The following is a 57,671-nucleotide window of genomic DNA, read 5'->3' on the forward strand; positions in this document are numbered from 1 at the left end:
CGAGACCCGGCAGGTCGCCGACGGCGGGCAGCGCACCCGCGCCCGGCAACTCGCCGAGACCGGGCAGCTCGCCCAGGCCCGGCAGAGCGCCGGCACCTGGCAGCTCGCCGAGGCCCGGCAGCGCCGGTGCACCCGCGGACGCTGCCGCACCGCCGAGCGAAGCGGTGAGCGCCTGCAGCTGCTCGATCGCACCCTGCGGGCCATCGCCGAGCGCAGTGGTCAGGTCGCCCGCCTGGGGCAGGTGACCGAGAGAGGCCAGGTGGTCGACCGGGACGTAGTCGAGCACCAGCGGCGCGACCTCGTTCACGTCGGCGGCGCTGATGTCGCCCAGCCCGGCAGCGGCCAGCGCGGCCTGCGGGTCCTGGCCGAAAGCGGCGAGCGCGGACGGGTCTTGGAGCAAGGTGAGCGTGAAGTCGTGCAGAGTCTGCACCGAATCCATTGGGGGATCTCCACTTGTCGTGATTACGGGGAATGCCCGGCCCTCCCCGGCCGGGCGTGGCGCTCAAGGTAGGGACGGGGCGCCCCCGCTCACATCGGGGTTTACACCCAGTCGCGCCTCGCTCAGCCGTTAGGGGGTCGATATGAGATCGTTAGGGAGTTAGGGGATCGGACACGCGGAACCCGGTTGGGTTAAATCCCACCCCGCTCTTGCCCGTCTGACCCGAACGGGTGAGGATGCGTATCCGTTCAGTGAGTTACGCCCCTTGGCCGAACCCTGATTGCGACGAAGGGAGGAAGCGGCGGTGCCCTACGTGCTCGGCATCGACCTCGGCGCTGCCCGGACCCACGCCGCGCTCCGTCGCAGGCAGGGTGACCGGTGGGACGATCCCGAACCGTTGTGGCTGGGCGAGACCTCGCCGGCGACCGCGACCGCGCTCTTCCTCGACGACGAGGGCTACCTGCTCACCGGCGATGCTGCCACGCAAGCCGGCGCGGCCGTGCCGTCCCGGCTGATCACCGGCTTCCATCGCCGCATCGGCGACGACGTGCCGGTGTTCATCGGCAGCGAACCGTTCACGCCGGAGTCCCTGGCGACAGTCTTCGTCGAAGGCATCGCCGACGTCGCGGCCAGCCAGACCGGCGGGCCGCCGCGCCAGCTCGTCGTCACCCACCCCGGTGACTGGGGTGGTTACCGACGCGAACTTCTGCGCCAGTCCCTGGCGGAGTCCGGTTTCAACGCGGTCACCCTTGTTCCCAGCGCAGTCGCCGCGCTCTACGCCCATCTCCCAGAGCCCGGCGCGGGCGACCGGACTGCCGTGGTGTGCGAGTTCGGCCCGGACGGTGTCACTGTCACTTTGGCGACCGCCTCGGGAGCCAGCGGCTGGATCGCCCGGAACAGCACCGAAGGCGTCGCCCCGGGTTCCGCGATCAGTACCGCGTTCGGTCTCGCGCAGGCGGCCAACGTCACCCCGGAGTCGCTGGCCGGCATCGTGTTCTGCGGCGAGCCCGGGCAGGGCGCTCTCCCAGGACGACTGCCCTGCCCGTTTTTCACCGGCCCGCAGCCCGCGGATACGGCCGCCATCGGCGCCGGGATCCTAGCCAGCCAACGGACGCGGCCGCTCGCGAGACGGGAAGCCCCGGCCCCCGAAACCACCTTGCTGCCGCGAGTCGACCGCGAACCCGAACTTCCCGAGAGACCCGAGCGGCCGCCGGTGGAGATCACTCCATTCACGCTGCCGGAGCCCGAGGGCGCTGCCAAACTGATGCGTCGATGGCGACCACTCGCCGCCGCGGCCGCCGTGCTGGCGATCAGCTCCTCGATCCTGATCGCGGTCCTCACGTCACACGAAGCGACCGCGGACAAGGAACCCGCTTCTCCCCGTCCCCCTGTCCTGAGTTCGTGCGCCCACCCAGCCACAACTCCCTCCGGTGAAGGTCACTGTTGAACGCACTGCTGGCGAAAACCGGCAACGACGCCGTCCACCCCGCAGCCCGCCGCCTCCTCGAACAACTCGCCGACGCCCCCGCGGCGCCAGTCCGGCTCGTGGTCGTGGCACCGGGCGGCTACGGCAAGACCGCTCTGCTGGGCGCTCTCGACCGCAGCTACCGCGAGGCAGGCGTCGAGGCCACCGTCATCGACGACGCCGACCAGCTCGACGACGAAGACCTGACCAGGCTCACCATGCTCGCTGCCGCCAAAGAGGGACCGCTCGTGGTGGCACACCGTCCAAACTCTCGTGCGCAAGCATTGCGAGCCCTGGGCGAAACGCTGCTGCTGCCGCCGCTGACCGTCGAAGAAGTCGGCAAGCTCGCGAAACAGCTCACCGGCCGCACTGCGGATGCCTCTGCCCTGCACGCCAGCACCGGCGGTGTCCCCCGCCTTGTAGAACGCGTCGTAACCGCCCGCCTCGCCGACTTCCGCGCCGAACTGGCCGCACTAGACGACGACGTTCTCCACTACCTCATCGCCGCCGAGGCCGGCGCGGCCCGCAACCTCGATCTGCTCTGTTCCTTGCTGGAGCGCACACCAGACGAACTGCCCGAAGTCGTCGACGGAGCACGCGCGACGGGCCTCCTCGACGCCGAAGACATTCTCCTGCCCGCCGCCGCCGAAGCAGTGCGCGCTTACGGACCGCCGGCTCGTCGCCTGGCGGTGTTGCAACAACTCGTGGAAGCGCAGCTGACTCGCGGCCTGCCTGTCCTTGACCTCGCGACATCTTTGCTCGACGCCGGCAGTTCGGGTGCCTCCGCTGCAGCCGCGTTCGCAACCGCCGCAAGCGAAGCTCTCCCGACGGATCCAAAACACGCCGCACGCCTCTTCGAAGCCGCCGCCGACGCCGGTGCCCGCGACGCTGCGACCACTACGGGCTGGGCCCGTGCCGCCGCATTGTCCGGAGACTTGGACACCGCCCTTCGCCTAGGCGACGGCATGTTGTCTGGCGAAGATCCCGAAGCGCGGGCCGCTGGTGCCGAGATCGCTGCAACGGTCCTGGCCCACCGCGGCGAGCTGGCCCGTACCGCAGAGCTGTACCGCTGGGCCGCAGCCACGGACAGCTTGTCCCGTCAACACGCGGCCGTCCCCGCGTCCGACGCCAGTGGCAACAACTCCAACTTCACCCCACCAGGCAACGAAAACCCCAACGCCACAGCGACCGGCCATCAAGTCGCAAAGCACCCCACGGCAGCCAACTCAACGCACTTTCAAGCCTCCGCACTCCCCAGCGCGAACGCTGCCGGAGCCGCCATCGATCCCGCTTCCGCGGCACCGGCCACTTACGTTTCCAACGGCAATACCTCGTATTCGACATCGCCCCAACCAAATGGCGAGAGCTATCGCTGGGTGGGCCCCGGCGCGGTAGACGCGTTCGCCACCATCGCCCTCGTCGGAACCGGTCAGACCACCGACGGTCAAGCGGTCGCCCACGTGCCGATGCCGGGCGTCGCACCGACGTTGTTCACCGGTGCCGCCGCGCGAACAGCGAACGGGATCGTCGAATCAGTTTTCGGTTGCGGGACAGAGGCGTTGCCGACGCTGGTGGGTGCCGCAGCAATGCTCGAACCGGCGGTCGGCGGTGCACCGCTTCCGGACAGTCCGGCGGCGCTCGCCGCACTCGCCGGTTTGCACGCTGGTGAACTGGCGCTCGCGGAATCGGTGCTGGAACGAGCACTCGCCAGCAGCGTCGGCGGCGACCTGCTCGCCACCCGGCATCGGCTGTTGCTCGGCTGGGTCGCGATGACCGGCGGCCACCTCGCCGCCGCGACTGAGCACCGTGATGCCGTCGCTGGCACCAAACTTGAAGCCCGCGACGAGTTGTTCTTCGCGACACTGGAACTCGGCCTCGCCCGGCGGGCGAGCGATCTGGTCGGGCTGCAACAGTCGTGGGAGCGGGCGTATCAGGCGTCCATGCGTCAGCAAGTGGACTTGTTCACGCTGTTGCCGTTGGGCGAACTGGCCATCGCAGCCGCTCGGACCGGTGCGCACGCCAAACTGGCCCGTCGGCTAGAGCGAGCCCACGCCATGCTCGACCGGCTTGGCAATCCTCCTTTGTGGACAGTCTCGCTGTGCTGGCACGAACTGCACGCCGCGATCACCACGGAAGACCGCGCCACTGCCGAACGCCAGCTGGCAGCGCTGAACCGTTTCGCGGACTGCGGCCGCTATCCGGCCGCGCTCGCCCGCGCCGCCGGGTGCTGGCTTGCCGTGCTCGGCGGCACGTTCGATCCGGGCCAAATCTCCGCAGCAGCCGCGGAGCTTCACGAACTGGACTTGTGCTGGGACGCCGCCCGCCTGGCCGGCCAAGCCGCGATTCGGACCTCCGACCGCAAGGCGATGGTCCAACTCCTCGAAGCGGCTCGGCAGTTCCAAGGCACGACTGGACGTCTCGAGTCCGCCACCCCGGCCCCAGGCGCGGCGACCGGGTTGAGCGCGCTGAGCGAGCGCGAACTGGAAGTCGCCCGCCTGGTAGTCGACGGCCTGACCTACAAACAAGCTGGCAGCAAACTCTTCATCTCCGGCAAGACTGTCGAACACCACATGGCCCGCATCCGCGGCAAACTCGGTGCCACAGACCGCCGCGAACTGCTCGCGACCCTGCGCGAACTCCTCGCCAAACCGACCGTGCACTGACTCGTGAACTGCCTCAGTCCCGGCTGGGGCCGAAACGCTCGGTCCGGATCGACTGCGGCGCGTGTCCCAGCGCGAGCATGATGTCCGCGGCCGTCTCGACGAACCCGGTCGGCCCGCAAATGTATGTGGTGGCACCGAATTCAGCCGGCCAGGCAGCGGTGTTCAACGTGGCGACGTCGATGCGCCAAGGGATGCCGGGTCGCCCTTCCGGAAGCTCTCGCGTGTAGACGTAGGTGACGTCCAGCCCCGCGTACGGACGGCGAAGTTCCTCGGCGTAGTACAACTCCGCCGGAGTGCGCAGCGAATAGACCAGCCGGAACAGTGCTTTGCTGCCAGCTTCGCGACGAGCCCGGATCATCGACATCAGCGGGACGATGCCTGCGCCACCAGCGACAAGCAGCACCGGTGCCGGATCGGTGGGACGCCACACGAACCAACCGCCGATCGGGCCGCGAATCTCGACCGGGTCTCCGACCGCGTAAGGGCCAGCGAGGTGCTCGGACACTTCGCCGTCGGCTACCCGCTGCACGGTCAGTTCGATTCGGTCTCCGTTCGCCGGTGCGGCGAGCGAGTAGCTGCGTTGCGCGGTGTAGCCGTCAGCCGCGGTGAGACGAACGTCGACGTGTTGTCCCGCGAGATGGCCCGGCCACCCTGGGATGTCGAAGGCCAGGGTGCGCGCGGTCGGCGTCTCCTGCCGGATCTCCGCAAGCTGGGCGACGCGCCACGCTAGTCGCCCTGATACCGCTGTTCCCGCCATGGATCTCCGTAGTCGTGGTAGCCAGCCGCTTCCCAGAAGCCTGGATCGTCCTTCGTGGCGAGTCGCAACTCGCGCACCCATTTCGCCGACTTCCAGAAATAGAGGTGCGGCACCAGCAGGCGAGCGGGGCCGCCGTGTTCCGGGGTGAGCGGCTTGCCCCCGTACTCGTAGGCGATCCATGCCTGTCCGCCGACAAGATCGGCGAGCGGAAGGTTTGTGGTGTAGCCGCCGTAGGAATGCGCCATGACGTAATCGGCGGCCGTATCGAGATCCCCGACGAGCGCGTCCACTGGAACACCCCGCCAGCGAGTGTCCAATTTGGACCATTGAGTGACGCAGTGGATGTCGACCGTGATCTTCTCGCTCGGAAGCGCCATCAGTTCCGGCCAAGACCATGAACGGCGTTCACCGTTCTCGGTCACTACCGCGAACTCCCACCGCTCCGTGCTCACTCGCGGGGTGGGTCCGGCCGAGAGGACTGGGAAGTCTTCGGCGAGATACTGCCCTGGCGGCAGCCGCGGATTGGCCCCGCGGGCGCGTCCGGTGAAGCCAGGTGTGACGACTCCCATCGCACTTCCTCCGGGCATATCCGACGGCTCATCCGCTCAGCCGCGAGACTACCCGCGCACCTGCAAGCCGAGCGACGTGACGAGCACCGCCGCCTGCTCCGGGGACACGATCGCGCCAGTCAGCGACGCACGTGTCAGGTCGAGCGACGACAGATCGCTTCCTCGCAGCTCAGCACGTGTGACGTCGATGTCCTGCAACTCCGCCCCGGACAGGTCCACGTCGGTGAACACTGCTCCCGAGCACTTCGCCTTCGTGAGATCCGCTTCGCGCATCCGGACGCCCTGGAATGTGACTCCACGCAGGTCAGCGCCGTTCAAGCCGACGAAAGACCAGTCGCCGCCCGTCACGCGCAACGGCCGCAGGCCGCAGTCCTGGAACCGGCTTCCGACCAGCTTGCACCCGGTGAACTCGGCGTCGAACAGGTTGCATCCCTTGAACACGCATCCGGTGAACGCCGAGTCAGTGTGCCGGGACGCGTTGAACTGCACGTTTCCGAACACGCAGTCCAGGAAGGTGACGCCGCGCGTGACCGCCTCGGTGAGGTCGACCTGGTGGAACTCACAGCGCTCGAACCGCCGCGTCGTGAACTCCTCCGCGTACCAGTCTTCCCGCCGGTAGACGCGGTCCTCGACCGTCTCGATACCGGGTGGCTCCGGGTCCTGTTCAGGCATTCGCCAAGCCTAGTTCGCCCACCTGCGATCGGGTACCGGACGCGGCATCAAGCGCCCCGCCACCTTGGGATTCTGGCTGGCGGTGGCCAGAATCACCCGGGCCGCACCACATACGGTGTCGCCTGTTGCTCGAGCGGCTTGCGTGATCGGCCCCTTCCGCTCTGCTACGCGGCTCATGCCACAGCGAGGAGCGGTCTTCCCCAGACCGCCATACGATGGCCGGATGAGCGAAGGCCGATGGTTCGATGCCTGGGTGCCCTGGCCCGAACTGTCGGGACTGGCCGCCGCGGGCCGGGCACTGCTGCCCGCAGTACCCGCCACCCCGGCCGCGCTCGCCCGAACCGTCACCGAGCAACTGGTGGGCCGCCGTCTCACCACAACGGTGCAGGGCCATGAGGTGGGCCTGACCCTCACGGAGCTCGACTACCCTGCGGACTCGCTTCGTCTGGCCACCGGTCGGGTGGGAGACGTCCGCGTCGTCGCGAAAGACGTCGACTGGCCCGTTACGAGCAGCGCGGCGGCCCCCGCTGAGCAAGGCGCTGACAGCTTTGCCGGCACTGCCGGTCCGTCTCGAACCGGAGCGGCCGCAGCAGCGTCGAACGCGCGTGGCGGAACGAAGGGCCCGACCACCTCGGACGCATTCGGTATGCCTGCCGAGAAGGGCACGCGGGCTCTCGCCGACGAGCCGAGCAAGACGGACGGCCTGTCGAGCACGGCTGGTCTTGCGGCTGACCGCATCGAGCAGTCCACCGACGACCGAACTGGCGTACGCCGATCCGGTCCACAAGAGAACACGGCATCGTCGGATTCTGTTCAGGCGCAACGTGATCGCCGGATCGCGGAAGCCACACCAGGTGCCGCAGCGCGGAAATCTGCCTCGGCACCTGACGCAACGAGCTCGGAACCGCGCGAATCTGAACAACCGACTTCTCGGCGCAACTCCGGACGGCCGTCCACCAGTCGCGGAGCCGACTCGGCAACTCGGCCAGTTGCCGATACGCCAGCAGAGCCTGACGTCGACCGTATTCCGCTGCGGCGCGTAACCGTGCTCGCCAAGGACGTACGGCTTCGAGGATTGCCTTCGCCAGCGGTGATTCCCGGATCTGTCGAACTCGAGATAGAAGTGAGCGGGGCTGTGGTGCGGGATCGGGTTGCCGCGGCACGTCCGGATCTGATCGCGACGCCGCATCCGGAAGGGTTCCGGGTGCGCTGGCGAAAGCATCCGCACTGGGGGCATCTGACCCTCGTCGCAGACATCGAAGACGAAGCAATAGTGCTGACCCCGACCGCGCTCCGCCTCGGACGGTGGGCGAGGCGTCCGCCGAAGCGGATCCGGCCGATTGTGCTTCCCCTGCCGGATCTGCCGAAAGGGTTGCGCCTGACCGGAATCCGGCCGGACGAAGACGAACTCGCGCTGACGATCGCAGCTGACGAATGGCCCGGACGGCTCGCCCGGATTCCATTGCCGGACATGCTGACCTGGCTGACGACAGCGGCAATGACACTGACACTTCCCGGATTCGGATCACGGTCCCTCCCCTGAACCGGCTGCGGCCTCCACCGGACCCTTCTGGTCCGAGCAATGGATGCGACGCTGCCGTGATCCAGAGTGCTCGAACATCCGTTCGGAATCATCACTCGATCGGGGAAAGATCGAAAACCGTTGGCACGCAAGGGAAACGCGAAAACGGCCCAAAATCCTGTCGGTGCGGTCGGCTAACCTCGGAATCGAGCCGTCAGATCGCTCCGAGGGGATACCACCGATGACAGCCACCGCAGAACTGCTTCGAAGAAACCGAAGACCCCGCGACCATTCCGGGTCACCGCAGACAAGCGCACGTTCAGAGCGACGCTTGTTCCTCCACCGGAAGGCAGACCTCGAACCGGGTGTCGCCCGGCTCCGACGTCACTTTGATGTCGCCCGAGTGCCGTTCCACGACGATCCGCCACGAGATGTCCAGCCCGAGACCGGTTCCTTCGCCCACGCCCTTCGTGGTGAAGAACGGCTCGAAGATGCGCTGGCGCACCTCTTCCGGGATTCCCGGCCCGGTGTCGCCGATCTCGACGCGCACCTGCTTGCCGACCTGCCAGGTGCGAAGGGACAGCGTTCCCTCGCCGCCCATGGCACCGACGGCGTTGTCGATGATGTTGGTCCACACCTGGTTCAGCTCGGCGGCGTAGGCAGGAATCCGGTCGATCGAGCAGTCGTATTCCTTGACCACGCGGATGCCTTCGCCGAGCTTGCCCGACATCATCACCAGCGTGGAGTTGAGTCCTTCGTGGACGTCGATGAACTGGTGCGGCGCGCGATCCATTTGCGAGTACTGCTTCGCCGCGCCCACGAGCGTGGAAACCCGGCTGGTCGAGTCTTCGATCTCGCCCATCAGCATCTCGGTTTCGAGTGCGTACGCGAGCCAGCGGATCGCACCGTCGAGCAGTCCTTCGCCCACCGACTCGAGAACGTGGTCGAGGTTCTCCGGAGTGAGCCCGGCAGCGACGAAGATGCTGGCGAGGTCCCAGCCTTGGTCGATGCCGTGTTCGTCGAACCAATCGCCGATCTCGTCCTCGCGATCGGACTGCTGCATCGCGGAGAGCTTGGGCGCGTCGCCGACCTGCTTCACCAAGCGTTCCTGCACGTCGAGCAGCAGCTCGAGCAGGTCCGGGTCGATGTCTTTCTTGGCCAGGATCGCCAGCTTGTGCCGCATGCCGGCGACCCGCTCCCGCAGCGCGGCAGTCGCGCGCACCGCAGCCGCGGCCGGGTTGTTGAGTTCGTGCATAAGCCCGGCGGACAGCTCGCCGAGGGCGACGAGCCTGCGTCGCGAGGACACCAGCGCGTCGGTGTTGCGCCAGCCGAGGTACATCCCCTCCAGCAGGTGCGCGGCCATCGGGAACCACTGCCGGAACTCGACGGCGAACTCCGCGGCGGGAAGCGTGAGGAAGGTCAGGTCGCTGACGGCGTAGATCGTCGCGCCGTAGGTGGCCTCGCTGTCCTGGTAGGCCAGGAATTGCGTTGCGCCGCAGTAGGAACCGCGCTGATCGGACCGCTTCATCTCGACCTCGGCGCCGGCTACCACGCGGGTCATCCGCAGCGCGCCGTTGAGCAGGACGTAGAAGCAAGTCGCCGGATCGCCCTCGCGGATCACCACGGAGTCAGCCTTGAACTCCTCGCGAGCCGCGTTCTGCTCGATCCAGTCGAGCTGCGCGTCCGAGAGATGCTCGAACAAGAACAGACCGCGCAGTTCCTCGCGCGGCAAAGCGGGCTGAGTCACTGTTCCTCCAAGTAACGGTGGACCAGGGTCACGGCCATGGCGCCCTCGCCGACGGCGGACGCCACGCGTTTCACCGACTGCGAACGAACGTCTCCGGCCACGAACACGCCGGGCACTGACGACTCCAGGTAATGCGGATCGCGGTCCAGGGTCCATCCCGGCGGCCTGCGTCCCTCTTCCACGAGGTCCGGCCCGGTCCGGACGAATCCGTGGGCGTCCCGGAGGACGCCCTTCCCCAGCCACTCCGTGCGCGGAGCGGCCCCGATGAAGATGAAGAGGTGTTCCGTGTCCAGCTTCTCGGTCACGCCGTCTTTGCAGACCGTGATGGACTCGAGGTGATCGTCCCCATGAGCCTTCACCACCGTGGTGTGCGTCCGGACGTGGACGTTCTCGATGGCAGCGATCTGCTCGATGAGGTAGTGCGACATCGACGACTCCAGCGACGCGCCGCGCACCAGCAGCGTCACGTCAGTGGCGTGCTGGGCGAAGAACACCGCTGCCTGCCCCGCGGAGTTCGCGCCGCCGACGATGTACACGTGGTCGTTCGAGCACTCAGGCGCTTCCGTCGCGGCGGAGCCGTAGTAGACGCCCCGGCCGGTCAGCTCCGCGATTCCCTCGGCTTCCAGCGCTCGGTAATTGACGCCGCTGGAAAGGATCACGGAGTGCGCCGCGATCTCGGATCCGTCGCCGAAAGTCACGACCCGGCTCGAACCGCGCGCTTCCAGGCCCACGACATCGCGCGCCGTGAGCACTTCGGCGCCAAACTTCTGCGCCTGGCGGCGGGCTCGATCCGTGAGCTGTGCGCCGGACACTCCGTCCGGGAAGCCGAGGTAGTTCTCGATCCGGGAGCTGGTTCCGGCTTGGCCGCCGGTGGCCTTGCGCTCGACCAGGACGGTTCGCAGCCCCTCGGAAGCGCCGTATACCGCGGCGCCGAGTCCGGCCGGACCGCCGCCGATCACCACCAGGTCGTAGAAGTCCTGCGCGGGCTGGGTGGAAAGGCCCACCGCATCGGCGATCTCGCTTCCCGATGGCTGTTTCAGCACCGTGCCGTCCGGCGTCACGACGACCGGGATGTCGGTCTCGCACGCACCGGCGGCCTGGAGGATGCGGCCGGCTTCGTCGTCTTCGACCGAGTACCAGCGATACGGGACGGCGTTGCGAGCAAGGAAGTCGCGCATCCGGAACGACGGCGCCGAGTACCGGTGCCCGATCAGCTTCGTCTCTTCCACCGGACGATCGCCGACCGCGAGCCAGGTCTCGACGAGAGAGTCGATGACCGGGTAGAGCTTCTCCTCGGGCGGGTCCCACGGCTTGAGCAGGTAATGGTCGACGTCCACCACGTTGATCGCCTGGATCGCGGCGTCAGTGTCGGCGTACGCCGTCAGGAGCGCGCGCCGGGCGTTGGGGAACAGGTCCATCGCCTTCTCCAGGAAGACGATGCCGTCCATGTGCGGCATGCGGTAGTCGGCGAGGATCGCCGCGACGGCGTCGCCGCGCAGCTTGATCTCGCGGAGGGCGTCGAGGGCGTCGGCTCCCGAGTCGGCGCGGATGACGCGGTAGTCCTTGCCGTAGCGGCGACGCAGGTCGCGCGCCACCGACCGCGAAACGGCGGGGTCGTCGTCGACGGTCATCAGGATCGGCTGGCTCACACGGCACAGCCTACGGTGTCCGGCCAGCGCTCGTGGCAAGCAAGAGAACCAGGGACCGGTGCCCGCCGCGGCCGCCACCGCGGCGGGCACCGGTTGTCCAGGTGGCGGCTATGGATAGCGCACCAAGTTCACCGGTTCCGTGCCCGCCGGGGTGATCGCGCCGGCTTCGTTGATCACGTGAGTGATCACCCCTTGGTGGTTGAGCGAAACCGTCACCATGTCGTGGAACCGCACGTCCGGGGCGACCGGGGCGGCGAAGGCGTGCGAGCAGGCCACCGACGGGTTCGTGCTGAAGAAGCAGTAGCTGCCCAGACCCCAGGCTTCGTGGCTGATGACGTCCGGTGCCACTTCGTAGGCGGCGTAGCCCTCCGCCCCGCCGTTCATCCAACTGGCCTGGTCGGGGACGTCGTAGGGCATCTCGTTCTGGAAGAAGTAGGTGCGCCCGCCGTTTCCGTTCCAGGTCACCTGTGTCTTCTGGAAGTGCTCGACGAACAACCCGTAGACAGTCACGTCGTTGCCGTTCACCACCAGTCCGGTGTCGGCGGTGTTCGCGGTCCAGCCGACGTGGCTGTCGTCAGCTCCGTGATCGGCTCGCCAGAGCCACAGGTGGTCGCCGATCACGTCGTTGCTGTTGATGACGAGGCTGGTGCGCGCTCTTCCCGCGGCGGCACCGCCGATGCGGAAGAACACGTCGTGCAGGGACGTCGGGTTCGCCGAATGGTCTGCGTCCGATTCAGGATCGCCGACTTGCATGAGGATGGCCGACGAGGTCGTTCCGGCATCGATCAGCAGGCCGGCGATCTCCACACCGTCCACGTCGTCGACCTTTATCGCGGCGATCCCGCCGTCCGGCACCAACGTCGCGATGCCGAGGCCGAGGACGACGGTGTCCGGGCGGGTCACGTGCAATGGCTGGTCAAGGTGGTACACGCCTGGAGTGATCAGCAGGTTCAGGCCCGCCGTCAGGGCTGCGTTTATCTCGGACGCGGTCGCGCCGGGCTTCGCAATGAAGAACTGGTCGATCGGCACCGAAACTCCTGGCGCGCTGTCGTGTGCCCAGGTGACCCCGGAGGTACCGGTCCGTAGTGCGGGTACGAAGACCCAGTACTGCCCGGACTCGTCGATCTGAAGGCACGGCTTTTCGCGCACGACCGGGGTCTGGTCGACTGTGGTGTACGGAGGGTGCGGGAAGGTGCCGGCGGGTGCGCCGTGCACGCCGACGAACACCATGTTCCAAGTGGATCCGTTCCAGCCGCCGAACTGCGAATCGCGCGAGATCCATTGCTGTTGCGACCCGGAACGGATCTGGCCGTCGATCTTCGTGTCCGAGATCCAGCCGCCGCTCGACCAGCCGCCGCCGTGGTCGAGGCGCAGGTCGCCGCGGACGTGCATCCGCCGGTACGGGCTCGCCTGCGAGACGGCCCATTGATCCGTGCCCCCGACTGGGTTCACTGACAGGTTTTCCGCGCCGCGCCAGAAGTTCTGGGTCGCGTTGTTCGGGGGAAACCAGTCCGCCTCCACGTGCACGGCGCCGTTGATCTCCACGGCGTCGGGCGTGCTGCCCAGTCCTAGGATTTGGGTGTAGAAGCCGACGTTCACGTCGTTGGAGTACGTTCCCGGCTTGAACAGCACCGCGTAGCGCTGACAGCCGAACTGGTTCTTCTCCTGCTCCGCGAAGATCGCGTCCAGCGTGGACTGGATGCGCGCGCTCGGCATCGACGGATCGAAAACGACGACGTTCGGCCCCAGGTCCACTTGCCCCGGCGGCGGAGAAGTAGTGCCACCCACGGAAGCCAGTGTGAACGACCGGTCGGTGGCGTCGTGACGGCCGTGTTGTCGTGGCTTCTCGCGGTCGGCAGGCTGTCCGGCCGGACGCGGTTCGCAGTCTCGGCCGAGGTCAAGATCGACAACCACGGCAGCCGGACGCGCTGGCCATTGCGGGTCGAGCTTGGGGAACGGCAATCGCGGTGGGGCTGGGGCACCGCAGGGTTCCGGGGCGTTCTTGTCCTCCGAAACGGGAAGCCGGGAAGGGCGCGTGGTCGTCTCCGCATCGCTCTCACGGGTGGAGTGAAAGTGCCAATCGTGCGCGTTTGTTCCGGTTCCCGTGTACGAGCGGGTCAGTGAGCGGGGCTTGGCGGACGACTGAGCGGTAGGTCGTTGAGTGTTCACCGTCATGGCCTGGCCGGACCACGCTTCTGCGTTTGCCGGGAGGGGTTGATTGGGTAGGGCTGCGCTGCTCAGGCCGGGGAAGCAGGCAGGCGGGCTTGGAGGCGTCGGCAGCAGGGCGGTCACTCTCCGTGATTCGGGACCCATTGCCACCTCCTTGCCGAGACGGGACCGTCAGGCGACCTCGGCCGGGAATGCGGTCCGCCGTGGGGCAGCGGCCGGCTCGACATCGCGACTGCGGAGGAATGTAACCGCGGACACACCTGCACTCAACGTAAACCTGAAGAAAAGTCAGGAAGGGCAGTCGACCTGCACGAATACGCCGGGGACACGAGAGAGCACTACCGGACCGTCCAGCTCGGCGCGGCCTTCGAGGGTGCGTGCGGCACGTAACCGACCCCCTGCCGAAAGCCTCGGAGGCGGGGTGTACTGTATGTCCATACGAGATGCGGAGTTCACCTCTGCTTCGGGGCTATGGCGCAGCTGGTAGCGCACCTCACTGGCAGTGAGGGGGTCAGGGGTTCGAGTCCCCTTAGCTCCACAAGTTTGAGAGAGACCCTTCGATCGCACCATGGTGTGGGTCGGAGGGTTTTTTCGTGCGTCCTGTTCCGGAGGGGCTCCGGGGCGGCAAGTCACAGCGGGCTGGACACGATTGTCGTCGAGTGGCTGGCGTCGGTTGCTGAGGTGGTTCATGTGACGACGTCGAGCGCAATTGGCTCGACCGACGGGGTCGCTCCGAAGTGGACAGTCAGGTTGCATCGATGGCCAGCATGATCGGGCGATGAGGTCGTTGGGCGTCGCGTATTGATTGCTGGGGTGACGATTCAGCTCACGCGGCCGTACGCTGCCCGAGCGACGGACGGGGCACGACGGTCAGGTCGGCAGGTGTCTGGCTCTGGGCGGACGGGGAAGAGGCTCGGTCGATGCGCTAACGGAGATTGTCGCCTCCGGGTGCGGAACGGTTGTGGCGCTTGCGAACGCGTCAGTCGGTTGTCAGGAGCTAGGACGCGCTCGACGGGTCGGAGGGGACGCTTCGGCTAGGTGCCGGTGCGCGGACGTCGTGGGAGTGCGAGGTGGAGAAGCGTATTCCCCCGGAGATGCGCAGTGCTCCGGCTACGACCAGGACGCGGTGTCGGCCCTGCCGCCTGATCGGCCAGATGGGCCGTGACTGCGGCACAGGACGCTGGGGTCCCGCCTGTGCCGAGGAGGGCGCGGCCGAGCCATGGGGGAAACGACAGTTCGATGCGGCGGCTTGTTGGTTAGACCGCGGGTTAAGCCAAAGCGTGGTGCTGAGCAGGGGCGCTTCGGACGGGGGGCGCTTCGGAGAGAGTCGGGGCGCGAATCGGTCGCAGCTCGGTGGCCGGTCGCTCCGGCCGCTCCAGTCGAAAGTGCGGAAGTTCGCAAAATTCCGCTGTTACGGCTCGGCCGGGCCAAGCGGGGAGATTGCACACTTGCACAATAGAAGGAGTTGTCCCAGTTGCCGAGAAGCGGGGCAGTCCGTTCACGATGTCGAATGCCGCGGGCGACCCTCGGGAACAACAGAAACACTCTGCGTCGCCGGCCCGCTAATAAATAACCATTCGCCGACTCTGCGACAACGGGCAGAAATGTTGCCCGTAACCGCAAATAGAACTCCCCCAGGCCGGAAAATGCGGCACTGCCCGGGCCGCGATAATCGATTCAACACCGTACCGGCGAGTACGACAAGATATTCGCCGCGGAAGGGCCTCCTAGGGGAGGTAACACCACTGTCGCACCTGGTGCCAGCACCACCTTCGGGAGGTCGGGAGCGGTAAATCGCGAGCGTCCTTCCTATTCGGAGCTTGAAACTGTCGGACATGACGCCAACTCATTACCCCAATCGGAGGTAGACCGTCTTTTCAAGTTCTGACATGCTCGGCTCGGCCGACAGCTCGGTGCGTGGGGTCACTTGAGACGGGCTATTTTTCCTCAGGGGTAGATATGGAAATTGAGCTATTGGGATCGGTGACGCTCCGGCAAGCCGGCCGGAGGCACGGAGTCGCGTCGCGAAAGGTGCGGACTGTACTCGCGTTGCTGGCTTTGTCGCCGGGGGTACCGTTGTCCCTGGACACGCTCGCGGACGAACTGTGGGCCGACAAACCGGTCTCCAACGTGCGAAACGCATTGCAGGCCAACATCGCCCGGTTGCGGAAGCTCGTGTTCAACGTGACCGGCGAGCGCGAGGTGGTCCGCACAGTCAGCAGCGGGTACCTGATGACCGTGCCCGCCGAAGCCGTCGACGCGCATCGGTTCTCCGCTCTGGCACAGCGCGGCGCCGGGCTGCTCAATCAGGATCCGCGCGGGGCCATCACGGTGTTCGAGCAGGCTCTGCGGCTCTGGCGGGGGCCGGCGTTGCTCGACGTCGCCGATTGCACCCGTTGCCGGATGGCCGCCGAGCAGCTCAACGAGCACCGGCTGACCGTGCAGGAGGACCTGATCTCCGCGCGGCTGCAAGTCGGGGAACATCACGGGCTTTCCCACGACCTGAAACAACTCGTCGCGGAGAATCCGGCCCGCGAGCGGCTCAGCGAGTACCTGATGATCTCGCTTTACCGCGACGGCAGGCAGGGCGACGCGGTCTCGGTCTTCCACAACACCCGGCAGTGGCTGAGCGCCGAACTCGGGCTGGAGCCCGGGCCGGGGCTGCGCCGGCTGTACCAGTCCATCCTGATGCAGGACCGGGTCCTCGACTGAGCCGTCGTTTTCTCTTCCACCGCGTCAGCATGGCAGTCCCCGATGACCGCCTGCTGACACCGCGCCTACGGATCCGTCGCGTCAGGGCGCTGTCAGAAGGGTGTCACCGCTCGCCGCTAGTTTCGGGCCGGTCCCCAGAACCGGTCCCTGACTATCGGGAGTGCCCCCATGACGACAGCCGTCTCCGAACGCCTGCAGCAGATCCGCGAGATCGTCTGCACGCACCTCGAACTCGACGACGCCGAGCTCACCGAAACCAGCGATTTCGCCGACGACCACGAGGCCGATTCGCTGTCGCTGATGGACGTGCTGGCCGCGCTGGAGAAGAGGTTCGGCGTCACGATCGACCAGGCCCAGTTCGCCCGGATGACGAACCTGCGCGCGGTGTACGAGGTCGTCTCGGAATCCGCGAGCTGGTAGAGACCATGTCTTCGCAGACGGCCAGCATTCCACGCCGCGTGGTCATCACCGGATGCGGTGTCGTGTCCAGCATCGGCATCGGCGTCCGGGAGTTCACCTCCGCGCTGCGGGCCGGGCGCAGCAACGTCCGGCCGATCTCGGTGTTCGACACCACCGGGTTCGCCCACGACAACGGCTGCGAGGTCGCCGACTTCGAGCCCGCTCAATGGATTCGCACGCTCGACCCCGGCGATCTCGGCCGGGCGAGCCGGTTCTCCACCGCCGCCGCGCGCCTCGCCGTCGAGGATTCGGGGCTGCCGCTGGAAACCTTGCGCGCCGCACGCACTCTCGTCTCGGTGGGCAGCACCGACGGCGAGGCGCACGAACTCGACGGTCTGGTGGCGCAGGAACTCTCCGCCGGGCTGGCCGGTCTCGACCCGCGGCTGGTGCGCCGCACTTCCGCGGGCCGGCTCGCCACGTCGATCGCGCGCGAACTGGAACTGACCGACGTCGAGACCGGGACCATCGCGACGGCGTGTTCGGCGGGCAACTACGCCATCGGCAACTCGCTCGACGCGATCCGGTGCGGGGACGCCGAGTTCGCCCTCTGCGGCGGCGCGGATGCGCTGTGCCGCAAGACGTTCACCTCGTTCTACCGGTTGCGCAGCATCGCCCCGGACTGCTGCCGTCCGTTCGACCGCAACCGGATGGGCATCCTCACCGGCGAGGGCGCGGGCATTCTTCTGCTGGAGAGCCTCGACTCCGCGCTCGCTCGCGGGGCTCGGATCTACGCGGAAGTGCTGGGCTACGGCATGTCCTGCGACGCACACCATCCGGTCGCGCCGCATCAGGCCGGGATCGCCCGCTGCATGGAACTGGCGCTGGCCGACGCCGGGGTCAAACCGTCCGAGATCGACCTGATCTCCGCGCACGGCACCGGCACCAAAGCCAACGACATGACCGAATCCGCCGCGATCCGCGATCTCTTCGGGCCGAAGCCGCCGCGCACCGTGTCGATGAAGTCGATGCTGGGGCACTCGATGGGCGCAGCGAGCGCGCTGGCCGCGATCGGCTGTTCGATCGCGCTCACCGAGCAGTTCATCCCGCCCACCATCAACCACCGCGACACCGACCCGGACTGCCCGGTGGACTGCGTGCCCAACCAATCCGTCGACGCCGACCTCGACATCGTGCAGAACAACGGCTGGGCCTTCGGCGGCAACAACGCCGTGGTCCTGCTCGGCCGGTACGAGCGGCAGCCCCGAAAGGAGACCGCGCGGTGACCGCACCTGCCCGTCGCCGTCCGGTCATCTCGGCCTGGACGGCCATTTCCCCCTTCGGCTACGGCCGGGAAGCGTTCGCCGACGGCGTTCGCTCCCGCCGTGAGCCGACCATTGATTCCGGCACCCAAGGTGATCCGGCAGCCATCGTGCCCAGCTTCGACGTGCGCGAAATGTTCGGCCGCAAGAAGACCCGGGCGATGAACCGGGTCAGCGGGCTCACCGTGGCGGCCGCGCAGCAGCTGCTCGCCGACATGGAACTGGCTCCGGACGGCGACCGCGAGCACATCGGCTTCGTGCTCGGCACCACGACCGGCAGCGCGCAGAGCATGATGGATCTGACCCGCGCGTCGATCACCGGCGAACAGCCTGACCACGTCGAGCCCGCGGCGGTGCCCGGCACCGTGATGAACTGCGCGGCCGGGCAGGCCGCGATCTGGCACGGGCTCAAGGGGCCCAACGCCACGATCGCCGCTGGTCGCACGACTGGGTTGCAGGCGTTGAACTACGCCCGCCGCCTGCTGATGACCGACCGCGCGGCCCAGGTGCTGTGCGGTGCGGCCGAGGAGCATTCCGACGCCCGGTCCTGGCTTGAACACCACCGGCGCGGCGGGTCCGCGACGCTCGGCGAGGGCTGCGCCATGTTCCTGCTCGAACCGGCGGACTCGGCCGATCCGCGCAGCGTGCTGGCGACGTTGACCGGCATCGACTCGCGGATCTGCCTCGACGGCGACCTCGCCGGAACCCTGCACGCCACCGTCTCCTCGCTGTTGAAACGGTCTGGCGTTGCGGCGGAACGGGTGTGGGCGGCGGTCGGCAGCGGCTTCCCCGCCGGATCGGAACGCCCTGAGGACGCGACGCTGCGGCAGTTGTTCGGCGACGAAGTGACGGATCGCGTGCCGCCGGTGGATCTCATCGGCGACACCTCGGCGGCGACCGCGCTGTTCGGGCTGGCTTCGGTGCTCAGCATCGCTGACGGGGCCGAGCACGGCGAGCAGGATCACATCGTCGTCACCGCCTGCGATGACGACGGTTCGGTGGCCTGCGCGCTGCTGCAGCTCGGCGGTGAGTCGCGATGAGCAGAACCGCACTCGTCACCGGCGGCTCCCGAGGGATCGGCCGGGCAGTCGTGCTCCGACTGGCACAGGACGGGTTCGACGTCGCTTTCTGCTACCACAGCAATCAAACCGCGGCCGACGTCCTCGTCAAGGAGGTCCTTGACCTGGGCGTCCGGGTCGAGGCCAGCCAGGTCGACGTCGCCGACGGCGAGGCGGTCACGGCGTGGGTCGAGCGCACGGCTGACGAGTTCAGTCCGCCGGACGCGCTGGTCACCTCGGCCGGGATCACCCGCGACGGTTCGCTCGCGCTGATGTCCGAGCCGGACTGGTCGAGCGTCCTGCGCACGAACCTCGACGGCGTCTTCCACGCGTGCCGTCCCGCCGTGTTCCGGATGATCAAACGCCGCGCCGGAAGCGTAGTGACGCTGTCCTCGGTGTCGGGCGTGCACGGCAATCCGACGCAGACCAACTACTCCGCGGCCAAGAGCGGAGTGCTCGGCTTCACGAAGGCGCTGGCCAAGGAAGTCGGCCGGTACGGGGTGCGGGTCAACTCCGTCGCGCCGGGCCTGATCGAGACCGACATGCTCGGCAAGCTCAGCGAAGCGACCCGCGAGAAGATGCTGCGGGCCGTTCCGCTGCGCCGGTTCGGCAGGCCGGAAGAAGTCGCCGACCTGGTGTCCTTCCTGGTTTCCGAACGCGCCTCCTACATCACCGGCAGCGTCTTCGAGGTCGACGGCGGCTTCGTCGTCTAGCTGATCTCCCCCAGCGGCAGCGCAGAAAGCGCGTGCCGCGTCCTGTCCGTGCGCTGGCGAAAGGACGTCATGAGCGCCGAGAACGGTTTCATCCCGCGGCTCAAGACCGCGGTTCTGGGCACGGCCGACCGCCCGCTGGTGTTCGTCGGCAACTTCGAGGTCGAAGAGCAGTGGGCGGTCGACGAGCAGGGATTGCCCAGGGTGTCCGCCCCGGGCGGCACGGCGGTCGTCAACAGCATGGACGAGTTCGCGTTGCTGCTGGGCGGAAAGCGGGACCACGTGGTGCTCAAGCACGCGCCGGACCCCGGTTACCGCAGTTACCTGGAAGGGCTTGGCCTCGACCTGCCGCAGATCCACGTGATCGCGGACCCGGACCCGGCGCGCACGGTCAGCCAGGACGCCCTGCACGATCCGTGGTTGATCGCCGCGCTTTCCGCGCTGCGCACTGACGAAGCGCATCTGCTTGCCCACGGCGTCTCGGCGGTGGAGGAAGAACTGTCCACCGCGACTGGGCTTCCGCTGGCTGCGCCGGACGCGGCCCGCTGCAAGGCGGTGAACAGCAAGATCTACAGCCGGCGCATCGCGACGCAGCTCGGACTGCGGCAGCCGAACGGCTGGGCGTGCGACACGCTCGATCTGCTCGATGCGGCGGTCACCGAGGCCGCCTCAGTGCTTGCCACCGGGCGACGGGTCGTCGTCAAGGAGGCGTTCGGGGTGTCCGGCAAGGGGATCTCGGTGGTCTCCGACGAACGCAGGCTCGACCGGTTGCGGCGGATGATCTCCGCGACCGCGCGGCGGAAGGGCCGGGACCGGATCGCGTTCGTCATCGAGGAGTGGGTGGACAAGCGCTCCGACCTCAACTACCAGTTCACCGTGAGCCGGGACGGTTCGGTGCGCTTCGACTTCGTCAAGGAGCTGATCACCGAGAACGGCGTCCACAAAGGACATCGGATCCCGCCGCGGCTGGACGAGGCGCAGATCGATAGCATCCGGTCCGCGGCGCAGGCGCTGGGCGGGCAGCTCGCCGCCGACGGTTACTACGGCGTCGTCGGAGTGGACGCGATCGTCGAACCGGACGGCGGCATCTTCCCGGTGCTGGAAATCAACGCCCGCAACAACATGTCCACCTACCAGGTGCCGATCCAGGAACGCTTCGTCACCGCGGGCGAGACCGCGATGGCCCGGCACTACTCGCTGCGGCTCGGTGCCAGCGTCGGCTTCGACCGGGTCCGCGACGTGCTCGGCGACCTGCTGTTCGACGGCGCGGGCAGCGGCCTGCTGGTGAACAACTTCGCCACCGTCAACGCCGGCGCGCAGACCGCCGACGGAGCCCCGTTCGCCGGGCGCCTCTACGGCGTGCTCATCGGGGATTCGGTCGCCGAGGTCGACCGGATCGACGCGCGAGTCGAACGCGCCCTGGCCGTCCTGCAGCAGGACTGAGCACCCGTTTCCGCCCAGCCGAAGAATAAGGAAGTTCTGTGACCGAAACCGCTACCGTTCCGGAGTTCGCCGTCGTGTCCGGATCCCAGGTGCACCAGGTGCTCGACGGCGCCGAGAAGCAACTGGTCGAGCTGATCGAGGCGGCCTACCGGCTGCACGGCCAGCAGGCGACCGTCAACCCGCCCTCCTACTTCCTCCGGTTCCCGGACCGGCCGTCCGCGCGGATCATCGCGCTGCCCGCCTCGGTCGGCGGGGAGGTCGCGGTGGACGGGGTCAAGTGGATCTCCAGCTTCCCGGAGAACGTCCGCACCGGGCTGCCGCGCGCGTCGGCCGTGCTGATCCTCAACGACCAGGTGACCGGGTACCCGCTGGCCTGCATGGAAAGCTCGATCATCAGCGCCGCCCGGACCGCGGCGTCGGCGGCGCTGGCGGCCGATTGGCTCAGCCGGCGCGGCGAGCGGCCGCGGCGGCTCGGGTTCGTCGGCACCGGCCTCATCGCGCGGTACGTGCACCGGTTCCTGATCGGCACCGGCTGGGACTTCGACGAGACCGCCGTGTTCGACCTCTCCGCCGAGCACGCCGCGGGCTTCCGGGGATACCTGGAGAGCACGGGCGCGAGCGGGATCGCGGTGCGCGAGAGCGCGGAGGAACTGATCCGCGGCAGCGACCTGATCGTGTTCGCTACCGTCGCCGGCGAACCGCACGTGCACGATCCGGCCTGGTTCGACCACAACCCGCTGGTGCTGAACGTTTCCCTGCGCGACCTGTCCACCGAGGTGATCCTGGCGTCGGCCAACGTGGTCGACGACGTCGAGCACTGCCTCAAGGCCAACACCTCGGTGCACCTGGCCGAACAGGCCACCGGCGGACGCGACTTCCTCGGCGGCACCCTCTTCGACGTCATGACCGGGGCACTCGCCCTGAACGCTGACCAGCCGCTGGTGTTCTCGCCGTTCGGCCTCGGCGTGCTGGACCTCGCGGTCGGCAAGCACGTCCTGGACGAGCTGCGCCGCCGCGGCGAACTGCACGAGGTCGGCGACTTCTTCTTCGAACTCGACCGCTACGGCAAGCGCTGAGCCGATGCCGATCATCACCAGTCCGCACGAGTTCAACGTCGAGGACCTGTTCGTCGACCTGAACGGATGTACAGGGCGATCGCTCTACCTCAAATGCGAGGGCTTCAACTTCGCCGGTTCGATCAAGATCAAGGCGGCGACCGAGATGATCGACGCCGCCGAACTGGACGGCACGCTGGCACCGGGCGCGACCCTCGTGGAGAGTTCGTCGGGCAACCTCGGGGTGGCGCTGAGCCTGGTCGCCACCAGCCGGGGTTACCGGTTCATCTGCGTTACCGATTCACGCTGCACCCTCGGCGCCCGGCAGCTGATGCAGACGCTCGGCGCCGAGGTGCACGTGATCACCGAGCCGCATCCGGAAGACGGGTTGCTCGGCGCGCGGATCGCGCACGTGCGGCGGCTGTGCGCCGAGGGCGACGACCGAGTGTGGCTCAACCAGTACGCGAACGCGGGCAACTGGCAGGCGCACTACCGCACCACCGGCCCGCAGATCGCGAACTCGTTCCCCGATGCCGACGTGGTGTTCATCGGAGCGGGCACGACGGGCACGCTGATGGGATGCGCGCGTTATCTGCGCGAGCACTGCCCGGCCATGCGCGTGGTGGCCATCGACACCGTGGGTTCGGTGACCTTCGGGACCCCGGCCGCACCGCGGATGATCCCCGGTCTCGGCACCGGAGTTCGGCCGGTCCTGCTCGACGAGTCCTATGTGGACGATGTGGTGCACGTGCCGGAACTCGACACCGTGCGCATGTGCCGTCATCTCGTCCGGGCGGGTTTCCTGTTCGGCGGCTCGACCGGCACTGTCGTCGCCGGGGCGCTGAACTGGCTCGACCGGCACGCGCCCGGCGGAAGCTTCACCGCGGTGGCGGTCGCCCCGGATCTCGGCGACCGCTACCTGGACACGGTCTACCACGACCAGTGGGTGGCCGACCTCTACGGAGACGCGGCGCTCGCCCCGCCCGCCGCGCTCGGGAGCTAGTACCACTCGAAATCGAGGTGCCACGCCTAGTGTGCGCACGATCACGAGGAGCCATCCTTAGACCGTCCGGCTTGCCGCCTGCGCGGCGGGAGGCCTGAAGCGGCCCAAGGAGTGCGGCATTGCGAACGCTACCTCTGCTCCGTCTCGCGCGGTGGTGTGCCGGGCACCCCGGCCCGGTCCTGGGCGCGTGGCTGCTGTTCCTGGTCGTGGCGGCGAGTGAGGGTCTCGCCGCCACGTCCGGTGGCTCCGCGCAGGCGGGCTTGGTGTCCGCCCCGTCGGCCGGTTCCGTGCTCGCGGTCGGCTGCCTGCTCACCGCCCTGCTGCTGTTGCTGGTGCTGGGTTCGCTGCGGCTGGCCGCGCTCGCGTTCGGATATCTCGCGACCGTCGGGGTCAGTGCGCTCGGAGTCCTGATGGCGATCTCCGAAGCCGGCGCGGGCGCGTTCGGCAGCTGGAACCTCGTTCTCCTGCCGGGCATCACGAGCGCGGCCAACCATCTGCTGTTCGCGGTCCGCAGGCAGCAGGAAATGCCGCCGGGCAAGCACGACGCGTCCGACACGGCGCAGATCGTCGCCTCGACCGCCGGGCGGACCGCGCTCGTCACCGGACTCGCGATGCTGGCCGCGATGACCGGCCTGTATCTGACCGGCGAACCGCAGGTCATGCGGCTGGCCGCGGCCGTGGTTCTGGTGGTCCTCGTGGAAGCCGCCGCGGCTCTGTCGCTGCTTCCGGTGTTGCTGACCCGGATCGCGCTGCCCGTGCGGAGGTCGTTCCAGTGGCACTGGCTGCCCCGGTTCGTTGCCCGTCTGCCAGCAACCTGGCGCTACCGAAGCGCAGCGGGACTCATCGGCGCGCTGGTCTGTGCCGCCGCGGCTCTCGGTTTCGTCGTCTACCGCTATCTCGAATCGCCGACGCTGCCGCCGTTGCCGTTGGCGCTGCTGATCGGGCTGACCTCGCTGGCGGTGATCACGGCTTTCCGGCCGGTGGCGGTCGCGCTGACGACCGCGGTGCTTTCGGTGCTGTCCGCGCTCTTCGCGCTGACCATGCTCACTTGCATGGCTCCGCCGACGCCGACGTGGCTGCCCGTGGCACTGGTGGCCGTGCTCGCCGCGCCCACGACCGACATGCACGTCTGTCTGCTGCATCACTTCCGCGTCGAGGCGCTGACCGGGATGTCGCCGCAGCACGTGCTCGCCGAGGGACTGCGTCGCGGGACTGTGGCGATCTCCAGTGCGAGTGTGGTGTCGATCGGGGTCTTCAGTGCTCTCGGGATCGCCGGCACCGGCGCGCTGAGCGAGTTCGGCTGGGCGGCCGCCGCGGCGTTGGCGATGGACGTGCTGGTGATCCGGTTGGTGCTGCTGCCCTTGCTGCTCTCACTAGCGGGCCCGGTCCGCTGGTGGCGGCGGACCGGGCCGGGGGCTGCGCGTAAGTGAGCCGGGAAATCACCCGGTGGTCGGGTGCCCGGTGAGGTCGAGGAAGGCTTCGTCGAGGGTCGGCCTGCGGAGCGCGAAGTCCGCCAGCGCGACGCCGCGTTCGTGCAATGCGTTCGCCGCCGCAGCGATCCCGCCGCTCTCGTCCAGCAGTTCGAGGGAGATGCTGCACCGGCGCTCGTCCACGACCGGCACGCCGACCGCGACCGGCGTCAGGGCCGCCACTGCGTCCGCGAGGCCTTCGGGGTGGGCGACGGCGACTTCTAGCCGCTCCCGGCCGACCTTGCGCTTGAGTTCGTCCGCGGTTCCTTCCGCGACGCTCCGGCCCTTGTCGATGACGACGATCCGGTCGGCGAGGTAGTCGGCTTCTTCGAGGTACTGCGTGGTGAGCAGGACCGTGACGCCTTCGCTGACCAGTTCGCGGACCATCGTCCACAAACCCATCCGGCTCGCCGGGTCGAGCCCGGTGGTCGGTTCGTCCAGGAACAACACCGAGGGCCGCGCCACCAGACAGGTCGCGAGGTCCAGCCGGCGACGCATCCCGCCGGAGTACGTGCCGACCGCGCGGTCCGCCGCCTCGACGAGGTTGAACCGCTCCAGCAGTTCTCCCGCGCGGGCGCGCGCTCCTTGACGGCCGAGGTGCAGGAGACGGCCCAGCAGCACCAGGTTTTGCCTGCCGGTCAACAACTCGTCCACGGCCGCGTACTGGCCGGCGAGCGCGATGTGCCGCTGGACCTGCTTGCGTTCCCGCACGATGTCGTGCCCGGCGACGAGCGCGCGGCCGCTGTCCGGCGGGAGCAGCGTCGCGAGCATCCGGACGGTGGTGGTTTTGCCCGCGCCGTTGGGGCCGAGCAAGCCCAGCACCGTGCCGGGCGGGACGGCGAGGTCGACGCCCGCGAGCGCTTCGTGGTCGCCGTAGCTTTTGCGGAGCCCTTCGGCTTCGATCGCGAGTTCTCCGTGTGCCATGTCAGCCTGCTTCCCGGATGTTCTCGGGCGACAGATCGGTCCAGTGGCCCGAAATGTGCGCGAGTGCTTCTTCACGGCTGCTCTCGCCGAGCGAAACCCGCCAGCCCGGCGGGACTTCCGCGAACGAGGGCCAGAGGCTGTACTGCTGTGCGTCGTTGACCAGGACGAGGAAGGCGCCGTTCTGGTCGTCAAACGGGTTTGTCATCGCATGCTCCGGATCGGTTAGGCGAGGCGGTAACGGCGGAAGCTCAGCAGGGTCGCCGCGGCGAAGAGCACGACCAGCGTCACCGCGACGACGATGCCGGGGTGCTGGGCGGGGAACGAATCGTCCGCGGGCACCGGCACGCCCCACAGCTGGCGGCACAGCGTGGTGACGGAGCTGACCGGGTTCCATTCGGCGACCGGCCGGACCCAGGACGGCAGCTGGCTGACCGCCATGAACGCGTTGGACAGGAAGGAAAGGCCGAGCGTCAGCACCGCGCCGACGCCGTCGATCGATTCGGGATTGCCCATCGACAGCCCGAGCAGCACGCCGACCCAGATCATCACGTAGAGGAAGAGGGCGAGCACGGCCAGCCCGGCGAGCAGCGCGGGGAACCCGGCGTGCACGCGGCCGCCGACCGCCAGCCCGATCCCGGCGACGATTGCCAGCGCGATCAAGCCGACCAGCGCGTCGCCGATGGTGTGGCCGAACAGGACGGCGGGACGGGAGATCGGCAGGGAGCGGAACCGGTCGGTCAGGCCGCCTTTGAGATCCATCGCCACCGCGATCGCGGTCGGCGCGATTCCGGCGAGGCCTACCTGCATCAGCGCGGCCGGGAAGAGGAATTCCGGGTAGCTGCCGCCGCCTTCGACGCTTACCGCGCCCTTGAAGACGTAGCCGATCGCCAGCATCGTGATCAGCGAGTTCAGGGTGATGGCGAGGAGTCGGCCGGGCACCTTGCGCAGGTGGGTCAGCCGGCGGCCCGCCAGGGCGAGCGTTTCGACGGCTGCGGCAATCGCCTTTGGTGGCTCCGTCGGGGTGGTCATTGTGGTCACTGCGACTCCTCGTTTCCGGTGCTCGCCAGCGTTTCGGCCACTGCGGCACCGATCTCCGCCTGTGGTCGCGGGTCCATCAGGTATTCGTGGCCGCAGTCGATCCGGTGGGTGCGCACCGGTCCGGCCACGTGCGGCACCCAGCGGCCCGCTCGTTCGGCCACCTCCGCGTCGCTCAATCCCTCGGCGGCGACGAACAACTCGACTGCGCCGGTGAATCTCGCGGGGCGGTAGCGGTGGGCCAGGGACGCGTTGTTGTCCATCACGGCGAGGACGCGGGTCATGCGTTCCTCGCCGATGTCGGCCAGTCTGCTGTCTCCATGACGCAGCACGGCGATGACGTCGGCAGGGGTCAGCTCGGTATCGGCGTCGGTGTCGTGGAAGCCCACGTGCTCCAGGAAATCGACGAGCAGCTCGTGGCGGGACGGTGCGGTTTCGGAACCGTCCTGCGGGTAGCTGTCCAAGATGGACAGTGAGCCGACCGTTTCGCCTTCGGACTCCAGGCGGACCGCCAGTTCGAAGGCCAGCAGACCGCCGTAGGACCAGCCGAGCAGGTGGTACGGGCCGTGTGGCTGGATCCGGCGGATGTGCTCCAGGTAGTCCTCGGCGACCTGTTCGACGGAGTCCGGGAACTGTTCTGTGCCACTGATTCCCGGCGACTGCAGGCCGTAGATCGGACGGTCCGGCAGGTGGGCCGCCAAGCCCAGGTAGGGCAGGCTCAGGCCGAGTCCGGCGTGCAGGCAGAACAGCGGCGGTTTCGACCCGGTCGGACGGATCTGCAGAACGGGCGCGAACGGGTCCGGCAGGTCCGCCAGATCGGGTTCGGCTCGTTCGGCCAGTGCGGCCAGACGTTCGACGCTGCCGTGGGTCAGGACGTCGGCCACGGTCAGCCGCAATCCGGCTCGTCGGGCCAGTGCGACCAGTCGGACGGACTGCAGGCTGTTGCCGCCCAGTTCGAAGAAGCCCCTCTGGACGTCGACGTCAGCGATGCCAAGGGTTTCCGCGAACGCCGCTTGCAGCAGTTCGACGGTTTCGCTCGTGTCCTGGCCGGATTGCACAGTGGGAGCGGGCAGGGCGGCGCGATCCAGCGAGCCGTCCGGAGCGACGGGGATGGTGTCCAGTTCCGTGAAGGCGGACGGGATCAGGTAGTCCGGGAGTTCGGCGGCCAACGCTTCCCGCAGGGCTAGCGGGTCGACGCCGCGTTCCCATTGCGGGACCACGTAAGCGATCAAGTCGTCCTCGGCGATGACGACGGCTGCGGCGACCGAGGGCTGGCGGTGCAGGGCCGCTTCGATTTGCCCGATCGGGATCGCGAAGCCGCGTACCTGGGCCTCGCGGATCACCTCCACGGTTCCGTCCAACCGGGTGCGGGCGGGGAGGCCGGTGGGTGCGCCAGCCAAGTACAGCTCTCCTCGGCCGCCGCGAGGCACTGGCTGCAGACTCTGGTCGAGGACGTTGGCGTGGCTGTGCGCGAACGAGCGTCCGTTGACCAGCGAGAGCCAGCCGGACGCCGCGGTGCCCTCGCAGTTGAGTGCTCCGTCGAGGAATTCTTCGCCGAAGTTCAGCACCCGGGTGCCCGGTCGCAATGCCAGCATTTTCGCGATGCTCGGGGTCAGGACCACGACGCTCGGGTCCACCGATGACGCGAGTTCCGCGATTTCCGCGGCGGGAGCGACGGTGACCAGCGCGCCGACATGCAAGGCGGCGAGCACGACCGGCAGCGCGAATTCGGTGTCGGGTGCGAGGACTCGGTCGCTGGCTGTGAGTGGCAGTTCGGCCAGTAGGGCGGCGATTGTCGCGGCCAGCGCGCCTCGGGTGAACACCGCGTCTCCGCGATACGCGAGATCTCCTGCCGACGAAGGCACCTTCAGGTCGGTGTCGGCGAATCCGGACACGTCCGTCTGCGGGAACGACGAACTGCCCTGCGACGTCCAGGCTGCACCGGTGGCGAGGACGGCGAAGATCGCTGCCCAACGGTCTCGGCCTGGCGGGAGGTCGATAGTTACCGTCTCCCCCGGTCCCGTGCCCTGCGCTTGCAAGGCTCGGGCCAGGCGGTTAGCTTGCTCGCGCAGACCGATGTCGCCGGGTACCAGCAGCTTCGGATCCGGAACCGCGACAGGCTGCGAGGACGGAATGGCTCGCTCGGCGGCCGTGCGCAGGTCGATCCGGCTCAGCGGCTGCCCGGGATCTTCGGCGGCGGCCGTCAGGAGAAGTGCCAGGCGGTCAACGAGCAGCTGCGCGGTTTCCGCGGTGAACGCGTCGGCGTTGTACTCGAGGGTGCCTTCCAGACCGCGCTCCCCCTTGTGCTGGCCCAGCTGGAAGGTCAAGTCGAACTTGAACTTCTTGTGCGTCGGGGCCAGCAGTTCGGGTCGCGCGGTCAGGCTGCCGAGACTGACTTCGGAGGGCGGGACGTCGTAGAAGGACAGCAGCACCCCGAACAACGGCTGCCGCGACATCGACCGAGTCGGTTGCGTCGCCTCCAGCAGCCGTTCGAAGGGCAGGTCCTGGTGGGCGTAGGCGGTTAGGTCGGCGTCGCGGACCCGCGCGACCAAGTCGGCGAAGTGCGGATCGCCGCTGGTGTCGGTGCGTAGGACGAGCGTGTTGACGAAGAAGCCGACGAGGTCGTGCACGGCTTCGTCCGGACGTCCGGCGACCAGGCTGCCGAGCGGGATGTCGGTTCCCGCGCCGAGACGGGTGAGCAGCGTGGCCAGCGCGGCTTGGACGACCATGAACAGGCTCGCGCCTTGTTCGTGCGCGAGCCGCGCGAGACCGCGATGTACGGCGGACGGCACCTCGAACTCGATGGTTCCGCCGCGGTAGCCAGCAGAGGCGCGGCGCGGCAGGTCGACCGGCAGCGCCAGTTCGCCCGGAATTCCGGCGAGTGCTTCCCGCCAGTGCTTCAGCAGGCGGGCGGATTCGCCGTCCTTGGTGTCGTCCAGCAGGGAGTGTTGCCAGACTGAGTAGTCCGCGTACTGGGCGGGCAGGTCTGTCCACTCTGGACTCTTTCCGGACAGCCGTGCCTCGTACGCGGTGGCGAGGTCACGGGCGAGCACGTCGACGGACCAGGCGTCTCCGGCGATGTGGTGCAGTACCAGCAGGAGGACGTGGTCGCCGTTCTCAGAGGGACCGAACAGTTTGCTGCGCAACGGGAGGTCAGCGGCCAGGTCGAAGCCGCGGGCGACTTCTTCTTCCAGCGCCGCGGTGAGGTCTGTGGGCATCGGTGCGGCCCGCAGGGACTCCCCTGCGTCGAGGACGCGCTGGAACGGCACGCCGTCGGTGTCGGGGAAGACGGTGCGCAGGATCTCGTGGCGTGCGGTCAGATCGTCGACGGCTGCGGCGAGTGCTGCGTAGTTCAGCTCTCCGGACAGGCGGACGGCGAGGGGGATGGTGTACCCGCCGTGCTCGCCTTCGAGCCGGTTGAGGAACCACATCCGCTGCTGGGCGTACGACAGCGGCAGCGGCTCGGGACGGTCCAGTTTGCGGAACGCCGCGCGAGCCTGTCCTGCCGACGCGAGCCGTCCGGCCAGTGCGGCGACAGTGCGGGCTTCGAACAGGTCCCGCAGCGGCAGTTCGACGTCCAGTTCCGAGCGGATCCGGCTGACCAGCGCAGTGGCCAGGAGGGAATGGCCGCCGAGTTCGAAGAAGTCGTCGTCGATTCCGGCTTCGGGCAGGCCCAGCACCTCGGCGTAGAGCCGGGTCAGTTGTTCCTCGACCGGGGTCCGTGGGCCGCGCTTCTCTTGTCCGGTCAGGTTTTCCGGGGCGGGCAGAGCTTTGCGGTCGACTTTGCCGTGTGCGGTCAGCGGGAGCCGGTCCAGTACGACGATCGCGCTGGGCACCATGTACGCGGGCAGCAGTTCGGCCAGCTGAGCTTGCAGGTCCTCGGGCCGGGCGGTTCCCGCGACGTAGCCGACCAGGTGCCGGTTGGCCGCGTCGGAGCCCTGAACGACGACTACCGCGTCGGTGACCGATTCCTGGGCGAGGAGACCGGCTTCGATCTCGCCGAGTTCGATGCGGTGGCCGCGGATCTTGACCTGGAAGTCCCGGCGCTCCACGAACTCCAGTGCGCCGTCAGCCCGGCACACCACGCGGTCGCCGGTCCGGTACATCCGGGTACCCGGTTCGCCGTACGGGTCCGCCACGAAGACCGAACCCGTCTTGACCGGATCGTCGACGTAACCGCGTCCGACGACCAGTCCGCCGACGTACAGTTCGCCTGCCGCGCCCGGGGGAACCGGCCGCAGCTCGTCGCCCAGCACGTACAGCCGCGTGTTCCGCACCGGGAGGCCGATCGGCACTCGCAGACCTTGTGCATCGTCCACACTGGACAGAACGGCGTGGGTCACGTCGTCCGAGCACTCGGTCGGGCCGTAGGCGTTCACCATCGGGATGTTCGGGAAGTATTCGAACCACCTGACGCACAGGTCCGGCGGCAGTGCCTCGCCGGTGACCACTAGCCAGCGCAACCCGTCCAGGTTCGGCGGGCTTCCGGCGTCCCAAAAGTCCAGCGCCGCCCGCAACAACGAGGGCACGACTTCCAGCACGGACATGCCCAAGCCGAACAGCGCGTCCGGATCAGCCGCCGTCTCCCGGCTCACCGCCCGGACTTGAGCGCCGACCATCAGCGGGGCCAGCATCTGCCACACCGACACGTCGAACGTCAGCGGAGCGTTCTGCACCAGCACATCCGACGGTTTCAGCGCCAGGTCTTCCACCTTGGCCAGCAGGTGGTTGACCATCCCGCGGCGAGAGACCATCGCTCCCTTGGGGCGGCCCGTGGAGCCGGAAGTGAAGATCAGGTACGCGACATCGTCGTCGGCGCCGACCACCGGTGCCAGTTCGGTGTCGACTGCTCCGTCCAGCTCGATGACCTCTACCGGGAGGTTGGCCGCGATCTCCCGGAACTCCGGGGCCACGATCACGCACGCCGCGCCGCTGTCCGCCACCAGGCCTTGCAGGCGAGCGAGCGGGACCGTCGGGTCCAGCGGCACGTAAGCACCGCCTGCGCCGACTACACCGAGAACCGCCGAAATGAAGCCGATGCCGGGACCGGCGAGCACGGCCGCTACCCGATCCGCTGGCACCCGACGGGACAGCGCCGAAGCCAGTCCCATCAGTTCTGCGTAGGTCACGGATCCGGCGTCGTCGACCACCGCGATCGCGTCCGGAGCCTGCGCCCGCACTCGCTCGACCACGCCCTCGCCGACCGGGCCAGTCGCGCCCAGCAGGAAGGTCTGCGATGGTTCGGACACCACGTCGATCCGGCCCAGCAGGCGGCCCGGGTCGCCGAGCACCGTGTCGAGCAGCGCTCGGAACTGCTGCGCCAGCCCGTGGACGCGGTCGTCGCCGAAGGCCTCGCGGAGGTAGTCGAAGCGGAAGACGAGGGAGCCGCGCGGTTCCACCACGAGGCTGAGCGGGTAGTGCCGGGAGTCGAGCGTCACCGCGTCGACCACGCGGACGTCCTCGCCGAGTTTCACCAGCGGGCCGCCGTCGCCGGCGGGGACGTTCTCGAACACCACTGCGGTGTCGAAGAGTTCACCGCTGTCCGGGATCGCTCCGCTCAGCTGCGCCTGTCCGATGTGCTGGTAGGACACCATTGCGGCTTGTTGACGTCCCAGTTCGGCGAGCAGTTCGCGGACCGGGCGGGCCGGGTCGAGCCGGGCTCGGACTGGCACGGTGTTCACGAACATGCCGACCATCGTTTCGACGCCCGGCAGTTCCGCCGGACGTCCGGACGCCACTGCGCCGAACACCACGTCCTGCTGTCCAGCCAGCCTGCCGACCAGAATCGCCCAGCAGGCTTGCACGATCGTGCTGACCGTCAGCTCGTTTTCCCGTGCCCAGGCATAGAGGTTCGCAGTGTCGCTTTCGGACAGTTCTAACTCGACAGTCGCGGGCAGGTTCGCGGCGGCGGGCAGGTCTGGGGCTACGCGGGTCGGGCCGGGCAGGCCGTCGAGCAAGTCCTGCCAGGCTTTCCGTCCGGCTTCCTGGTCTTGGCGGGACAGCCAAGCGAGGTAGTCGCGCATCTGCGGCACGGCGGGCAGTTCGGCCGTCGCGCCGCGTGCGTAGAGCTGCGCCAGCTCGTCGATGAGGATGGGTACCGACCAGCCGTCGGTCGCGATGTGGTGTGCGCTCCACAGGAACCGGTAGCGCTCTGCGGCGACCCGGATCACGGTGAAGCGGACCAGCGGCGGGCGGGCGAGGTCGAAGCGGCGCAACCGGTCCTGGTCGACCAGCCGTTGCAGTTCCGCCTCGCGGTCCTCCTCCGGCAGCACGGTCAGGTCGATTTCGGTCCACGGCAGCTCGACCGATTCGGCGACCAGCTGCACGGGTTCTCCGTTGCGGCGTCGGCGGAAGTACCCGCGCAAGGCGGTGTGCCGGGTCAGCAGCGTGGCGCAGGCATCCCGGACGGCGGCGGTGTCGAGTGGTCCTTCGAGGTCCGCGATCGCTTGCACGGCATAGAAATCCACCCCCTCGGCGTCCAGTTCGGCGTGGAAAAGCATGCCCTGCTGCAACGGCGCGAGCGGAAGCACTTCCTCGACCGGCCCGACCCGCAGCTCGTCGAGTTCTCCCGGTTCGAGTTCGACCAGGGTGGCGGCGGGTTCAAGGGCGACGTCGTCCCCGATCGGGACGGCGTTTTCCGCGATCGCCGCCGGAGTGCGCGCTTCCAGCAAGTCGCGCGGCGTGATGATCAGTCCGGCCTTCCGCGCGCGGCTAACCACCTGGATCGAGCTGACGCTGTCGCCGCCGAGCGCGAAGAAGTTGTCGTCGATGTAGACCTTCGGTACCGTCAGCACTTCGGCCAAGACATCGCACAGGATGGCCTCGACGGCATTGCGCGGGGCCCGGCCGACTGTCTCGGCGGCGAAATCGGGCTCCGGCAACGCATCCCGGTCGACCTTGCCGTGCACGGTCAACGGCATCGCGTCGAGCACGACCATCGCGGGCGGCACCAGGTAGTCCGGCAGCCGCTGCTGCAGTTCGCTGCGCACGGACGGGATGTCGACCGGCTCCGTTCCGACCAGATACGCGGCCAGCCGTTTGGTCCCGGCGTCGTCGGTGCGCACCACCACGACCGCGTCCGCGATCTCGGGCAGCTCGCGCAAGGTGGCTTCGATTTCGCCGAGTTCGATGCGGTGGCCGCGGATCTTGACCTGGAAGTCGCGGCGCTCGATGAACTCCAACGAACCATCGTCTCGGCGCACCACCCGGTCGCCGGTCCGGTACATCCGGGTGCCCGGCTCGCCGAACGGGTCCGCTACGAACACCGAGCCGGTCTTGGCCGGATCGCCCACGTAACCGCGTCCGACGACCAAACCACCGATGTACAGCTCGCCAGCCGCTCCCGCCGGGACCGGACGTAGCTCGTCGCTCAGCACGTACAGCCGGGTGTTCCGCACCGGCAGACCGATGGGCGTCCGCAGCCCGCGCACATCGTCCACATTGGACAGGATCGCGTGTGTCACGTCATCCGAGCACTCGGTCGGACCGTAGGCGTTCACGAGCGGGATCTCCGGGAAGTACCCGAACCAGCGCACGCACAGATCCGGGGGCAATGCCTCGCCGGTCACCACGAGCCAGCGCAATCCGGCCAGCTCCGGCGGACCACCGGCGTCCCAGAAGTCCAACGCGGCCCGCAGCAACGACGGCACCACTTCCAGCACCGACATGCCCAAGCCGAACAACGTCTCCGGATCCGCCGCGATCCGCCGGTCCACCACGCGAACCTGGCCGCCGACCACCAGCGGCGCGAGCATCTGCCAGACCGACACGTCGAACGTCAGCGGCGCGTTCTGCACCACCGCGTCGGACGCACTGAGCCCGAGGTCCTCGACCTTCGCCAGCAGGTGGTTCATCATCCCGAGCCGCGAGACCATCGCGCCTTTGGGACGGCCGGTCGAACCCGACGTGAAGATCACGTAGGCCACGTCATCGTCCGCGCCGACGACCGGGGCCAGCTCGGTGTCGACCGTGCCGTCCAACTCCACGACGTCGACCGGCAACTCCGCGGCGATCTCCTGGAACTCCGGTGCCGCGACCACGCAAGCCGCACCACTGTCCGCCACCAAATCGCGCAACCGCGCCAACGGCAGCGTCGGATCCAGCGGCACGTAAGCACCACCAGCGCCCAGCACGCCGAGAACCGCTGAAATGAAGCCGCTTCCCGGGCCAGCGAGCACGCCGACCACGCGTCCCGCAGGCAGCCGCCGGGACAACGCCGAGGCCTGCCCGACCAGGTCCGCATAACTCACCGACCCGGCAGCGTCGACCACCGCCACCGCGTCCGGAGCCTGCGCGCGGACCCGCTCCACCACGCCCGCACCCACTGAGCCAACAGCGCCCAGCCCGGCGGCGAGCAGTTCCGCCCGCTCTCGCTCGTCGGCGACATCCACGTGCGCGAGCGGAGCTTCCGGATCGGCGCACGCGAAGCGGTCGAGGAACCCGGCGAACCGATGCAGGTGACTGTCCACTCCGGACTCGTCGTAGAGGTCGGGGTTCCCGTTGAGGTGCAGTTCGATCCCGCCGCCGGGCTCATCGAGGACAGTGATGGACAGGTCGTTGGTGATCCCGGTGGACAGGTTCCGCACGCGGATCACGCAGTCGCCCAGCCGCAGCCCGGGATCCGCGGGCAGCACGTTGACGAACGGACCGCCGAAGGGCCGCCGTTCGTCGCTGCGCACGCCGATGTCGCGGCGGATCTGGTTGACGTGGTACCGCTGGTGCTTGAGTGTGCGGGCGAGTTCCCGCGAAGCCTGCTTCAGCAGCAGCTGCGGGGTCATCGCGGGCGTGACCTGCATCTTCAGCGGCAGGTAGTTCGCCATCATCCCCGGGATCGTCCGCGTCCGGACACCCGCGCGGGCGGCCACCGGGACGGTCAGCATCAGGTCCTGGATGCCGGAAAGGCGTTCGGTGTAGGCGGCCATCGCGGCGAGTAGGAAGGTCGGCAGGGTCACCCCGGCCTGCGCCACCGCCTTCCGCGCCGCGGCGGCCGCGTCGGCGGGCAGGGCGAGCGTGCGGCGAAGGAATCCGCGAGCCGGTGCGGGTTCCTTGCCGGACAGACTGATCAGGTCCGGGACCGTGCGGAAGTGGCTGCTCCAGAACTCGCGGTCCCGTCCGAGATGCGTCGACCTCTGGTAAGCAAGCTCCGACTCCAGCAGGTCCCGGAACGGCGGCAGCGCACGGCCCTCGGGCTCCGCGCCGGTCAGCACGGCCGTGTACAGCTCGCCCATCCGGCGGTGGCAGATCGCGGCGCTGAACCCGTCGCCCACCAGGTGGTGGGTGGTGAGATACCAGAACCGCCGACGCGGGCCGAGCGTGAGCAGGGCAGCGCGGAACAGCGGGAAGTCGGTGACGGAGAACGGCCGGGCCAGGTCCTCGTGCATCCACGCCAGCGCGGCCGCCTCGGGGTTCGGTTCGCCGGACAGGTCGAGAAAGCTGACCGGCAGTTCGGTCAGCGGCTCGACCACTTGGCGCGGTTCGCCGTCGACCTCGAAAAACCGCGCGCGGAAGCATTCGGCCTCGTCGGTGAGCAGGCGGAACGCCTCGAGGAACGCCGCCACGTCGAGGTCGCCGGAGATGTCCAGGTAGTCGGCCATCGCGTAGGCCAGCCCGCCTCCGGACAGCTGCTCGTCGAACCAGACGTCAGTCTGGGCCGTGGACAGGGGCAGGCTGGTCTCGACAGCAGTCATCGCGGCACCTCGGAAAGTCGGTCGGTGGTCTGTTCGGGCGCCCGGCCGAGCGCGTCGGCGGCCCAGTGGTCCCGGTAGACCGTGTCCAGGTAGTGGTCGCCCAGATCCGGGGAGATGGCCACGGCGGTCAGATCCCGGTCCTCGCGGGCGAGCCAGGACAGCGCGCCGGCGACGACGGTGCCGGTCGAGCCGCCGAACAGGAAGCCGTGCCGCACCAGCGTCCGGCACATCTCGACGGTTTCGGTTTCCTCGACGTGCACCACATCGTCCACTAAGGACTCGTCGAGCAACGCGGGGCGGATCGCCGAGCCGAGCCCGGGAATCTGCCTCGGCCCGGGCGGGCCGCCGAAGCTCACCGAGCCGACGCTGTCCACCGCGACCACGCGGATCGACCGGCGTGCCTCGCGCAGGTACCGGGCACAGCCCATCAGCGTCCCGGCCGTTCCGGTGCCGACGAACAGCACGTCGAGGCCGGGGAACATGCGCAGGATCTCCGGACCGGTGCTCCGGTAGTGCGCGGTCCAGTTGCCCGGGTTGGTGTGCTGGTCGAGCCAGACGTAGTCCTCGTGCTCCGCGCAGAGGCTCTCCACCATCCGCTGCCGGGCGCCGACCAGGCCATCCACCGGATGCGGTTCGGTCAGCACGTGGACCTCGGCGCCGTAGTTCTGCATCAGCTGCCGCGCGGACAGCGTGCAGTGGTCGTCGGTGACGCAGATGAACCGGTATCCCCGGCTCGCCGCGACCATCGCGAGCGCGACGCCGATGTTCCCGGACGAGCTTTCGACGATCGTACGGCCGGGGAGCAGCTGGCCGTCCCGCTCGGCGCGCTCGACGATCTCCAGCGCGGCCTTGAGCTTGATCGACCCGGCGAAGTTGAATCCCTCGCATTTGACGAACAGGTCGCGGCCGACGAACCGGCGCAGGTCGACGTAAAGATCCGGGACGGTGAACTCCTGAGGGGCGGATATCACCCGCACGGCAAACCTCCGGTGCCCAAGGGGCGGTTCAGCGCCGGGAACGACTCGCCCTGGCCGACTTTGCCGGCGAGCAGCCCGGTGAAGACGATGAGTTTCTGGATGTTCGCGGCGCCTTCCATGAATTCGACGCCGCGCGCGTCGCGAACCAGCTTGTCCAGCAAGGGATGCGCCCAGCGCGCGCTCGGTCCGAAGAACCGGCAGGCCGCTCTGGTCGCGTCCTCGGCGAGCCGGCTCGCCTCGGCTTTGGCGGACGAGGCGAGGTGCCCGCCTCGGCTGCCGCCCGCGTCGACCTCCATCGCCGCGAGGTGCACCAGGTTCCGGACGCTCTCGATCCGGTATCCCAGCTGGTCCCATTCGGCCGCCGCGCCGCCGGTGAGCAGGCCGCCCTCCGCGCGGACGTACTCGTGCGCGGCCCGCGCGATGCCGACGGCGATGGCCGCGACCCCGGGACGAAGCCGGTTGAACGTCAGCGTGGCGGCCCACATTCCGCGCCGGGTCGGGGAAAGATGGCGACCCAGCACCCGGTTCGCGGGGATCCGTACGCCGTCGAACTCCAGGGCGCAGAACCGCGCGCCGCGCAACCCGAGCATACCCAGCGGTTCGGCGCGGAAGCCGGGGGAAGCGGTGTCCAGGAGGACCGCGCGCACGCCGAGCGGGCCCGGCGCGGTGCGGGCGAAGACCACGCCCATGCCTGCGCGGGAAGCGTTGCCGACGTAGCGTTTCCGGCCGTTGAGGAGGAAGTCTCCGTCTGGGCCGGGGGTCAGGCTGGTGGTCAGTGCGTTCGCGTCGGAGCCCGCGTCGGGTTCGGTGAGCGCGAAGAACGTCCACGTTGGACGGTCGACCAGCCTGCCGTAGAACCAGGCCTTCTGTTCGTCGTCGCCGAGCACATCGATCAGGACGCCGGACATCGACGCGCCCGGTGCGGCGAGCATCGCGCCCGCGTCGCCCCGGGCGAACTCCTCCAGCAGCACCGTCCGTTCCAGCGCGGTCATCCCGTGGAACCGGTGCCCGGCGACCTTGATGCCCTCCGCGCCGTACTCCCCCGGGACCAGCAGCTGCGCCATGCAGCGCACGGCTGGCAGATCTGCGAACTGGGCGATGGCGTCGGGATCGCGGTCGAGCACGGCTCCGGCGGCGCGGAGATCAGTCGCCCATTCCGCGGCGAGATCCCGTAGCGCCAGCAACGGTTCGGTCAGCACGGTGCCGGTCACGTCGTCCCCTCGGCCATTTCGTGGACACTCGCGAGCAGCTCCGACACGTCGGCGACCTCGCCCGGACCGCCAGCCAGGAAACCCTTCGCCCCCAGCAAACCGAGCAGCTTCCGGTCCACATCGGACAGACATTGATGCAGATATCGCACTCGCGCGGGAGCCATGCTCCCGTCCGCCAGCAAATCCGCCTCGACGGCCAGCTGTCCGTTCAACGCGGTCGCGAGGCAGCCTTGGATCATCTGCTTGCGCAGCAAGGATTCCTCCCCTGAACGCCGCTCGCCCAGGTACCGCAGGCACTCGTCAAGCAGCCCCTGCGAAAGCCCCAGCCGCACCCACACCAGGCTCGGCCCCGCAGGCGCGTCCGGCAGGTCCCGGGCGAACACGACCGCGCCGCCCGGGAGATCAGCCTCCCGCAAGACCTCCGTCCCGGCAGGCAGTTCTCCCGCCGGGACAGCGGCGATCGCGCTGTTCCGGTGCCTCGTCGGCAGCAGCTTGAGTGCGGGCGCGACGCCCTGCTCCCGGGCGACGCGCCGGTACTCCTGCGACGGCACCTTGTCAGGCACAGATTTCCGCGATGACGAACGCGGCGAGCGAACGCACCGATTCGAAGTGCTGCATCTCCAGGTTCTCGGTGTCGAACTCGATGCCGAACGTGTCCTCGAGCTGCATCAGCAGTTCCAGCACGCCGGTCGAGTCGAGGCCGGCGTCGGACAGCCGGGTGTCCGCGGACAGGTCGGCGACGTCCCGTTCGAGCACCGTGCCCAGCGCGCCGGTGATGCCTTCGACGACCCGGTCCTCGGTCAGGGTCTGCGCGGTCTGCGTGGTCTCAGTCATGACTCTCCTTCTTTTACACAGGGTTCAGCGCGCCGTCGGAGCGAATCCGCGGGCGTCGCGGCGGGCTTGGCCGCGGGAAATCCGCAGCGGATCCCAGTCGTGGCCGCGTTCGGGCAGCAGGGCGCGGTCGGCGAAGACCGCGCCGTCGTACGCTTCGGCCAGCACCGGCCGGTCGAGGATCGCCTCGGCGCACTGCGCACCGCCGACCGCGGCGCCGACGACTCCCCCGCCGTGGATGTCCTGTCCGGCGACGAACAGTCCTTCGACGTCGGTCCGCACGTCCGGCCGCCGTCCGTGCGGGCCCCAGGACTGCAGTCCGTACGCGGCACCGCCGGTGGCCAGGGTGTAGCGCTCCTGCGTGAGCGGAGTGGCCGATTCGAGGTAGACGATGCGGTCCCGGAACGGGCCGAGCACTTCTTCGGCGCGGTCGAGCAGACAGGCGGCGAGTTTCTCTTTGGCCGCGCGGTATTCGGCCACACGCCGATACCGGAGTCCGGACGCTGGTCCGTCGGTTACGCCCCACTGTTCGTAGCCGGGCGGGCACGCGGTCATGATCTGGAGGTTCGTGTATCCGGGCGGGCAGACGGCGGGGTTGCCGGGATCCTTGTGCGAGGCGGAGGAGATGAACACGAACGGCAGCTCGTCGAACTGGCCCGCTTCCGTTCGGGCGTAAGCACTTTCGACGTCGCCGCTCGGCCAGTACCAGATGTTGGCCTCGGACGCTTCGACCAACTCCGTGTCCACCACCGCATAACTGGTGACCAGCGGCAGCCGCATGACCGCGTCTTCGGTGCGGCGGACGATGCCTTCCGGCAAGTTTTCCCGTCCGCCGCACAGTTCCAACACCGTGCGTCGATAGTCCGCATTGGACACCACCAGCGGCGCGCGCAGCACGTCACCGTCGGCCAGCTCGACACCGGCCGCGCGTCCGTGCTCAATGATGATCCGGGCGGCGCGCGCTTTGGTGCGCAGCTGACCGCCGTGCGTTTCGAGCTGCTCCACCAGCGCGGCGGCCAGCATTTGGCCGCCGCCCTCGGGGTAGTACGCGCCGCCGGTCAGGTAGTCGTCGAGCATGCGGATGTGCGCCGCGACAACGGTGTTCGCTGGCGAGGACGCGTAATTGCCGGACTGCGCGGCCAACACCGTACGCAAGGCCGCCGACAGTCCACAATGGTCAAACAGGCGGCTCAGGCTGCGTCGGCTCCAGCGCACCACCGCGGCCGAATTTCCCAGCACCGGCCGGGCACTCGCCGAGTACCGGGCCGCGGCGGCGATCTCCCCGCAGATCGCGAGGTACTCCCGGAGCCCCGCGGCCTCGGCCGGAAAGGTTTCGAGCAGCCGATCTCCGTACCGGGACCAGCTTTCCGGAACGTCGAAGCGCACGCCCGGCAGCACGATCCGGTCGAAGCCGTCCGGGTCGAGCCGGCGGAACCGCACCCGGTCACCGATGCCGAGCCCGGCCAGCAGCCGCGGGAGCAGCCCGCCGGGGCCGCAGTCGCCGAGGTAGTGCACGCCGATGTCGAACTCGTAGGAGCGCCTCCGCCGGAACATGTGGCAGTTGCCGCCCGCCACGTCGTGCTGCTCCAGCACCAGCACCCGGCGGCCGAAGGCGGCGAGGTACCCGGCGCAGACGAGGCCGCCGATCCCGGACCCGATCACGATCGCGTCCCAGGAAGAGCTTCCCGCCTCGTTCGGACTCATGCCGGTGACGCTACGGCGGGGCGGTGACCCCGGGCTGACCGCGCGCTGACAGCTGGGGGCAGTCAGCAGCAGGCGGTCGCCCAGGGGTCACCTATTCAGGAGAGAGCATGGCGATCGAGGTCTTGCCGCGCACCGCGAGCCAGGTCGGGAAGAGCGTGGCGACCATGCTTACCACGACCGCCAGCAGGACCACCACCGCATAAATCCACAATGGACCATACGGCAGCCAGCTGTCGGACACCGCCTGGCTGAACGGGACCAGCATCGCGAGCGAGACGGCGGTGCCGAGGACCACGCCGATGATCGCGACGACCATCCCCTCCACAGCCATCACGCCGAGCACCTGGCCCCGGCTCGACCCGGCGAGGCGCTGCAGGCCGAACTCTCGCCGCCGGTGCGCGGTCGAGAGCACGAGCGTGTTGACCACCGAGATCGCGGCATAGAGCAGGATCATGCCGACCACGAGGTAGTTGACCCAGGCGTTGGCTTCCTGTTCCTGCACGAACTTGGCGGTGAGCGTGTCCCGGTTCGCGACCTGCACGCCGGGCGAGTCCTGAGCCAGCCCGTCGAGCGTGCCCATCAGCTGCGAGACGCTCGTGCCCGCCGCCGCGGTGACGAGCACCTGCGACGCGATCCCGTCCGTGGTGTGCGGAGCCAGTGTGCCCGCGGGCATCAGCGCGGTGGCGAAAGCCGGTGCGGACCGCAGTGTCGCGACCACGCGCAAGCGCACCTGGGTGCCGTCACCGAGTCGCAACCCGATCTCGTCGCCGACCTTGGCGTGCAGCCGGTCCGCGTTGTCGGCCGGAAGCGCGATGGTGTTGCCCCGCAAGTCGTTCAACGATCCGGAAGCGAGTTCCGCGGCCCGGGTCTTCGCGACCGCGTCGCCGGTGACCCCGGTCAACGCGAGCCCGTCCTCGTCCTGGCCCGGGTCCGACGGCTTCTCGTTGTAGCCCTTGCTGGTCACGTATGCCGAAGCGGTGCCGACCCCGGGCAGCGTCCGGACCTTGTCGAGCAACCCGGTGCTGACGTCGCCGGTCGACGAGGTGACCACCGCGTCCGCCGAAAGGTTCGACGCGTACTTCTGCTTCGCCGATTCCACCTGTGTGGTCTGGAAATAGAGCATGAACACGGCCAGCGTCGTGGCGAGCATGACCGGCACGACCGCACCGGACATCGGCAGCCAGCGCACCCGGGCGTTGGCCATCGCGAGATAGCCGGACAATCCGCTCACCGCGCGCACCGGAACCCGCAGCACCGCGACCATCAACCGGGTGATCCCCGGTGCGAAGAGCGCGACCGCCGCCGCGACAAGGGTGACCGCCGGACCGGCCGTGCTGGCCGCGAGCGGTCCGTCCATCACCGTGATCGTCAGGTAAGCGAGCGCCACGCCGCCGATCAGGCTGCCGATGCCCCACCAGAGCCGGAACGACGTCAGCCAGCGCTTCGGAGAGACCAGTTCCTGCATCGCCTCCACCGGACGCGTCCGCCCGGCGTACCGCGCCGCGACAAATCCGGCACCCCACGCTGACAGCAAGCCAACAAGAATGCCCGCCGCGGTCGGAATCCAGTCCTGGTGATACGCCAGCACCGGCTCGAAGACGCCGAAGCCGGACAGCCGGTCGAACAGCCAGTTCCCGAGCAATTCGCCGGGGAAAGCCGCCAGCACAGTCGCGAGCACGCCGATCACCATCGACTCCGCGGTGATCATGCGGCTGACCTGCTTCGGCGTCGCTCCGACCGCACGCAGCAACGCAACCTCGCGACGGCGCTGCTGCACCGACAGCCCCAGCGTGCTGGCGACCACGAACAGGGCCACCTGCACGGCCAGCCCGCCGAACACCGCGGCCAGGATCACCAGGATTTCCCCGCCGTCGCTCGCCTGCGCGAACTCGGCCGTCCCCCGCGCGACGCCGGTCAGCGCGACCGCGTGCTGGTCTCGCACTACGTTCGCGATCTGCGTGCTCAGCGCGGCCGGATCCGTGCCTGCCGTGGGAAGCACGCCGAACGCGTCGACCTGCCCGGTCGCGGGCGTCAGCGCGAGAGCGTCTTCGTGGGAGAAGAACACCGCGTCGGAAGCGATTTTCCCGCTCGCGACGGCGATTCCGACGACCTGGAAAGACCGGACGCCGCCACGCACGGCGATCTGCACCGAACCGCCCGCTGCCGCGCCGGTGGCGGCAGCCGTCGCCTGGTCCAGCACGACTTCGCCGCTGCGCTGCGGAGCCCGCCCGTCTGTCAGCGAATACGGGGCCAGCTCGGCGGTCGCCCAGTCGTGGCCCAACGCGGCGCCGCGGACCAATTTCGCGTCGGGATCGCCGGGCAGCGTCGCCGGGATCGACACGTCGGGAATGACCTTCGCGACGCCCGGAACGGCCGCGATCTTGGCCCCGAGCGATGCGTCCAGGCGCACCCGTTCGGGCAGCGTCGCGGACTCGTGGTCCTCGTCCTCGGTGCCCGGGTTCGTCGGCGGAAGGTCGTAGTGCTGGTCGCCCGCGACGACTACCGGGGCCTCGGCGAGCCGCTGCGGCGGCACCCGGGGCGAGATCCCGGTCTGCATCAGCCCGCCGCACGCCATCACGATCGCGGTGCCGACGAGCAGCGCGACGAACGTCGCGGTGAATCCGGCCTTGCGGAACCGGAGCGTGCTCAGGGCAAGGCGCAGCATCAGCGCACCGTCCCGACGGTGTTCCGGCCGTCGCGGCCAAGCCGCGACGCACGCGAACTCAACGCGGTCAGCCCGCGCGCGACCTCGTCCACGGTCGGTTCGTGCAACTCGCCGGCGAACTGGCCGTCGGCGAGGAACAGCACCCGGTCGGCGTAGGAGGCGGCGACCGGATCGTGCGTCACCATCACGATGGTCTGCCGCTCGGCCCGCACCGCGGTGCGCAGCAGGTCCAGGATCTCGCTCGCCGACGTCGTGTCGAGCGCGCCGGTCGGCTCGTCGGCGAAGGTCACGTGCGGGCGGCTGACCAGCGCGCGGGCGATCGCCACGCGCTGTTGTTGGCCGCCGGACAATTCACCGGGCCGGTGCCCGCGCCGTCCGCCGAGCCCGACCTGGTCGATGATCCGGTTCACCAGCGCCGGATCGGCCCGTTTGCCCGCCAGCCGCAGCGGCAGCGTGACGTTGTCGACCACGTCCAGCGACGGCAGCAGGTTGAACTGCTGGAAGATGAATCCGATGTGGTCGCGGCGCATCCGGGTCAGCTGCGCCTCGTCGAGCCGGCCGAGGTCCTGGTCGGCGAGCACGACCGTGCCCGAATCCGGCTGGTCGAGCCCCGCCGCGCAGTGCAGCAGCGTGCTCTTGCCCGAACCGGACGGTCCCATCACCGCGGTGAAACTGCCGCGCGCGAACGAAACGGAAATCCCGTCGAGTGCGACGACGCGGGCCCGGTTCCCTCCGTAGAACTTGGTGACGGACCGGAGCGTCACCGCATCCGTGCTTGACTGTCCGGACTGGTACATCGGTCACTCTCCCAGGCGCGTCGGGCTGTAGAAGAAACCTACGAGCGCTCACGCCGGATTCCGATGGTGCTAGCTCTTCGATCCGGACGGGTCCTAGCACCCCTGCAAGGATTGCCCGGAACAGCACATAATCGGGATATGCCCACTACCGACGCCCGCGAGCCGGCGGCGCCCAAGCCCTGGTTCGCCAGCGGCGGCCTCGCCGTGCTGCACAGCACCGCGCTGGGCCTGCTCGCACCGGTCGAGGCGGTGCTTTTCGCGCTCCTGGCCTGCGCTGCTTCGCTGCTGGGCGTGGGCGTCGGGGTGTTCCTGATCCCTCCGGTGGTCTACGCCGTCCGCGCGGTGGCCAATCTGCAGCGGAAACTGCACAGCACCTGGACCGGACGGCAGGTGGCGCAGCCGTATCTCCCGCTGCCCGAGGGCACGCGGTTTTTTCAGGTTTTCGCGCGATTGCTGGCCGACCGTGCCACTTGGCGGGACACTGCCTGGCTGCTGGTGGACTGCACCATCGGCTGCGTGCTGACGCTGCTGCCGGTGGCCATCGTCATCGACGGCGTGCGCGGGTTGTTGATGCCGCTGCTCTATCCGATTCTGGACGATCTGTGGCTCGGCGACTGGTACGTCGCGCTGCCGGTGGACAACCCGGCGGTCGCCTGGATCGCCGTGGTACTCGGCCTGCTGCATTTTCCGCTCGCCCTCTGGGCCGCGCCGCACCTGCTGAAGCTGCACGCGGCGCTGGCGGCCAAATTCCTTTCCCCGTCCGAAAGCACCGTCCTCGCCCAGCGCGTCCAGCACCTCACCACCACGCGTGACGACGCCGTCGGCCATCAGGCGCTGGAACTGCGCCGGATCGAGCGCAACCTGCACGACGGCGCGCAAGCCCGGCTGGTCGCGATGGGAATGACGCTCGACGCGGCGGCGAAACTCGCCGAACGGCAGCCCGAAGCCGCGAAGAGCCTGTTGGAAGAGGCCAAGGCGAGTTCGGTGAAAGCCCTGCAGGAACTGCGCGACCTGGTCCGCGGGATCCAGCCGCCGGTGCTGGTCGACCGCGGTCTCGCCGACGCGGTCCGCGAACTCGGCATGGAAGCGACGCTGGAGATGGAAGCGACCGTCGACCTTCCTGGCCGGTTCGCGCCCGCCGTCGAGACGGCCGCGTATTTCACCGTTTCCGAGGTGCTCAACAACGCGATGAAGCATTCCGGCGCGGATTCCGGGAAAATCGACGCGCACCATTCCGGCGGGCGGCTGTCCATCACGGTCACCGACTACGGCAAGGGCGGCGCCGACCCGGCCAAGGGCACCGGGCTGCGGGAGCTGGAACGCCGGCTCGCCCCGCTGGACGGGTTCCTCACCGTGCTCAGCCCGCTCGGCGGGCCGACCTCGGTGGTCATCGAAATCCCCTGTACGCCGGTCGGCTGAAGGCGTTCCGTGAGGGGAACCCTGAGGGACTCTGAGTCCCTCAGGGTTCCCCTCACGGACTTGAAGCCTCACTGGCGCAGGTAGGCCAGCACCGCCTGCACCCGGCGGTTGCTGTCCTCGGACACCGGCAGCCGCAGTTTCGCCAGGATGTTGTTGATGTGCTTGGACACCGCCTTTTCGGTGACGTACAGCTCGGCGGCGATGTTGCTGTTGGACCGCCCCTCGGCGATCAGCCGGAGCACCTCGTTCTCCCGCGGAGTGAGGCTCTCCAGCGCGACGTCGCGCGTGTTGTGCGTGAACAGCCGCGACACCACCTCGGGGTCCATCATGGTGTTGCCCGCGGCGACCCCGCGCAGCACGTCGACGAAGTGGTCGCCGTCGAGCACCCGGTCCTTGAGCTGGTAGCCGACCGCGCCCGCGCCGTCGGCCAGCAATTCGTTGACGTACAAGCGTTCGACGTACTGCGACAACACCAGCACCGGCAGCCCTGGCACCCGGCGGCGCGCCTCGATCGCCGCGCGCAGGCCCTCGTCGGTGAACGACGGCGGAAGCCGGATGTCCACCACGCCGATGTCCGGCTTCTCGGTGACCAGCGCGTTCAGCAGATCCGGCCCGTTGTCGAGCGCCGCGACGATCGTCATCCCGTGCGCTTCGAGCAACCGGACCAGCCCGTCGCGGAGCAGAAACTGGTCTTCGCCGATGACCACGCGCACAGAGCTTCACCTTTTCGTCGCCGCGGCAGTTGCGCCCCTGATTATAGGGGCGCGGGCGAGAGTTCCGTGTCGGTTCGGCCTGCGTCCGTGAGGGGAACCCTGACGGAATCTGATTCCCTCAGGGGTCCCCTCACGGACCGCGGAAGCGGCGGTCAGGCGAGCGGGGACGCGGACGGCTCGATTTCCCGGGCGAAGGCGCAGATTCCCAGAGTTCCGCGAATCGGGTCGTAATCGGCGAGCACCGCGGGCGGTTCGGCCCACAGGGCGGTGGCGGAGCGTCCTTCGGCGATCGGTCCGCTGGTCAGGCCTGGTCCGTAGCGTTCAGCTGGCGCGAGCCGGTCGGCCTCGGCCCGAGCGTCGGCCGGGTCGATTCCGGGCAGGACCGCGACTCGGGTGTTGCCAGCGCCAGCCTCGAAGAGCAGCGCGACCGCCGCGTCCGTCGGCGGGCGTTCTCCCGCGTACGGCATACCGCGCTGTTCCATGATGAGGATCAGCACGCGGTGCATCGGCTTGCGGCGCACGTATCCAGCCGCGACTCGCAGGGCGAGGAACCCGGCGAGCGGTCCTTGCCCGGAAACCGAGTACGTCATCGGGCCGCCCGGCAGCACTGCGGTCAGGTTGACCGGAGCCGACAGGCGCGGGTCGAAATCGGGGCCGTCGTGCGCTACGACGACCAGGTCGATCGGCTCGCTCACCTGGTCGTGAAGCAATTCCCGGGCCAGGGAGATGAACGTGTTGCCTTGCGCGTTGGCGACCAGCTCCGGCTCGTAGCCGACGTCGTGTCCGGCGGCCAGGTCGGTGAAGTAGCGCGTCATGATCGGGCCGTCGAGCCGGTCTTTTCCGGACTCGAATCGCCGATGCAGCACGGTTTTCAATCCCATCGGCAGCACCGCGAACGGCGAGGTGCGCGTGGCCGCCTCGGGAGCACCAGCACTGAACATCAGCCCTCCACCGCGGGAACCGGCAGCCGGTGCAGGTGCTGACGGCGCAACAGGTCGTCGGTCTGGTCTCGCTCACTGATTACATAGGACTGTCCATCATGGACTAGCACTTCGGCGGGGTAACCGTGGCTGAGGAACAGCACCGGCGACGCGCTCGGACCGTAGGCACCGGAGCGTTCCACTCCGATCAGGTCGCCCGGCTGGACCGGCGGCAGCGGGATCTTCTTGCCCAGCACGTCGTTCGGGGTGCACAGCGGACCGGTGATCTGCCAGGTTTCGGTGGCCGGTTCGTCGATCCGGTTGAGCAGCCGCATCGGGAAGTCGCGTTTGACGTACGAGCCGATCCCGACCGCGGCCATGTGGTGGTTCGTGCCGCCGTCGGCGACCGCGAAGTTCTGCCCCAGCGAGGTTTTGACATAACGGACGCGTACGACGTAGGTGCCGCTCATCGCGGTGAGGTAGCGGCCCAGCTCCATCACCAGCCGGGTGCCAGGATGCCGCGTGGCGAACTCGTCGATCACCGGGTTGAGCCGCGAGGTCAGCAGCTCGAGGTCGAGGTCGCGTTCCCCCTCGAAGTACGCCACGCCCAGGCCGCCGCCGACGTCGACCAGGTCGAGGCCGAAGCCCAGCCGCGCGGACAGCTGCTCGGCCAGCGCGAAGATGCGGGTGGTGTTCTCCACCACCGATTCCTCGCTGAGGATGCGCGTGCCCATGTACACCTGGACGCCCATGATCTTCACGTTCGCGTGCCGGGAAACCAGATCGTCGGCGGCGAACAGCTGTTCCTCGTCAATACCGAACTGGCGCGGCTTTCCGCCCATCGTCAGCCCGGAACCCTTGACCGCGAAGCTGGGATTGACCCGCAACGCCACCCGCGCTCGCACTCCGCGCGCTCCGGCGAGCCGGTCGATCAACGCCAGTTCTCCGAAGGATTCGCAGACGATCGCCGCGATGTCCTCGTCCAGACAGGCTTCCAGTTCGGCCTGGCTCTTGCCCGGGCCAAGGAAAATGATGTCGCGCGGCTCGACCCCGGCGCGCCTCGCGGTGCGCAGTTCGGCGAGGCTCGACACCTCGGCGCGGGCCCCGTTGTCGTGCAGCACAGCGAGAATCGACACGTTCGGATTCGACTTCAGCGAGAAGAAGACCTCCATGCTGTCGTGCAGTTCCCGCCGCAGCCGGGACATCCGCCCGGCCAGCTCGCCGCCGTCGTAGACGAACAGCGGGGTTCCGTAACGGTCCGCCAGCTCGGTGATCCCGACGCCCTCGATCTCGAGTTCCGTACTCATCAGGTTCTGCTCCTCTTGTCGTGGCGGGCGTGCCGTGAGGGGAACCTTCACGGACTCTGAGTCCCTCAGGGTTCCCCTCACGGCACACAGCAGCGCCTGCTCCTAGTGTTCGAAGACCATCGCGGAAAACGTCGAGCCGAGGCCGACCGAAACCATCAGGTAGCGCTCGCCCGGGTTCAGCAGCCCGAGCCGGGTCGCGGTGTGGTAGTTGAGAAACGGGTCCGCGCAGAAGCAATGGCCGGTGCGCGGGACGTTGCCGAGGAAGATCTTTTTCCGCGGCACGTCCATCGCCTCCGCCGCGCGGATCCACGAAACTTTGTTGACGTTGTGCGGAAGCACGAGCGCGAGATCGCTTGCCGTGCACCCGGCGGCTTCGAGCGCGGCGCGGGTCACGTCGCCCAGCGCGTCCGGATAAATCTGCCGGAAGACCTTGTTCTGCTCTTCGTTCGTGATGACCTCGCCGCCCGGGCCGCCGAGCGTCGTCGTCGCGTAGCCGAGCAGCCGATCCCGTTGCCCGCCAGGGGCGACCAGCACCGCGGCGGTCCCCTCGCCCATCACCGCGACGTCCGGGATGATCTGCGCGGCCGGAGTAAAAGCCTTCTCCCCAGCGAGAATCAACGCCAGCGCGTCCGGGTCGCCGTCCTGTTCGAGCAGCGCACCGGCGAGGTCTAGCGCGAGCAGCCCGGACGCGCACGCGTGATCGGTAACCGTGAAAGCCAGCGCGTTCTGGAGTCCCAGCCGCTGCTGTACTTCGGCCAGCGGATCGAACGGAAACGGCGACGCCGCGGGCACCGTCTTCGGCCGCAGCACGTACCGGACGCGCTCCTCGACCCCGGCGAACCCGTCGAGCTTCGCGACCGCGCCGAGCAGCATCTCGGTCTCGGACTCGGGCGATCGGCAGACCTCGGACAACCCGTAGATGCGATGCAGCCTGCGCAACTGGGCGTCGGTGAGGTCGAGTTCGTCCTGCAGCGACGCGATCGGCACCGCGGCGGGCAGGTAACTGGACACAGACATCAGGCACGTCACCCCGACAGCGTCGCAATCGGCACTGACGCGACGCTGACGCGCGGCTTTCAACCGGCTTCGCTCACCACAGCGCGACGGCGGTGAGCACGTGCACCGCACCCACTACCGAGCTACCCGCGATCATCCCGCGTTCCCCGCGGAACACGCCGATGCCGACGTCGCCCGCCTGCGCGACCGCGGCCGCGATCAAGACCACCGCGCTAACTGGTCCAGACCAGATCAACGGCACCACCGCGGCCGCACAACCCAGCGGCACGGCTCTCACCGCATACATCCAGCCGTAGAACCTCTCACCGCTCGTCGGCGCTTCGCTGTGGCTCAACGCCGCCGGTCGCACTGCCGCCACTATCGCGAAAGCGACGCTGACCATCGCGAGCACAGCGTTGGCCACCACTAAGACGATCATTATTACCTCACTTATAAACTATTCACAGATTGCACTGTGCACGGATGATAGAGTACCCGCGTGGCGACCAGCAGCTCCTTGCCCGAGACCGCGGCCTTCCGGCTCATGGTGCTCGGCACCGACCTGGCGAACGATTTCGCCGAGCACCTGCGCGAAACCGGCCTGACCCCCAAGCACCTCGGCACGCTCGCCATGGTCGAGCAGGGTTTCGCCACGACCCAGGACGACATCGCGAGACTCATGCGGGTGAGTCCCAGCCTGGTCGTCCGGCTGGCGGACCAGCTGGAGCAGCGCGACCTCATCGAGCGGCGGCGGGACCCGGCCAACCGGCGCAAGCACATCCTCACCGTCACCGAGGAAGGGAAGTCCCTGCTGGCCGAGATGGGTTCTCGCGCGGCGGCGGTCGACGCCGAACTGGACGCCCGGCTCGGCCGCCGGCTCGGCAGCCAGCTGAACGAGGCGCTCGCGCGGCTGATGGGCGGACTCCTGGCGGACCGGCAGCGTCCCGGACCGCGGTGATCAGCGGAATTCCGCTCGTCCGGCTACCGTCGCAAGCATGCGCGCACTGGTCGCCGGAGCCTCGGGGTTCGTCGGCAGACGGTTGTGCCCGGCACTCGAAGAAGCCGGGCACGACGTGCTCGCCATGACCCGCCGCCCGGAGAACTACCGCGGCGCGGGCGAGGCGGTCCACGGCGACGTCGCGGACATCGGTTCCTTGCGGGACGCGCTCAAGAACGTCGAAGTCGCCTACTACCTGGTGCATTCCCTGGACAGCGCCGACTTCCAGCAGCGCGACGCCAGCGCGGCCCGCGCGTTCGCCCGCGCGGCGGCGGAGGCGGGAGTGCGCCGGATCGTCTACCTCGGCGGACTCGGGGACGACGGCGACTCGCTGTCGGAGCATCTGGCCAGCAGACGCGAGGTCGAACGGCTGCTGGCGGAGACCGGGGTGCCGGTGACCGTGCTGCGCGCCGGGATCGTCATCGGGCACGGCGGCACGTCGTGGGAACTGACCCGCCAGCTCGTCGAGCACCTGCCCGCCATGATCACGCCGCGCTGGGTCGGCACGCGCACGCAGCCGATCGCGCTCGCCGACGTCGTCCGCTACCTCGCCGGCGTGCTGGAGCATCCGGAGACCGAGGGCCGGACGTTCGACATCGGCGGCCCCGAAGTGCTGACCTACCGGGACATGCTGCAGCGCGTCGCGACAATCGAGGGCAGGATGCTGCTGATCGTGCCCGTCCCGCTGCTCTCGCCCCGGCTGTCGTCCTACTGGCTTTCGCTGGTCACCGACATCGACGCCACGACCGGCCGCGCGCTGGTCGACTCGATGGGCAACGAGGTCGTCGTCCGCGACGACGCCATCCGCCGGATCGTCGAATTCGAGCCGATGGGTTACAACGACGCCGTCCTGCAAGCGCTGGGAGAACGGGCAAGAAAACGGCAGGCCAGGTGAAGGCGTTGCTGAAGGCGGTGACCGCGGCGGGGTCCGGGCTGCTGGGCGCGTCGCTGGCCAGCAAACCGGGGTCGCGACGGTTCCAGGTGCTGACCGCGTCGGTCGCGGCGACCTGGTTCGCCGGTGCGCGAACTGCGGGGCCGGTGCCACGGGGTCGTACGGACGTCGTGCAGCCGGTAGTGGTGGGTGCGGGCGCCTTCGGGGTGTTCTACGGCTGTGCGCTGGTCGCTCGCCGGATTCCGTTGCTGCGCCGGGCAATCACCGGCGTGCTCGGCCACGCTCATCATGGCTCGACGCCAACGGTCGTGACGACTGCGCTCGTAACCGGTGCCGCTGAAGAGGTTTTCTTCCGCGGTGCGCTTTACGACGCTTTTGGTGCGCGAGAATCGACCGCGCTGTACGTGCTTTCCACGACATCGACACGGAATCCGGCGTTGGTGCTCGCGTCGGCGACGATGGGGACGCTTTTCACGCTGCAACGCCGGTGGGGCGGCGGCGTGCAGGCACCGTTGCTGACGCACGTGACCTGGTCCGCCCTGATGATCGGCTTCCTGCCGCGGCTTTTCCCGCCTCAGGAACCCAGGTCCAACTGAGGCGGAGTAGGTCCGTAGGCATTGGCGCGGGCGGCGCGAGCGCGGGCACCGGGAATGCCGGTGAGCAGCCGCAGCAGCCGATACGGCGGAGCGGCGGGACGACCGCGCTCCCTCGCGCGGGCGGCGCGTTGTTCAAGCCGGACTTGCTGAGCCTGCACCTGCCGGATCGCGTGTTCGCGTTCGGCTTGGACCCGCGCGAGGGCGGCATCGGACCGGTCCCGGACGAGGTGATTGGCCGCGGTGACGGCGTCCTGGACGGCCATCAGGATCCCGTTGCCGCCGACCGGCGAGATGACGTGCGCGGCGTCCCCGATGAGCAACAGGCCCGGCCGCCACCAGCGCTCCACCCTGGAGATGTCGACCGACAGCAGGGTCGTCTGGCTGAAATCGGTCAGCAGATCGGCGCGGTCGGCCAGCCACGGCACGTGGTCGGCGAGGAACGTCCGGATCGGACCGACGCCGCGTTCGCGGGCCTCTGCGTATCCGCCCTTGGGCAGGCTGTACCCGACCTGCCAGCCGTCTGTCCCGGCGAGCAGGCCGACGTAGTGGTGCCGTCCGAAGAAGAGGTCCACGTCGGCGTCCGGCGGGTCCTCGGGACGGTGCGGCAGCCGGAACCACAGCAGGTCGGTGGTAGCGCCGAGGGAGCGGGCCGGAGCGTCGGCTAGTCGCCGGATTCGGGAGAACCTCCCATCCGCACCGACCACGAGCGCGGCGGCCAAGTCATGGGTTCCGGCGTCGTCGCGGTAGCGGACGCCGATGATCCGGCCGTCTTCGCGGTTCAACTCGACGACGTTCGCTCCGGTGCGGACGCTCGCACTGGGCAGCGCGGCGGTTTCAGCAGCGAGGAAGTCGAGGAATTTCGCCTGCGGCATCAGGGCGACGTAGTTGTACGGCGAGGAGAGCTTGCCGTAGTCGGCAGTGGTGATCGACCCGGCCGGAGTGTGGAAGCGGAAGAAGCGCGCCTTGTGGTGCGGGAGGGCGAGCAGCCGGTCGGCCAGGCCGAGACTGTCGAGCAGTTCGAGGGTATAGGGGTGCAGCGAATCGCCCCGGAAGTCGCGGTCGAAGTCCTGATGCGCTTCCAGCAGCGTGACGGCGATTCCGGCCCGGCCGAGCAAGTACGCGAGCACCATCCCGCCTGGTCCGCCGCCCACGACGACCACGCGGTCCGTCACGCGACGCTCGTTTCCGACACGAGGCGCAAGACCGCCATGGAATCCAGCTGCGCGGCGATCTCAGCCGCCGACGAGTCGGGTCCGACCGGAAACGCGGCGAGCGCCCACGGAGCCTGCACCGCGGCCAAATAAGCCGAAATCACCGGGACCGCATCGGCGTCGAACAGCTCCATCTCGGCGCCGAGCCAGGCGACTTCGCTAGATTTTCTAGCCATACCGAGCAGCGTACCGGTTGGCTAGAACTTCTAGCTACTATGCGACCGTGGCGAACGAGCAGGCGGCGCGCGAGGTCTCCCTGGCGGTCCGGCGACTGCTGCAAGCGGGCCGGGGCATGCAAGCGGCCTTGGCGCGCAGGCTGTCGCTGCGGGTCACCGACGTGCAAGCCATCGACCAGGTCGTTTCCAGCGCCGAGCCGATCGGCCCGGGCGAACTGGGCAACCGGCTCGGCATCACCTCGGCGTCGGCGACCGTGCTGGTCGACCGGCTCGCCGCCGCCGGGCACCTGGCCCGGGCCGCCGATCCGGCCGACCGGCGGCGCGTCCACCTCCACGCCACCGACCACGCGCGCGAGGACGTCCGGACCGCGCTGGACCCGCTCGTGACCGAGATCGAAGCCATCACCGACCGGCTCGACCCCGAGCACGTCCCGGTGGTCCTGTCGTTCCTGGACGACGTCGCGGCTGCGATGCGCGCCTACGACCGTCAGCCCTGAGCCAACCGCTCGAACCGCCGCTTGGTCAGCACAGTCCACCCGATAAGCCCGGCAAAGGCGACGATCAGCAGGGCCTGAGAGCAAGCCGCAGCGGTGTCGAACGGCAGCGTGTACACGCCCACGATGCGAAGCACCGAGTCGGCGGTCAGCCCGACGCCCCACACCAGCGAGATCTGGTACCAGCGCCGCCGCAGTGTCGCGCTGTCCGCCGCAGCGTCGAATTGACGCTGCTGGTCGCCGCCCGCCGAGTGCGCTAAGCGTCGTGCCGCGTAGTACGCGAGCGGGCGGCCGAGCACACAGCTGCCGAGCAGGGCCACGCCAGCGCAGAAGGTGGTCACCGATTCCTTCGCCAGCAGCAAACGCGGATCGCCGGTGAGGAAGCTCAACCCGAGACCGAGGCCGAAAAGCAGCACGAGGAACGACGAGAACAGATCGATCCGGCGCTGCGCCACCGCGACCCAGATCGTCCGCAATCCCGCGACGATCGTGCCGATCAGCAGTGACACGTAGGCGCTCGCTCCGAGCAGGTTGGCCACGTAGTAGGCGACGACGGACAACCCGACGTCCAGGAACATCGTGGTGATCAGCGTGCGGGTGGACTTGGTCATGCCGTACTCCCCGATTTTGGCTTGTCCGATGGGATTCGGCACCGAACGCTACGGTCGCGGACTGCCGCCGTCTTGCCGCTGCGGACGTATCCCGGGTGGAGAAATCCAGGCTCGGGTGGAGGGATTTCTCCACCCGCGGATACGCCGCGCACCGCACGACTCCGAAGCCGTTCCTCCGTAGATTTCTCGGCATCGGAACGGAAGCGAAAGGCAGGAACAACTCATGAGCGGACCCGTGGAGATCGTCCTGATCGTGGCGGCGGTCGGCTACCTGATGGTGCGGCGGATGATCGGCGAACCCGCGCAGGCCAAGCAGATGCTCATCCTGCCCGCGGTGCTGTCCGTCGTCGGCCTCAGCACTTTGTCCGGCGAGGTGAAGACGGCCGCCTCGATGGTTTTCCTCGTCGGGACCGCGGCGATCAGCGTCGTCCTCGGCATTCTGCGCGGGACGAGCGTCCGGATCTCCCGGCGCGACGGCACCGCCTTCGTCCGCTACACGGGAGTCACCGTCGCGCTGTGGGTGGCGAACATCGTGGTCAAGGTCGGCGTGAACCTCGCGCTCGACGCGTTCGACCCGCAGGACGCCGGCGGCGTCGCCAACAGCCTGCTGCTCACCCTCGGCGTCGGCATCCTCGCCGAAGGACTGGTCGTGCTCTACCGCGCACTGCGCGCCGGCCACCAGGTGATGTGGACCCGGGGCAGCGACGGCGCTCCCGGGCAGACCTCGCCGCTGCTGGACAACATCCAGCGCAACCTCAACGGCCGTCCGGCGGAGTGGAACACTCAGTCCGCCCGCGACGCCGCCCCGACGAGGAGGAACCTGGTCCCATGAGCACGCCGGACCAGCGGTCGCTGTCGCTTCTCGGGCAGTACCGGGACGAGCTGATCCAGCCCGTCCTCGTCCTCACCGCCATCGCTTGCACCGCGGTTCAGTGGCCGGGCGCGCAGATCGCGTACCGGCCATTGGCCTTGCCGCTGTTCGCACTCGCCTCGCTCGCCGGGATCGCCTCGCTGCTGCCCTGGACCCGGCTGGCCGAGAACCGGCAGATCGCCGTGATGAGCGTCTACATGCTGTTCGGCGCGCTGCTCCTGCCGCTGGCGCACGGAACGTTCGCGGCGATGTTCCCGTTCGTGGCCGCGTCCGCCTCGGGAGTCAAGCTCGCGTCCCGCCGGGCCGCGGTGACCATCGCGGTCGCCGGGACGGTCGTCGCGGCCGCCGCGACCTGGACGGTCGGACTGCTGTTCCCGGGCTTCCCGGTGTGGCCGGTGTGGGTGACCCTGGCCGTGGGCCTGCCGGTCGCGGTCGGCATCTCGCACCACGACCGCCTCGACGCCGTCCGCAACGCGCAGCTCGCCGCGGCCGCCGCCCAGCGCGCCCGCGAGTCCGAAGCGCGCGAGGCAGCGCTCGTCGAGCGAGGCCGGATCGCGCGGGAGATCCACGACGTGCTCGGTCATTCGCTTTCCGGGATCGCGCTGCAATTGGACTTGGCCGATGCGCTGCGCGACAGAGGCCGCGACGACGAGGCAGCTGCCGCCGTACGCAAGGCGCGCGCCATCGCCGTCGACTCGATCAACGAAACCCGCCGCGCGGTGCACGCGCTGCGCGAAGACACCTTGCCGCTGTCTGAGACGTTGTGCCAGCTCGCCGAACACGCGTCGGCTGAGTTTGTCGTCGAAGGCGAGGCCGGAGCGGTCGGCCCGGAGACCACGCACACGATGGTCCGGGCGGCGCAGGAAGCGATGACCAACGCGGCCAAGTACGCGCCGGGCGCGACCCGCAGCCTGCGGCTGGCCTTCACCGCTGATCAGGTCAGGCTGACCGTGCACAACGGGCCCGCGACCGAACCGCTGCGTGCCGAACTGGCCGGTGGTTCCGGGGTCGGGCTCGTCGGCATGCGCGAACGGGCCGCTCTCCTCGGCGGCACCCTGCAAGCTGGCCCGGCCGACGACGGCTGGACCGTGGAACTGGAGCTGCCTCGATGACCGACCGCCCGATCAGCCTCGTTGTCGTCGACGACCAGGCGACTGTCCGCGAGGCGCTCGCGGTCATGCTCGACCTCGCGGAGGACGTCGACGTCGTGGCGACCGCGACCAACGGCGCCGAAGCGGTCGAGGCGGCACGGCAGCACCGTCCGGACGTGGTGCTGATGGACCTCAACATGCCGGTGCTGGACGGGGTGGCGGCGACCGGGCGCATCCGCGAAACCCTGCCGGAGACCACGGTTCTCGTGCTGACGACGTTCGACGACGACAAATCGATCCTGGCCGCGCTGCAGGCGGGTGCGAGCGGCTACCTGACCAAGGAAGCCGACCGCACCACGATCCTGCACGCCGTGCGCACCGCGGCACAGGGTCAGACCGTGCTCTCGCCTGAGGTGCAACGGCGGTTGCTCGCGCTGGCCGCCAAACCGGCCCCGCCCGCGGAACCGGATCTCTCGCTGACCGCGCGCGAACGGGAAATCCTCGGCCTGATCGGCGACGGGCTGCGCAATCCGGAAATCGCGGCCAAATTGGTCATCAGCGAAGCCACCGTGAAAACCCACATCAACAACCTTTTCGCCAAAGCCGGTTTCCACTCGCGCGCCGACGCGGTCCGCTACGCACTCAACTACCAGAACGGCCGGAACCAGCAATAACTGAATCAACGCAAGGGTTTTTCCCGGTTTCCGCAATGACGCATCGATGCCGC

The 57,671-nt window shown here is 68.7% G+C and carries 46 protein-coding genes and 1 tRNA gene; 21 read left to right on the top strand and 26 right to left on the bottom strand.

What is annotated here, in order from left to right; genetic code table 11:
- On the bottom strand, positions 1 to 439 hold a 439-nt coding region (locus tag D0D37_RS21045; RefSeq protein WP_208720069.1), incomplete at its 3' end, for an IniB N-terminal domain-containing protein.
- Between the two features lie 304 nt (positions 440 to 743).
- Here D0D37_RS21045 and D0D37_RS21050 point away from each other — a divergent pair.
- Positions 744 to 1,886 carry an Hsp70 family protein gene (locus D0D37_RS21050; RefSeq protein ID WP_116202275.1) on the top strand — a complete coding sequence of 381 codons (1,143 nt, stop codon included), beginning with the start codon at positions 744 to 746 and terminating at the stop codon, positions 1,884 to 1,886.
- Entirely contained in the window at positions 1,883 to 4,567 is a 2,685-nt protein-coding gene (locus D0D37_RS21055; protein ID WP_208720070.1) for a helix-turn-helix transcriptional regulator, read from the top strand. The genes D0D37_RS21050 and D0D37_RS21055 overlap by 4 nt, the downstream gene beginning before the upstream one ends.
- A gap of 13 nt (positions 4,568 to 4,580) precedes the next feature.
- Here D0D37_RS21055 and D0D37_RS21060 read toward each other — a convergent pair whose 3' ends face one another.
- From D0D37_RS21060 to D0D37_RS21070, 3 genes are read right to left on the bottom strand one after another with little or no spacing between them, the layout of a single operon-like run.
- Positions 4,581 to 5,324: a ferredoxin reductase gene (locus D0D37_RS21060; RefSeq protein WP_116202276.1), complete on the bottom strand. Its 744-nt coding sequence runs from the start codon at positions 5,322 to 5,324 to the stop codon at positions 4,581 to 4,583.
- Positions 5,294 to 5,893 (bottom strand): sulfite oxidase-like oxidoreductase, encoded by a 600-nt coding sequence (locus D0D37_RS21065; protein WP_116202277.1) that lies wholly within the window; start codon positions 5,891 to 5,893, stop codon positions 5,294 to 5,296. Before D0D37_RS21065 ends, D0D37_RS21060 begins: the two co-directional genes overlap by 31 nt.
- A gap of 48 nt (positions 5,894 to 5,941) precedes the next feature.
- Positions 5,942 to 6,565, bottom strand: a complete 624-nt coding sequence (locus D0D37_RS21070) for a pentapeptide repeat-containing protein (protein ID WP_116202278.1) — start codon at positions 6,563 to 6,565, stop codon at positions 5,942 to 5,944.
- An 82-nt stretch (positions 6,566 to 6,647) separates the two neighbouring features.
- On the opposite strand from D0D37_RS21070, the gene D0D37_RS48030 reads away from it, so the two are divergent.
- A complete protein-coding gene (locus D0D37_RS48030; protein ID WP_244223599.1) occupies positions 6,648 to 8,108 on the top strand; it encodes a hypothetical protein in 1,461 nt (486 codons plus the stop codon).
- Between the two features lie 298 nt (positions 8,109 to 8,406).
- Here the strand turns inward: D0D37_RS48030 and D0D37_RS21085 are convergent, their stop codons facing one another.
- The 3 genes from D0D37_RS21085 to D0D37_RS21095 form a co-directional block, all read right to left on the bottom strand.
- Entirely contained in the window at positions 8,407 to 9,834 is a 1,428-nt protein-coding gene (locus tag D0D37_RS21085; protein ID WP_116202279.1) for an ATP-binding protein, read from the bottom strand.
- Positions 9,831 to 11,483: an NAD(P)/FAD-dependent oxidoreductase gene (locus D0D37_RS21090; RefSeq protein WP_116202280.1), complete on the bottom strand. Its 1,653-nt coding sequence runs from the start codon at positions 11,481 to 11,483 to the stop codon at positions 9,831 to 9,833. Before D0D37_RS21090 ends, D0D37_RS21085 begins: the two co-directional genes overlap by 4 nt.
- Positions 11,484 to 11,591: 108 nt before the next feature.
- On the bottom strand, positions 11,592 to 13,199 hold the full coding sequence (locus D0D37_RS21095; RefSeq protein WP_208720072.1) for a coagulation factor 5/8 type domain-containing protein: 1,608 nt from the start codon (positions 13,197 to 13,199) through the stop codon (positions 11,592 to 11,594).
- Between the two features lie 918 nt (positions 13,200 to 14,117).
- On the opposite strand from D0D37_RS21095, the gene D0D37_RS21100 reads away from it, so the two are divergent.
- From D0D37_RS21100 to D0D37_RS21145, 10 genes are all read left to right on the top strand, one after another.
- Positions 14,118 to 14,190, top strand: a tRNA-Ala gene (locus tag D0D37_RS21100).
- A gap of 1,493 nt (positions 14,191 to 15,683) precedes the next feature.
- On the top strand, positions 15,684 to 16,364 hold the full coding sequence (locus D0D37_RS21105) for an AfsR/SARP family transcriptional regulator (protein WP_244223600.1): 681 nt from the start codon (positions 15,684 to 15,686) through the stop codon (positions 16,362 to 16,364).
- Between the two features lie 168 nt (positions 16,365 to 16,532).
- On the top strand, positions 16,533 to 16,784 hold the full coding sequence (locus D0D37_RS21110; RefSeq protein WP_116202283.1) for an acyl carrier protein: 252 nt from the start codon (positions 16,533 to 16,535) through the stop codon (positions 16,782 to 16,784).
- 5 nt (positions 16,785 to 16,789) lie between these two features.
- Entirely contained in the window at positions 16,790 to 18,046 is a 1,257-nt protein-coding gene (locus tag D0D37_RS21115; RefSeq protein ID WP_116202284.1) for a beta-ketoacyl-[acyl-carrier-protein] synthase family protein, read from the top strand.
- The gene (locus D0D37_RS21120; protein WP_116202285.1) at positions 18,043 to 19,122 is read left to right on the top strand and encodes a beta-ketoacyl synthase N-terminal-like domain-containing protein; all 1,080 of its coding nucleotides are present in this window, start codon (positions 18,043 to 18,045) and stop codon (positions 19,120 to 19,122) included. The genes D0D37_RS21115 and D0D37_RS21120 overlap by 4 nt, the downstream gene beginning before the upstream one ends.
- On the top strand, positions 19,119 to 19,853 hold the full coding sequence (locus D0D37_RS21125) for a beta-ketoacyl-ACP reductase (RefSeq protein WP_116202286.1): 735 nt from the start codon (positions 19,119 to 19,121) through the stop codon (positions 19,851 to 19,853). The genes D0D37_RS21120 and D0D37_RS21125 overlap by 4 nt, the downstream gene beginning before the upstream one ends.
- A gap of 69 nt (positions 19,854 to 19,922) precedes the next feature.
- Entirely contained in the window at positions 19,923 to 21,293 is a 1,371-nt protein-coding gene (locus D0D37_RS21130; RefSeq protein ID WP_116202287.1) for a preATP grasp domain-containing protein, read from the top strand.
- A gap of 38 nt (positions 21,294 to 21,331) precedes the next feature.
- Positions 21,332 to 22,369: a 2,3-diaminopropionate biosynthesis protein SbnB gene (gene sbnB, locus D0D37_RS21135; protein ID WP_116202288.1), complete on the top strand. Its 1,038-nt coding sequence runs from the start codon at positions 21,332 to 21,334 to the stop codon at positions 22,367 to 22,369.
- Positions 22,370 to 22,373: 4 nt separating this feature from the next.
- A complete protein-coding gene (sbnA, locus tag D0D37_RS21140; RefSeq protein WP_116202289.1) occupies positions 22,374 to 23,351 on the top strand; it encodes a 2,3-diaminopropionate biosynthesis protein SbnA in 978 nt (325 codons plus the stop codon).
- 119 nt (positions 23,352 to 23,470) lie between these two features.
- Positions 23,471 to 24,781, top strand: coding sequence for an MMPL family transporter (locus D0D37_RS21145; RefSeq protein ID WP_116202290.1), 1,311 nt, complete (start codon positions 23,471 to 23,473; stop codon positions 24,779 to 24,781).
- A gap of 9 nt (positions 24,782 to 24,790) precedes the next feature.
- On the opposite strand, the gene D0D37_RS21150 is transcribed toward D0D37_RS21145, so the two are convergent.
- From D0D37_RS21150 to D0D37_RS21200, 11 genes are all read right to left on the bottom strand, one after another.
- Positions 24,791 to 25,744, bottom strand: coding sequence for an ATP-binding cassette domain-containing protein (locus D0D37_RS21150; RefSeq protein ID WP_116202291.1), 954 nt, complete (start codon positions 25,742 to 25,744; stop codon positions 24,791 to 24,793).
- 1 nt (position 25,745) lies between these two features.
- Positions 25,746 to 25,949 carry an MbtH family protein gene (locus D0D37_RS21155; RefSeq protein WP_116202292.1) on the bottom strand — a complete coding sequence of 68 codons (204 nt, stop codon included), beginning with the start codon at positions 25,947 to 25,949 and terminating at the stop codon, positions 25,746 to 25,748.
- A gap of 17 nt (positions 25,950 to 25,966) precedes the next feature.
- Positions 25,967 to 26,773, bottom strand: coding sequence for an ABC transporter permease (locus D0D37_RS21160; RefSeq protein WP_116202293.1), 807 nt, complete (start codon positions 26,771 to 26,773; stop codon positions 25,967 to 25,969).
- Positions 26,774 to 26,778: 5 nt separating this feature from the next.
- Positions 26,779 to 36,465, bottom strand: coding sequence for a non-ribosomal peptide synthetase (locus tag D0D37_RS21165; RefSeq protein ID WP_116202294.1), 9,687 nt, complete (start codon positions 36,463 to 36,465; stop codon positions 26,779 to 26,781).
- A complete protein-coding gene (gene sbnA / locus D0D37_RS21170) occupies positions 36,462 to 37,442 on the bottom strand; it encodes a 2,3-diaminopropionate biosynthesis protein SbnA (protein ID WP_116202295.1) in 981 nt (326 codons plus the stop codon). The genes D0D37_RS21165 and sbnA (D0D37_RS21170) overlap by 4 nt, the downstream gene beginning before the upstream one ends.
- Positions 37,433 to 38,653 carry an acyl-CoA dehydrogenase family protein gene (locus D0D37_RS21175; protein WP_116202296.1) on the bottom strand — a complete coding sequence of 407 codons (1,221 nt, stop codon included), beginning with the start codon at positions 38,651 to 38,653 and terminating at the stop codon, positions 37,433 to 37,435. The genes sbnA (D0D37_RS21170) and D0D37_RS21175 overlap by 10 nt, the downstream gene beginning before the upstream one ends.
- On the bottom strand, positions 38,650 to 39,216 hold the full coding sequence (locus tag D0D37_RS21180) for a DUF2786 domain-containing protein (protein WP_116202297.1): 567 nt from the start codon (positions 39,214 to 39,216) through the stop codon (positions 38,650 to 38,652). Before D0D37_RS21180 ends, D0D37_RS21175 begins: the two co-directional genes overlap by 4 nt.
- Positions 39,209 to 39,487, bottom strand: a complete 279-nt coding sequence (locus D0D37_RS21185) for an acyl carrier protein (RefSeq protein ID WP_116202298.1) — start codon at positions 39,485 to 39,487, stop codon at positions 39,209 to 39,211. The genes D0D37_RS21180 and D0D37_RS21185 overlap by 8 nt, the downstream gene beginning before the upstream one ends.
- A gap of 24 nt (positions 39,488 to 39,511) precedes the next feature.
- Positions 39,512 to 41,188: a phytoene desaturase family protein gene (locus D0D37_RS21190; RefSeq protein ID WP_116202299.1), complete on the bottom strand. Its 1,677-nt coding sequence runs from the start codon at positions 41,186 to 41,188 to the stop codon at positions 39,512 to 39,514.
- Positions 41,189 to 41,279: 91 nt separating this feature from the next.
- Positions 41,280 to 43,853, bottom strand: a complete 2,574-nt coding sequence (locus D0D37_RS21195; protein ID WP_116202300.1) for an ABC transporter permease — start codon at positions 43,851 to 43,853, stop codon at positions 41,280 to 41,282.
- Entirely contained in the window at positions 43,853 to 44,650 is a 798-nt protein-coding gene (locus tag D0D37_RS21200; protein WP_116202301.1) for an ABC transporter ATP-binding protein, read from the bottom strand. The genes D0D37_RS21195 and D0D37_RS21200 overlap by 1 nt, the downstream gene beginning before the upstream one ends.
- A 138-nt stretch (positions 44,651 to 44,788) precedes the next feature.
- Between D0D37_RS21200 and D0D37_RS21205 the strand changes: the two genes are divergently transcribed.
- Entirely contained in the window at positions 44,789 to 46,069 is a 1,281-nt protein-coding gene (locus tag D0D37_RS21205) for a sensor histidine kinase (protein ID WP_116202302.1), read from the top strand.
- A 68-nt stretch (positions 46,070 to 46,137) separates the two neighbouring features.
- Here D0D37_RS21205 and D0D37_RS21210 read toward each other — a convergent pair whose 3' ends face one another.
- The 5 genes from D0D37_RS21210 to D0D37_RS21230 all read right to left on the bottom strand — a co-directional run bounded on the left by D0D37_RS21210 (position 46,138) and on the right by D0D37_RS21230 (position 50,444).
- Positions 46,138 to 46,782: a LuxR C-terminal-related transcriptional regulator gene (locus D0D37_RS21210; RefSeq protein ID WP_116202303.1), complete on the bottom strand. Its 645-nt coding sequence runs from the start codon at positions 46,780 to 46,782 to the stop codon at positions 46,138 to 46,140.
- A 152-nt stretch (positions 46,783 to 46,934) separates the two neighbouring features.
- On the bottom strand, positions 46,935 to 47,723 hold the full coding sequence (locus tag D0D37_RS21215) for a beta-ketoacyl-[acyl-carrier-protein] synthase family protein (RefSeq protein ID WP_116202304.1): 789 nt from the start codon (positions 47,721 to 47,723) through the stop codon (positions 46,935 to 46,937).
- Positions 47,723 to 49,009: a type III PLP-dependent enzyme gene (locus D0D37_RS21220; RefSeq protein ID WP_116202305.1), complete on the bottom strand. Its 1,287-nt coding sequence runs from the start codon at positions 49,007 to 49,009 to the stop codon at positions 47,723 to 47,725. The genes D0D37_RS21215 and D0D37_RS21220 overlap by 1 nt, the downstream gene beginning before the upstream one ends.
- Before the next feature lie 102 nt (positions 49,010 to 49,111).
- The gene (locus tag D0D37_RS21225) at positions 49,112 to 50,026 is read right to left on the bottom strand and encodes a 3-oxoacyl-[acyl-carrier-protein] synthase III C-terminal domain-containing protein (protein WP_244223601.1); all 915 of its coding nucleotides are present in this window, start codon (positions 50,024 to 50,026) and stop codon (positions 49,112 to 49,114) included.
- Between the two features lie 73 nt (positions 50,027 to 50,099).
- Positions 50,100 to 50,444, bottom strand: coding sequence for a hypothetical protein (locus D0D37_RS21230; RefSeq protein ID WP_116202307.1), 345 nt, complete (start codon positions 50,442 to 50,444; stop codon positions 50,100 to 50,102).
- A 60-nt stretch (positions 50,445 to 50,504) separates the two neighbouring features.
- Here D0D37_RS21230 and D0D37_RS21235 point away from each other — a divergent pair, with 60 nt between their 5' ends.
- From D0D37_RS21235 to D0D37_RS21245, 3 genes are read left to right on the top strand one after another with little or no spacing between them, the layout of a single operon-like run.
- Entirely contained in the window at positions 50,505 to 50,963 is a 459-nt protein-coding gene (locus D0D37_RS21235) for a MarR family winged helix-turn-helix transcriptional regulator (RefSeq protein WP_116202308.1), read from the top strand.
- A 37-nt stretch (positions 50,964 to 51,000) separates the two neighbouring features.
- Entirely contained in the window at positions 51,001 to 51,897 is an 897-nt protein-coding gene (locus tag D0D37_RS21240; protein ID WP_116202309.1) for an NAD(P)H-binding protein, read from the top strand.
- Positions 51,894 to 52,490 (top strand): CPBP family intramembrane glutamic endopeptidase, encoded by a 597-nt coding sequence (locus D0D37_RS21245; RefSeq protein ID WP_116202310.1) that lies wholly within the window; start codon positions 51,894 to 51,896, stop codon positions 52,488 to 52,490. The genes D0D37_RS21240 and D0D37_RS21245 overlap by 4 nt, the downstream gene beginning before the upstream one ends.
- Here D0D37_RS21245 and D0D37_RS21250 read toward each other — a convergent pair.
- Entirely contained in the window at positions 52,469 to 53,620 is a 1,152-nt protein-coding gene (locus D0D37_RS21250; RefSeq protein WP_425266962.1) for an FAD-dependent oxidoreductase, read from the bottom strand. The genes D0D37_RS21245 and D0D37_RS21250 overlap by 22 nt on opposite strands.
- Positions 53,621 to 53,658: 38 nt before the next feature.
- Positions 53,659 to 53,877 (bottom strand): hypothetical protein, encoded by a 219-nt coding sequence (locus D0D37_RS46720; protein WP_162834364.1) that lies wholly within the window; start codon positions 53,875 to 53,877, stop codon positions 53,659 to 53,661.
- 47 nt (positions 53,878 to 53,924) lie between these two features.
- On the opposite strand from D0D37_RS46720, the gene D0D37_RS21255 reads away from it, so the two are divergent.
- A complete protein-coding gene (locus D0D37_RS21255) occupies positions 53,925 to 54,374 on the top strand; it encodes a MarR family winged helix-turn-helix transcriptional regulator (protein ID WP_116202312.1) in 450 nt (149 codons plus the stop codon).
- Here D0D37_RS21255 and D0D37_RS21260 read toward each other — a convergent pair.
- Entirely contained in the window at positions 54,365 to 54,982 is a 618-nt protein-coding gene (locus D0D37_RS21260; RefSeq protein WP_116202313.1) for a VC0807 family protein, read from the bottom strand. The two genes, D0D37_RS21255 and D0D37_RS21260, sit on opposite strands and share 10 nt — an antisense overlap.
- Before the next feature lie 223 nt (positions 54,983 to 55,205).
- Here D0D37_RS21260 and D0D37_RS21265 point away from each other — a divergent pair, with 223 nt between their 5' ends.
- The 3 genes from D0D37_RS21265 to D0D37_RS21275 are packed head-to-tail and all read left to right on the top strand — an operon-like array spanning position 55,206 to position 57,618.
- Positions 55,206 to 55,814, top strand: a complete 609-nt coding sequence (locus D0D37_RS21265) for a CcdC protein domain-containing protein (protein WP_116202314.1) — start codon at positions 55,206 to 55,208, stop codon at positions 55,812 to 55,814.
- Complete coding sequence (locus D0D37_RS21270; protein ID WP_116202315.1) at positions 55,811 to 56,965, top strand: sensor histidine kinase; 1,155 nt, start codon at positions 55,811 to 55,813, stop codon at positions 56,963 to 56,965. Before D0D37_RS21265 ends, D0D37_RS21270 begins: the two co-directional genes overlap by 4 nt.
- Positions 56,962 to 57,618 (top strand): response regulator, encoded by a 657-nt coding sequence (locus tag D0D37_RS21275; protein WP_116202316.1) that lies wholly within the window; start codon positions 56,962 to 56,964, stop codon positions 57,616 to 57,618. The genes D0D37_RS21270 and D0D37_RS21275 overlap by 4 nt, the downstream gene beginning before the upstream one ends.
- Positions 57,619 to 57,671 lie beyond the last annotated feature (53 nt).

The sequence above is a fragment of the Amycolatopsis circi genome, from assembly GCF_003385235.1.
Classification (GTDB): domain Bacteria; phylum Actinomycetota; class Actinomycetes; order Mycobacteriales; family Pseudonocardiaceae; genus Amycolatopsis; species Amycolatopsis circi.

Bases quoted from the DNA above. Each gene is read 5' to 3' on its own strand.
- D0D37_RS21060 (WP_116202276.1), bottom strand. From the start codon at position 5,324: ATGGCGGGAACAGCGGTATCAGGGCGACTAGCGTGGCGCGTCGCCCAG.
- D0D37_RS21065 (WP_116202277.1), bottom strand. From the start codon at position 5,893: ATGGGAGTCGTCACACCTGGCTTCACCGGACGCGCCCGCGGGGCCAAT.
- D0D37_RS21070 (WP_116202278.1), bottom strand. From the start codon at position 6,565: ATGCCTGAACAGGACCCGGAGCCACCCGGTATCGAGACGGTCGAGGAC.
- D0D37_RS21095 (WP_208720072.1), bottom strand. From the start codon at position 13,199: ATGCCGAGCGCGCGCATCCAGTCCACGCTGGACGCGATCTTCGCGGAG.
- D0D37_RS21110 (WP_116202283.1), top strand. From the start codon at position 16,533: ATGACGACAGCCGTCTCCGAACGCCTGCAGCAGATCCGCGAGATCGTC.
- D0D37_RS21115 (WP_116202284.1), top strand. From the start codon at position 16,790: ATGTCTTCGCAGACGGCCAGCATTCCACGCCGCGTGGTCATCACCGGA.
- D0D37_RS21125 (WP_116202286.1), top strand. From the start codon at position 19,119: ATGAGCAGAACCGCACTCGTCACCGGCGGCTCCCGAGGGATCGGCCGG.
- D0D37_RS21130 (WP_116202287.1), top strand. From the start codon at position 19,923: ATGAGCGCCGAGAACGGTTTCATCCCGCGGCTCAAGACCGCGGTTCTG.
- sbnA (WP_116202289.1), top strand. From the start codon at position 22,374: ATGCCGATCATCACCAGTCCGCACGAGTTCAACGTCGAGGACCTGTTC.
- D0D37_RS21150 (WP_116202291.1), bottom strand. From the start codon at position 25,744: ATGGCACACGGAGAACTCGCGATCGAAGCCGAAGGGCTCCGCAAAAGC.
- D0D37_RS21155 (WP_116202292.1), bottom strand. From the start codon at position 25,949: ATGACAAACCCGTTTGACGACCAGAACGGCGCCTTCCTCGTCCTGGTC.
- D0D37_RS21160 (WP_116202293.1), bottom strand. From the start codon at position 26,773: ATGACCACCCCGACGGAGCCACCAAAGGCGATTGCCGCAGCCGTCGAA.
- D0D37_RS21165 (WP_116202294.1), bottom strand. From the start codon at position 36,465: ATGACTGCTGTCGAGACCAGCCTGCCCCTGTCCACGGCCCAGACTGAC.
- D0D37_RS21185 (WP_116202298.1), bottom strand. From the start codon at position 39,487: ATGACTGAGACCACGCAGACCGCGCAGACCCTGACCGAGGACCGGGTC.
- D0D37_RS21190 (WP_116202299.1), bottom strand. From the start codon at position 41,188: ATGAGTCCGAACGAGGCGGGAAGCTCTTCCTGGGACGCGATCGTGATC.
- D0D37_RS21195 (WP_116202300.1), bottom strand. From the start codon at position 43,853: ATGCTGCGCCTTGCCCTGAGCACGCTCCGGTTCCGCAAGGCCGGATTC.
- D0D37_RS21200 (WP_116202301.1), bottom strand. From the start codon at position 44,650: ATGTACCAGTCCGGACAGTCAAGCACGGATGCGGTGACGCTCCGGTCC.
- D0D37_RS21205 (WP_116202302.1), top strand. From the start codon at position 44,789: ATGCCCACTACCGACGCCCGCGAGCCGGCGGCGCCCAAGCCCTGGTTC.
- D0D37_RS21215 (WP_116202304.1), bottom strand. From the start codon at position 47,723: ATGTTCAGTGCTGGTGCTCCCGAGGCGGCCACGCGCACCTCGCCGTTC.
- D0D37_RS21220 (WP_116202305.1), bottom strand. From the start codon at position 49,009: ATGAGTACGGAACTCGAGATCGAGGGCGTCGGGATCACCGAGCTGGCG.
- D0D37_RS21225 (WP_244223601.1), bottom strand. From the start codon at position 50,026: ATGTCTGTGTCCAGTTACCTGCCCGCCGCGGTGCCGATCGCGTCGCTG.
- D0D37_RS21230 (WP_116202307.1), bottom strand. From the start codon at position 50,444: ATGATCGTCTTAGTGGTGGCCAACGCTGTGCTCGCGATGGTCAGCGTC.
- D0D37_RS21240 (WP_116202309.1), top strand. From the start codon at position 51,001: ATGCGCGCACTGGTCGCCGGAGCCTCGGGGTTCGTCGGCAGACGGTTG.
- D0D37_RS21250 (WP_425266962.1), bottom strand. From the start codon at position 53,620: ATGGTGCTCGCGTACTTGCTCGGCCGGGCCGGAATCGCCGTCACGCTG.
- D0D37_RS46720 (WP_162834364.1), bottom strand. From the start codon at position 53,877: ATGGCTAGAAAATCTAGCGAAGTCGCCTGGCTCGGCGCCGAGATGGAG.
- D0D37_RS21260 (WP_116202313.1), bottom strand. From the start codon at position 54,982: ATGACCAAGTCCACCCGCACGCTGATCACCACGATGTTCCTGGACGTC.
- D0D37_RS21265 (WP_116202314.1), top strand. From the start codon at position 55,206: ATGAGCGGACCCGTGGAGATCGTCCTGATCGTGGCGGCGGTCGGCTAC.
- D0D37_RS21270 (WP_116202315.1), top strand. From the start codon at position 55,811: ATGAGCACGCCGGACCAGCGGTCGCTGTCGCTTCTCGGGCAGTACCGG.
- D0D37_RS21275 (WP_116202316.1), top strand. From the start codon at position 56,962: ATGACCGACCGCCCGATCAGCCTCGTTGTCGTCGACGACCAGGCGACT.